The following is a 53,464-nucleotide window of genomic DNA, read 5'->3' on the forward strand; positions in this document are numbered from 1 at the left end:
CCTTTAGGTTTGGGAATTAAACCTTTTTCTCCATGTTTTTCATAGAGGGCAACCCATGTCCTGACCTGGGTTCGGGGGACACCAAAACGTGCCGAGATGATCCTGTAACCATCATCAGTTGTGAAGTAGTGATTCACGACTTCAAGGCGCTTTTCAAAAGGGTATTTTGGCTTTGACATATTAGGGGCTATTCCATTTCATCGTCCAACAAAATGGGTGCAGTACATACTCGTTGGAAATCAACACAGGAGGCTGGGAATGCCGCAGAAATATAGATTACTTTCTTTAATAGTGATTTGTTTCACGCTTTTATTTTTCACCTGGATGATAAGAGATTCACTGTGTGAATTGCATATTAAACAGGAGAGTTATGAGCTGGCGGCGTTTTTAGCCTGCAAATTGAAAGAGTAAGAGTCTTCGGCGGGAAATTATTCCCGCCTTACTTACGGCGTTGCGCATTCTCATTGCACCCAAATTTATTCTTCACAAAAATAATAATAGATTTTATTACGCGATCGATTATTTATTTCCTGAAAACAAATAAAAAAATCCCCGCCAAATGGCAGGGATCTTAGATTCTGTGCTTTTAAGCAGAGATTACAGGCTGGTTACGTTACCAGCTGCCGGGCCTTTAGCGCCGCTTTCGATGGTGAAGGACACTTTCTGACCTTCGTCCAGAGATTTGTAACCATCGTTCTGGATAGCAGAGAAGTGTACGAACACATCTTTAGAGCCATCGTCAGGAGTGATGAAGCCGAAGCCTTTGTCAGCGTTGAACCATTTTACGATACCAGTCATTTTACCGGACATAGTGTATTACCTTTAATAATTAAGTGTGCCTTTCGGCGATATGGCGTGCTTTACAGATTTTGAAGCGTTAAAGGAATGTGCACTACGAGGGGTATCAACGATAACTCTTGAAGGGACTTGCCTTACTACACTGCTTTAATGGTCTGTACGTCAAACCGTTGATGTGCATTAAGCCACGCATTGGCGGGTGATGCAACAATTATTTTTCATATTTATGATTAATCGGTTGGAAAACGGTCCTGTCATCAGGACCGTAAACAGCAATAAAGTGGATAAAAGTCTATTCCATCAACTGCTTACTTAATGCCGGGTTGGCTTGAATCAAACGCATCAATTTTAGTTCGGCACTTGAAGGCTTCACGCGTCTGGATTCCCATTCCTTTACCATGGCGACTGATACGCCCAAAACCCGGGCGAAATCATCGATTTTTAATCCTGTCCCTTTTCGTAACTGCTCAATTTCGGTACAGGACGTTGTTCTGTGCGTCAGGGTAATTTTCTGCGTTTCATCTTTAAAAACAATCTGTTCCAGGCTGCTCAACAGCTCATGCATTGGATCTTTATATTCCATTGAAAACTCCTCAAATCACACTGCGGGATCGTGAATTGCATCGAAGCTCATTAAGAATAGTCGGGAAAAGCAGACACAGCGGGGTGAAGTCAGGGCATGCTCTGGCTATGATTCGATTCAGCCTGTCATTTAGCGTGACTTATAGCCACCTAACGATCTGATAAATGCCGATATATCTCTTACCACTCCTGTTTTGTAAAGATTTCGAAAATCTAACCTTCTGCGAAGGCGTAAATCTCTGGCTACAAAAAAGGCAACGGCACTATCATTTTTTAACAATGAAACAACAAATTAACCTTGTTTCATTTTCTCCATGATTTTACCAGGAAGATTACGTAGAAAGGGTATCCTGCAAGCCTGTCCTGGACTATCCTTGTCACGTCAGACACGCGTGTGTCGTTGTGCGCTTTTTTTGGGTGAAAGGAGTAAGAAAATGGCGACAGGAAAGTCCTGCTCTCGCTGGTTTGCGCCTCTTGCGGCGTTATTAATGGTAGTTAGCCTGAGTGGGTGTTTTGATAAAGAAGGCGATCAGCGTAAAGCGTTTATCGACTTCCTGCAGAATACAGTGATGCGTAGCGGTGAACGTCTACCAACCCTGACTGCCGATCAGAAAAAACAGTTTGGTCCTTTTGTCTCTGATTACGCGATTCTGTATGGTTATTCTCAGCAGGTGAATCAGGCGATGGATTCCGGTCTGCGCCCGGTTGTAGACAGCGTTAACGCAATTCGCGTACCGCAGGATTACGTTACGCAAAGCGGTCCGCTGCGTGAAATGAATGGTTCGCTGGGTGTGCTGGCGCAACAACTGCAAAATGCGAAGTTGCAGGCCGATGCTGCGCACTCTGCGCTAAAACAGAGTGATGACCTGAAACCGGTCTTTGATCAGGCATTCACCAAAGTGGTAACGACGCCAGCTGATGCATTGCAACCGTTGATTCCGGCGGCACAAACTTTCACGCAACAACTGGTGATGGTTGGAGACTACATTGCCCAACAAGGTACTCAGGTGAGCTTTGTCGCAAATGGCATCCAGTTCCCGACTTCACAGCAGGCAAGTGAATATAACAAACTGATTGCGCCATTACCGGCACAACATCAGGCGTTTAATCAGGCCTGGACTACAGCAGTTACTGCAACCCAATAAAGAGTAAAAGCCCGAGCGATTATCGGGCTTTACTCCACGCAGTCGCGGCTTAGTCCGCGACGTGCGGATTCACACAGTTCTTCTCAACCTTTCCTTGTAACGCATCAATCAAATTATCCACGGCACAGGCGGCCATGCCATAACGCGTCTCATGGGTGGCAGATCCAATATGCGGTACTGCGACGACGTTGGCCATTGAGAGCAACGGCGAATCTACGGACAGTGGCTCTTGTTCGAAGACATCCAGCCCGGCAGCGTGAATTTCGCCTTTCTGCAATGCTGCGATCAGTGCATTTTCGTCAACCACCGGGCCACGTCCGGCATTAATGAAAATGGCGGAGGATTTCATTTTGGCGAATTGTTCTGCGCCAAACAGATGATGCGTCTCATCAGTTAACGGCAGGATCAGGCAAACGAAATCTGACTCTTGTAACAGAGTATCCAAATCGCAGTAGCGGGCGTTGAAGCGTTCTTCTGCTTCTTTATGGTGGCGGCGCGCGTTATAGAGGATGGGCATGTTGAAGCCAAAGTGCGCACGTTGTGCCAGCGCCATGCCGATCCGTCCCATCCCGACAATGCCCAGTGTTTTATGGTGAACGTCAGTGCCGTACCAGTCCGGGCCTATGCTCGCGGTCCATTCGCCTGCTTTTACCCGTTCTGCTACCTCCACAACCCGACGAGCGGTAGACAACACCAGCGCCATCAGCGTATCGGCGACGGTTTCTGTTAATACGGTTGGCGTGTGCATCAGCAGAATTTTTCGGGCGGTAAGCGCATCGACATCAAAATTGTCATAGCCGACGGAGATCGTTGATGTGGCACGCAGTTTCGGCATTTTTTCCAGCAATGCGGCATTTACATTCTCGTTTGAACCCAGTAAACCTTCAGCTTCGGCAAAAATTGCTGCATTTTGTTCGACGGTTTGTGGGCTGAGGTTTGCCACCTGGTGAACGGTGAAATGCTCTTGCAGGCGTTGCAGTAAATCATCAGGTAAGGCTTTGTAGAGGATAACGGACGGCTTCATGCTTCTCTCCATTCACTGATAAGGCGATCACCTTAGCCTGAAATATGATGAAGGAAAACTGAAGAATGCCAGGTGATTTCTGCATCACCTGGCATGAAAGGGATTACAGCGGGCTTAAGGTAATTTCTACACGGCGGTTTTGCGCCTTACCTTCTGCGGTGCTGTTGCTGGCGATTGGGTTAGCCGGGCCAAGGCCCTGAGTACGGATGCGGCTGGCGTCCACGCCCTGGGTGATCAACGCGCTGGCAACGGAATCCGCACGTTGCTGGGAGAGACGCATGTTCAGGTCGTGACCACCCGTGCTGTCGGTATAACCAATCACGTTAACCGCCGTTTTCGGATACTCTTTCAGTACCATTGCCACGCCGGTCAGGGTGTTAGCGCCCGCCGGTTTCAGGGTCGCGCTGCTGCTGTCGAAGGTCACATTGTTCGGCATATTGAGGATAATGTTATCCCCGCTGCGGGTTACGCTAACACCAGTGCCGCGCATTTTGTCGCGCAGCTTCGCTTCCTGCACATCCATGTAATAACCAACGCCGCCGCCCAGAGCTGCGCCTGCTGCTGCGCCAATCAGCGCGCCTTTACCGCGATCTTTCTTCGAAGAAGAGAGCGCACCAATACCCGCGCCCACGAGAGAGCCCAGACCTGCGCCGATAGCAGATTTACCTGCTTCGCGTTCGCCGGTGTAAGGGTTAGTTGTGCAGCCAGATACCGCCAGAGCGCCACTCACTACGGCGGCAATAAGATAAACACGTTTCTTCATTGTTAATCCTTAATAACCTTTTTATTCTTTGCCACGGGTTCCGTGGCGGGAGATTATGCCGCGTGAACATGAAGATTATTCCTGGGAATACTCGGAAATTTGTAAGTAATATTTAACTGCTCAATACATCTAACCTTTCAGGAGTCTTCGGTTTGGCCAACTCATCCTCACGATATTCCGTTCTGACTGCCGCCCATTGGGGGCCCATGCTGGTTGAAACCGACGGCGAAACCGTGTTTAGCTCGCGTGGCGCGTTAGCCACAGGAATGGAAAACTCCTTGCAGAGCGCGGTTCGCGACCAGGTTCACAGCAATACGCGGGTACGATTTCCAATGGTGCGAAAAGGCTTTCTTGCGTCACCGGAAAACCCGCAAGGCATTCGTGGGCAGGATGAATTTGTTCGCGTGAGTTGGGATGAGGCGCTGGATCTTATTCACCAACAACATAAACGCATTCGTGAGGCTTATGGTCCGGCATCGATTTTTGCTGGTTCCTACGGCTGGCGTTCAAACGGCGTGCTGCATAAGGCCTCGACATTATTACAACGCTATATGGCGCTGGCAGGCGGTTATACCGGGCATCTGGGGGATTATTCGACCGGCGCGGCACAGGCGATCATGCCGTATGTCGTGGGTGGTAGTGAAGTTTATCAACAGCAGACCAGTTGGCCGCTGGTGCTGGAACATAGCGATGTCGTGGTGCTGTGGAGTGCTAACCCACTCAATACGCTGAAAATTGCGTGGAATGCATCCGATGAGCAGGGGCTTTCTTACTTTTCTGCACTGCGTGACAGCGGGAAAAAGCTGATCTGCATTGATCCAATGCGATCGGAAACCGTCGATTTCTTTGGCGATAAAATGGAGTGGGTGGCACCGCACATGGGCACCGATGTTGCGCTGATGCTGGGGATCGCCCATACGCTGGTGGAAAATGGTTGGCACGACGAAGCGTTTCTGGCGCGTTGCACCACAGGTTATGCCGTCTTCGCCTCTTATTTGCTGGGCGAGAGTGACGGAATAGCGAAAACCGCCGAATGGGCAGCAGAGATTTGTGGTGTTGGCGCAGCGAAAATCCGCGAGCTGGCGGCTATTTTCCACCAAAATACCACCATGCTGATGGCAGGCTGGGGAATGCAGCGCCAACAGTTTGGTGAGCAAAAACACTGGATGATCGTCACGCTGGCAGCAATGTTGGGGCAAATCGGCACACCCGGCGGCGGTATTGGTCTTTCTTACCATTTTGCCAATGGTGGTAACCCCACGCGGCGTTCTGCGGTGCTCTCTTCCATGCAGGGCAGCTTGCCGGGTGGCTGCGATGCGGTGGATAAAATCCCTGTTGCCCGCATTGTTGAAGCACTGGAAAACCCTGGTGGCGCATATCAACACAACGGTATGAACCGACATTTCCCGGATATTCGTTTTATCTGGTGGGCGGGCGGTGCCAACTTTACTCATCATCAGGATACCAATCGCCTGATCCGTGCCTGGCAAAAACCGGAGCTGGTGGTGATCTCTGAATGCTTCTGGACGGCGGCGGCAAAACACGCGGATATCGTTCTGCCTGCGACTACCTCTTTTGAGCGTAATGATCTCACCATGACCGGTGATTACAGTAATCAGCATCTGGTGCCGATGAAGCAAGTGGTGCCGCCACGCTATGAAGCGCGTAATGATTTTGATGTTTTTGCCGAGTTAAGTGAACGCTGGGAGAAGGGCGGTTATGCACGTTTTACGGAAGGAAAAAGTGAGCTGCAATGGCTGGAAACGTTTTATAACGTTGCCCGACAGCGCGGGGCAAGCCAGCAGGTTGAATTGCCGCCATTTGCTGAGTTCTGGCAAGCCAACCAGTTAATTGAGATGCCGGAAAACCCGGACAGCGAGCGGTTTATTCGCTTCGCTGATTTTTGCCGCGATCCGCTGGCGCATCCGTTAAAAACCGCCAGCGGCAAGATTGAAATCTTCTCACAGCGTATTGCCGATTACGGTTACCCGGATTGCCCTGGGCATCCAATGTGGCTGGAGCCGGACGAATGGCAGGGCAATGCCGAACCAGAACAGTTGCAGGTACTTTCTGCCCATCCGGCGCACCGCCTGCACAGCCAGCTGAATTACAGTTCTCTGCGCGAATTGTACGCGGTGGCAAATCGTGAGCCTGTCACCATTCATCCTGACGATGCCCAGGAGCGCGGCATACAAGATGGCGATACTGTTCGGTTGTGGAACGCACGCGGGCAAATTCTTGCCGGAGCGGTCATTAGCGAGGGAATTAAACCTGGCGTGATTTGCATTCACGAAGGGGCATGGCCGGATCTGGATTTAACCGCTGACGGTATTTGTAAAAACGGCGCAGTGAACGTGCTGACCAAAGATCTCCCCAGCTCGCGGCTGGGGAATGGCTGTGCGGGTAATACGGCGCTGGCATGGCTGGAAAAATACAACGGTCCGGAACTGACACTTACAGCGTTTGAACCACCGGCCAGCTCATAATCCATGTGGGTAGTTGGGTTTCATCCTGCCATGCGCAATCGACAATGTGAAAACCCTGTGCCTGGTAAAAATTTATCGCCGGTTGATTTTTTTGATAAACCTCCAGCATCAGGTGGGGATGGCGCTGCTGCACATACTGCATCAGCGCCTTACCAATACCGCGCCTGACGGCCTTCGGTGCGACAAACATCGCTGCCAGAAATCGGCCTTCCATAATGCTGACAAAACCTAGAAGCTTACCGTCTTCTTCCCAGACCCAGTTTTGCGCGTTGGCAAGATAGGCATCCCGCACCAGCGGAATGCAGTCACGCCAGTAATTCGCTTTTATAAAGGGATGCCCCCAGGTTGTACTTTCCAGCCACAGTTCGAGGATCGCGGGGAGTTCTGAACGTTGCGCTTCCCGAATCATGGTTTATTTCCCGGATAGCAACAGCAGCCAACCACATGATCATTCACCAGCCCACATGCCTGCATAAAGGAGTAACAGATTGTGGTGCCGACAAACTTAAAACCACGTTTTTTCAGTGCCTTAGATAGGGCGTCGGAGGCGGACGTAGATGTGGGAATTTCGCTCAACGTTGTGGCTTGTGTCACCTGTGGCTGATGATTTACAAACGACCAGACAAAGTCGACAAACGGTTCGCCGTTCTGTTCCATTTGCAGGTACGCCCGCGCATTACCAATAATTGCCTGAATTTTCCCTCGATGGCGGATAATCCCGGCGTCCTGTACCAGTCTTTCGACATCCTCTTCCTGCATTGCTGCGACCTTCACCGGATCGAACTGATGAAAGCAGGCGCGATAGTTTTCGCGTTTTTTGAGGACGGTGATCCACGATAATCCAGCCTGCTGCCCTTCAAGGCAGATCATTTCGAACAGTTTTTTACTGTCAGTTTCAGGCACGCCCCACTCATTATCATGGTAGGCAATATAAAGCGGGTCCTGACTCACCCAGCCGCAACGTTCCATACTTTCCCTCGCTATGTACCCGATCGTAAAAATTTCAGCCGCTTTTCTTGACGCATCGGTGAAAAAGTCAATATTTAATACAGGGCTACTATGCCCGATATCCTTCATACAATGACAATAATATTGCCGAATTCGGCTCTTCCCTGGAGTCGTGTTAATGATCATAAAAAAAAGCGGTGGTCGCTGGCAGCTAAGCCTGCTGGCGAGCGTGGTAATCAGTGCCTTTTTTCTCAACACAGCTTACGCCTGGCAACAAGAATATATCGTTGATACGCAACCCGGACTTTCCACAGAGCGTTACACCTGGGATAGTGATCATCAACCTGATTACAACGATATTTTGTCGCAACGTATTCAAAGTAGCCAAAGGGCGCTGGGACTGGAAGTCAATCTGGCGGAAGAAACCCCTGTGGATGTGACCAGCAGTATGAGTATGGGCTGGAATTTTCCTTTATATGAACAGGTTACAACCGGCCCGGTCGCGGCATTACATTACGATGGCACAACCACCTCGATGTATAACGAGTTTGGCGACAGTACTACCACGCTGACCGATCCGTTATGGCATGCCAGCGTGAGTACCTTAGGCTGGCGTGTTGACTCCCGGCTTGGCGATCTCCGACCCTGGGCGCAAATCAGCTATAACCAGCAATTTGGCGAGAATATCTGGAAGGCGCAATCAGGCCTGAGCCGGATGACGGCGACAAACCAGAACGGCAACTGGCTGGATGTCACCGTAGGCGCTGATATGTTGCTCAATCAAAATATTGCCGCCTATGCCGCGCTAACTCAGGCAGAAAATACCACTAATAATAGCGACTATCTGTATACGATGGGGGTTAGCGCCAGATTTTAACGTAACAGTCACAATTGAAACCATTAAATAACAATAGTTGTGGCGATAGTGGGTGCTAACTTACCAAATAATAAATTTGGTGAATAATTGTCGCGTCATTCATTCCTGAACTAAGGCATTTCATTCCGTTCTGATGGCATTTCATGCCGTTTTTCCCCAGGCATAAAGTGCACTTCGTTATGGTTGTCGGCAGAGATTTTTCCTTTTTATTACTGCAGGAATACTGCCATGACACCTTCAAATTATCAGCGTACCCGCTGGCTGACACTCATCGGTACTATCATTACCCAGTTTGCGCTGGGGTCGGTTTATACCTGGAGCCTGTTTAATGGCGCGCTTTCCGCCAAGCTGGATGCGCCGGTAAGCCAGGTCGCTTTCTCTTTCGGCTTGTTAAGTCTGGGGCTGGCAATTTCGTCTTCTGTTGCGGGCAAATTACAGGAACGTTTTGGCGTTAAACGCGTCACCATGGCTTCCGGCATTTTGCTGGGATTAGGCTTCTTCCTGACAGCGCATTCTGACAACCTGATGATGCTGTGGTTAAGCGCCGGTGTGCTGGTGGGACTGGCAGATGGCGCGGGTTATCTGCTGACGCTCTCTAACTGTGTGAAGTGGTTCCCGGAGCGTAAAGGTCTGATCTCCGCGTTCGCTATCGGTTCTTATGGTCTGGGTAGCCTGGGTTTCAAATTTATCGACACGCAGCTGCTGGAAACGGTCGGTCTGGAAAAAACCTTTGTGATTTGGGGAGCGATTGCGCTGTTGATGATTGTTTTCGGCGCAACGTTAATGAAAGACGCACCAAAACAGGAAGTGAAAACCAGCAATGGTGTGGTGGAGAAAGATTACACGCTGGCAGAGTCGATGCGTAAACCGCAGTACTGGATGTTAGCGGTAATGTTCCTGACCGCCTGCATGAGCGGCCTGTACGTGATTGGGGTAGCGAAAGATATCGCCCAAAGTCTGGCACACCTTGATGTGGTTTCCGCAGCCAATGCAGTCACTGTTATTTCCATCGCCAACCTTTCAGGTCGTCTGGTGCTGGGTATTCTGTCTGACAAAATCGCCCGTATCCGTGTTATTACCATTGGTCAGGTGATATCGCTGGTGGGTATGGCGGCCCTGCTGTTTGCACCATTGAATGCAGTGACGTTCTTTGCAGCGATTGCCTGCGTGGCATTTAACTTTGGCGGCACTATTACCGTCTTTCCGTCACTGGTCAGTGAGTTCTTTGGCCTCAATAACCTGGCGAAAAACTACGGTGTGATTTATCTCGGTTTCGGTATCGGTAGCATTTGTGGTTCGATTATCGCCTCACTGTTTGGCGGCTTCTATGTGACCTTCTACGTGATTTTCGCCCTGCTGATTCTGTCATTGGCGCTTTCTACGACGATTCGTCAGCCAGAGCAGAAAATGTTGCGTGAGGCGCATGGCTCCCTTTAATGCTCAGCCGCGAGCTACTGGGCTTCAGCTTCCGTGTGCATCAAACGCATCAACGAAATGTATAAACAATGACTCGTAAAATTTGGGCCAATTAACTGGCCCTTTTTACTGCTTTTTGTAACGCTAAAGTCTCTTTTCAAACTTGCATTTTTGTAAATTTGTGCTTCATGCACACTCTTTCCCCACACTTTTTCCCTTTGCTGTGGTCTACTTATTCGCGCGTGTAGATTTTACTTATCTGACTACCTCCGCACTTTTTCCCTGCCGGGCCTGAAAAGCCACTAAGCAGGGTGTTATCACCTGTTTGTCCAGGGTTTGTTTGCATGAGATACATCAAATCGATTACACAGCAGAAGCTGAGCTTTTTGCTTGCAATCTATATTGGCCTTTTTATGAATGGCGCGGTTTTTTACCGCCGCTTCGGCAGCTATGCGCACGATTTTACCGTCTGGAAAGGCATTTCTGCTGTTGTTGAACTGGCCGCCACCGTACTGGTGACCTTCTTTTTACTACGTCTTCTTTCGCTGTTTGGCCGCCGCAGCTGGCGTATTCTGGCATCGCTGGTGGTGCTCTTTTCCGCAGGTGCCAGCTATTACATGACCTTCCTTAATGTGGTCATTGGTTATGGCATCATCGCTTCCGTCATGACCACCGATATCGACCTGTCAAAAGAAGTTGTTGGTCTGAACTTTATTCTCTGGTTAATCGCCGTTAGTGCATTGCCTCTTATCCTTATCTGGAATAACCGCTGTCGCTACACCTTGCTCCGACAACTGCGAACCCCAGGGCAGCGTATTCGCAGCCTGGCGGTCGTCGTACTGGCGGGTATTATGGTTTGGGCACCGATTCGTTTGCTGGATATCCAGCAGAAGAAAGTGGAGAGGGCGACCGGCGTTGATTTGCCGAGTTATGGCGGTGTCGTAGCGAACTCTTATCTGCCATCAAACTGGCTTTCTGCGTTGGGGCTGTATGCCTGGGCGCGGGTCGATGAATCTTCCGATAATAATTCATTGCTTAATCCGGCGAAGAAATTCACTTATCAGGCACCGCAAAACGTTGATGACACTTATGTCGTGTTTATCATCGGTGAAACCACGCGTTGGGACCATATGGGTATTTTCGGCTATGAGCGTAATACCACGCCGAAACTGGCCCAGGAGAAAAATCTGGCGGCGTTCCGTGGTTACTCCTGTGATACCGCAACCAAACTCTCACTGCGTTGCATGTTTGTACGTCAGGGGGGCGCGGAAGATAATCCGCAGCGCACATTAAAAGAACAGAACATTTTCGCGGTTCTGAAGCAGTTAGGATTCAGTTCTGACCTCTACGCTATGCAGAGCGAAATGTGGTTCTACAGCAACACGATGGCGGACAACATTGCTTATCGTGAGCAGATTGGTGCGGAGCCACGTAATCGTGGCAAGCCGGTAGATGATATGTTGCTGGTAGACGAAATGCAGCAATCGCTAGGGCGCAACCCGGATGGTAAGCATCTGATCATTCTGCATACCAAAGGTTCGCATTTTAACTACACCCAGCGTTATCCGCGTAGCTTCGCGCAGTGGAAGCCGGAATGTATTGGTGTTGATAGCGGCTGTACCAAAGCGCAGATGATCAACTCCTATGACAACTCGGTGACCTATGTGGATCACTTTATCTCCAGCGTGATTGATCAGGTTCGCGATAAGAAAGCGATTGTGTTCTACGCAGCTGACCACGGTGAGTCAATTAATGAACGCGAGCACCTGCACGGCACGCCGCGTGAACTGGCACCGCCGGAGCAGTTCCGCGTACCGATGATGGTCTGGATGTCAGATAAATATCTGGAAAATCCGGCCAATGCGCAGGCGTTTGCGCAGCTGAAAAAAGAAGCCGACATGAAAGTGCCACGCCGTCACGTAGAGCTGTACGATACCATCATGGGTTGTCTTGGCTATACTTCACCGGATGGTGGAATTAACGAAAACAACAACTGGTGTCACATCCCGCAGGCAAAAGAGGCAGCGGCTAACTAAGCGGCCTGCTGACTTTCTCGCCGATCAAAAGGCATTTTGCTATTAAGGGATTGACGAGGGCGTATCTGCGCAGTAAGATGCGCCCCGCATTCGGTGATTGGCGCAGCCTGGTAGCGCACTTCGTTCGGGACGAAGGGGTCGGAGGTTCGAATCCTCTATCACCGACCAAATTCGAAAAGCCTGCTCAACGAGCAGGCTTTTTTGCATCTGCAGCTCATGAGGATGAGAACCTCCGGGGGCAGGGAGGTTCGACTCGACGTAGGCCTGATAAGACGCGTCAGCGTCGCATCAGGCAAATGTGCCGGCCATTGTCGGATGCGGCGCGACCGCCTTATTCGACCTACACGACACACATTTCCCTGCCAAATTTGCGCCCCATATCTCACTATCCATTAACGGATTTGTGACAGAAACCATTGTCTTTTTTTATATTTGCTTAAATCTTTTTTTGCGTTACTTATGGCTGGCCCTGGCATTTTCCGCTGTGCGTTTTAGCGTTCATGGTATTAATCGCTCAGATATCCACCTTTTCCTCAGATTTTTTTCATTAAATGCATAAAACTTAATCACCAAATGTTGCTAAATATTAAGCTGATTGTTCTGGTCATGTTGGAGTAGCACAAATTTCTCTGCTGCAAATAGCTGTTTGAAGTTTTTTTAATCTTTGTTTGTGGATTCTCACCGTTGGTGTAAATCCCGGTTGGCTGTATTGACGTTTTCACATTCTGTTGACAGATTGTAGGTCACGAGGGGCATTTTATGGAGGATCCGCACTGTTACACTGATGTTAATTAGTACGGCATCCCCACCTCATAACGTTGACCCGACCGGGCAAAAAACAAAAAAGGTCAGGCAGCGACAACCCACTGCAAAGGGTTAAAACAACAAACATCACAATTGGAGCAGAATAATGCGTATTTCCTTGAAAAAGTCAGGGATGCTGAAGCTTGGTCTCAGCCTGGTGGCTATGACCGTCGCAGCAAGTGTTCAGGCTAAAACTCTGGTTTATTGCTCAGAAGGATCTCCGGAAGGGTTTAACCCGCAGCTGTTTACCTCCGGCACCACCTATGACGCCTCTTCCGTCCCGCTTTATAACCGTCTGGTTGAATTTAAAATCGGCACCACCGAAGTGATCCCGGGCCTCGCTGAAAAGTGGGAAGTCAGCGAAGACGGTAAAACCTATACCTTCCATCTGCGTAAAGGTGTGAAGTGGCACGACAATAAAGAATTCAAACCGACGCGTGAACTGAATGCCGATGATGTGGTGTTCTCGTTCGATCGTCAGAAAAACGCGCAAAACCCGTACCATAAAGTTTCTGGCGGCAGCTACGAATACTTCGAAGGCATGGGCTTGCCAGAGCTGATCAGTGAAGTGAAAAAGGTGGACGACAACACCGTTCAGTTTGTGCTGACTCGCCCGGAAGCGCCGTTCCTCGCTGACCTGGCAATGGACTTCGCCTCTATTCTGTCAAAAGAATATGCTGATGCGATGATGAAAGCCGGTACACCGGAAAAACTGGACCTCAACCCAATCGGAACCGGTCCGTTCCAGTTACAGCAGTATCAAAAAGATTCCCGTATCCGCTACAAAGCGTTTGATGGCTACTGGGGCACCAAACCGCAGATCGATACGCTGGTTTTCTCTATTACCCCTGACGCTTCCGTGCGTTACGCGAAATTGCAGAAGAATGAATGCCAGGTGATGCCGTACCCGAACCCGGCAGATATCGCTCGCATGAAGCAGGATAAATCCATCAATCTGATGGAAATGCCGGGGCTGAACGTCGGTTATCTCTCGTATAACGTGCAGAAAAAACCACTCGATGACGTGAAAGTTCGCCAGGCTCTGACCTACGCGGTGAACAAAGACGCGATCATCAAAGCGGTTTATCAGGGCGCGGGCGTATCAGCGAAAAACCTGATCCCGCCAACCATGTGGGGCTATAACGACGACGTTCAGGACTACACCTACGATCCTGAAAAAGCGAAAGCCTTGCTGAAAGAAGCGGGTCTGGAAAAAGGTTTCTCCATCGACCTGTGGGCAATGCCGGTACAACGTCCGTATAACCCGAACGCTCGCCGCATGGCGGAGATGATTCAGGCAGACTGGGCGAAAGTCGGCGTGCAGGCCAAAATTGTCACCTACGAATGGGGTGAGTACCTCAAGCGTGCGAAAGATGGCGAGCACCAGACGGTAATGATGGGCTGGACTGGCGATAACGGGGATCCGGATAACTTCTTCGCCACCCTGTTCAGCTGCGCCGCCTCTGAACAAGGCTCCAACTACTCAAAATGGTGCTACAAACCGTTTGAAGATCTGATTCAACCGGCGCGTGCTACCGACGACCACAATAAACGCGTTGAACTGTACAAACAAGCGCAGGTGGTGATGCACGATCAGGCTCCGGCACTGATCATCGCTCACTCCACCGTGTTTGAACCGGTACGTAAAGAAGTTAAAGGCTATGTGGTTGATCCATTAGGCAAACATCACTTCGAAAACGTCTCTATCGAATAATTAAAAGCCATACAAGACTGATGGCAAAGGCAAAAATGCCTGATGCGCTCCGCTTATCAGGCCTACGAAAATTCTGCAATGTATTGAATTTGCACGATTTTGTAGGCCGGATAAGGCGTTAACGCCGCATCCGGCATAAACAAAGCGCACTTTGTCAACAATCTGTATACCCGGTGGCGCTGTGCCTCTGCGTGCAGCGCCATCCGGCAGCAATACTTCATTCCCTGTCCGATAAGGGCGGGAATTGATTTGTGAGCAATACAGACACGCAGTTCCAGGCTGCGGGTCACTATAGAGAATCCGGGTTATGTTGCAGTTTATTCTCCGACGTTTGGGACTCGTCATCCCCACGTTTATCGGTATTACCCTTCTCACATTTGCCTTTGTCCACATGATCCCGGGCGATCCGGTGATGATCATGGCGGGCGAACGTGGGATCTCCCCAGAGCGTCACGCGCAGCTGCTGGCTGAACTCGGCTTAGATAAACCGATGTGGCAGCAGTATCTCCATTACATTTGGGGCGTTATGCATGGCGATCTAGGCATTTCAATGAAAAGCCGCATCCCGGTTTGGGAAGAGTTCGTGCCGCGCTTCCAGGCCACGCTGGAACTTGGCGTCTGCGCGATGATTTTTGCTACGGCAGTCGGTATTCCGGTCGGCGTGCTGGCTGCGGTTAAACGCGGTTCCATTTTCGATCACACAGCGGTTGGCCTGGCGCTGACAGGTTATTCAATGCCTATCTTCTGGTGGGGCATGATGCTGATCATGCTGGTTTCGGTGCACTGGAACCTGACGCCCGTCTCCGGTCGCGTGAGCGATATGGTGTTCCTCGATGACTCCAATCCGTTAACCGGTTTTATGCTAATCGACACCGCCATCTGGGGTGAAGACGGCAACTTTATCGATGCCGTCGCCCATATGATCTTGCCTGCCATTGTGCTGGGTACTATTCCGCTGGCGGTCATTGTGCGTATGACACGCTCCTCGATGCTGGAAGTGCTGGGCGAGGATTACATCCGCACCGCGCGCGCCAAAGGGCTAACCCGCATGCGGGTGATTATCGTCCATGCGCTGCGTAACGCGATGCTGCCGGTGGTGACCGTTATCGGCCTGCAGGTGGGAACATTGCTGGCGGGGGCGATTCTGACCGAAACCATCTTCTCGTGGCCCGGTCTGGGACGCTGGTTGATTGACGCACTGCAACGCCGCGACTATCCGGTAGTGCAGGGCGGCGTATTGCTGGTGGCGACGATGATTATCCTCGTCAACTTGCTGGTCGATCTGCTGTACGGCGTGGTGAACCCGCGTATTCGTCATAAGAAGTAAGGGGACATCATGTCACAGGTTACTGAAAATAAAGTGATTAGCGCACCGGTGCCGATGACCCCGTTACAGGAGTTCTGGCACTATTTTAAACGCAACAAAGGCGCGGTCGTCGGGCTGGTTTACGTCGTCATCGTGCTGTTCATCGCGATCTTTGCCAACTGGATTGCACCCTATAACCCGGCGGAACAGTTCCGCGATGCACTGCTCGCCCCGCCAGCCTGGCAGGAAGGCGGCAGCATGGCGCACTTGCTGGGCACCGATGACGTAGGCCGTGATGTGCTGTCGCGCCTGATGTACGGTGCGCGCCTGTCGCTGCTGGTTGGCTGTCTGGTAGTTGTGTTATCGCTGATTATGGGCGTTATTCTCGGCCTGATCGCCGGTTACTTTGGCGGCCTGGTCGATAACATCATTATGCGCGTGGTCGATATCATGCTGGCGCTGCCAAGTCTGCTGCTGGCGCTGGTGCTGGTGGCAATTTTCGGCCCGTCGATTGGTAACGCCGCGCTGGCACTGACCTTCGTTGCCTTGCCGCACTATGTGCGCTTAACCCGCGCCGCCGTGCTGGTGGAAGTTAACCGCGATTACGTCACCGCGTCTCGCGTGGCGGGTGCCGGGGCGATGCGTCAGATGTTTATTAACATCTTCCCGAACTGCCTTGCGCCGCTGATTGTTCAGGCGTCGCTCGGTTTCTCTAACGCCATTCTCGATATGGCTGCTCTTGGTTTCCTCGGCATGGGGGCACAGCCGCCAACGCCTGAGTGGGGCACCATGCTCTCCGACGTGTTGCAGTTCGCGCAAAGCGCCTGGTGGGTCGTGACCTTCCCGGGTCTGGCGATCCTGCTGACGGTGCTGGCATTTAACCTGATGGGTGACGGTCTGCGTGACGCGCTCGATCCCAAACTGAAGCAGTAAGAGGTTCGAGATGGCGTTATTAAATGTAGATAAATTATCGGTGCATTTCGGCGACGAAAGCGCGCCGTTCCGCGCCGTAGACCGCATCAGCTACAGCGTAAAACAGGGCGAAGTGGTCGGGATTGTGGGTGAGTCCGGCTCCGGTAAGTCGGTCAGTTCACTGGCGATTATGGGGCTGATTGATTATCCGGGCCGCGTAATGGCAGAAAAACTGGAGTTTAACGGCCAGGATTTGCAGCGTATCTCAGAAAAAGAGCGCCGCAACCTGGTGGGTGCCGAAGTGGCGATGATCTTCCAGGACCCGATGACCAGCCTTAACCCGTGCTACACCGTGGGTTTCCAGATTATGGAAGCGATTAAGGTGCATCAGGGCGGCAACAAAAGTACCCGCCGTCAGCGAGCGATTGACCTGCTGAATCAGGTCGGTATTCCCGATCCGGCATCGCGTCTGGATGTTTACCCGCATCAGCTTTCCGGCGGCATGAGCCAGCGCGTGATGATCGCCATGGCGATTGCCTGTCGGCCAAAACTGCTGATTGCCGATGAACCGACCACCGCGCTGGACGTGACCATTCAGGCGCAAATCATCGAACTACTGCTGGAGCTACAGCAGAAAGAGAACATGGCGCTGGTGTTAATTACCCATGACCTGGCGCTGGTGGCGGAAGCGGCACATAAAATCATCGTGATGTATGCAGGCCAGGTGGTGGAAACCGGTGATGCGCACGCCATCTTCCATGCGCCGCGTCACCCGTATACTCAGGCATTGCTGCGTGCGCTGCCAGAATTTGCTCAGGACAAAGAACGTCTGGCGTCGTTGCCAGGTGTCGTTCCCGGCAAGTACGACCGCCCGAACGGCTGCCTGCTTAACCCGCGCTGCCCCTATGCCACTGACAGATGTCGCGCTGAAGAACCGGCGCTGAATATGCTCGCTGACGGGCGTCAGTCCAAATGCCATTACCCACTTGATGATGCCGGGAGGCCGACACTATGAGTACGCAAGAGGCCACCCTGCAACAACCGCTGTTGCAGGCTATCGACCTGAAAAAACATTATCCGGTGAAGAAAGGCATGTTCGCGCCGGAACGTCTGGTTAAAGCGCTGGATGGCGTTTCGTTTAACCTTGAACGTGGCAAAACGCTGGCAGTAGTGGGCGAATCTGGCTGCGGTAAATCGACCCTCGGTCGGTTGCTGACGATGATTGAAATGCCCACCGGTGGCGAGCTGTATTACCAGGGGCAGGATCTGCTTAAGCACGATCCGCAGGCGCAGAAGCTGCGTCGGCAGAAAATCCAGATCGTCTTCCAGAACCCTTACGGTTCGCTGAATCCGCGTAAAAAAGTCGGGCAAATTCTTGAAGAGCCGCTGCTGATCAACACCAGCTTAAGCAAAGAACAGCGTCGGGAAAAAGCCCTGTCGATGATGGCGAAAGTCGGCCTGAAAACCGAGCACTATGACCGCTATCCGCATATGTTCTCCGGCGGTCAGCGTCAGCGTATCGCCATCGCCCGTGGTCTGATGCTCGACCCGGATGTGGTGATTGCCGATGAACCGGTTTCCGCGCTGGATGTTTCAGTGCGCGCGCAGGTGCTGAATCTGATGATGGATTTGCAGCAGGAGTTGGGGCTGTCTTATGTCTTTATCTCCCACGACCTGTCGGTGGTGGAGCACATTGCTGATGAAGTGATGGTGATGTACCTGGGCCGCTGCGTGGAGAAGGGAACGAAAGACCAAATCTTCAATAACCCGCGCCATCCGTACACTCAGGCGCTACTTTCCGCGACGCCGCGCCTGAACCCGGACGATCGCCGCGAGCGCATCAAGCTCAGCGGTGAACTACCAAGCCCACTGAATCCACCGCCGGGTTGCGCCTTCAACGCCCGCTGTCGTCGGCGCTTCGGCCCCTGCACCCAGTTGCAGCCGCAGCTAAAAGACTACGGCGGTCAACTGGTAGCTTGTTTTGCGGTTGATCAGGATGAAAATCCGCAGCGTTAACTCACAAAACCGGGGCCATGCGCTCCGGTTTACTCAATCAGCTTCAACAGTGGCGACAAGCATAGCAAAATGCCGTACAGCAGAATCAGCCAGGCTTTAAATCCGCGAAGTTTTTCCAGTTGTGCGACTTTATAGATCAGGAAAAACGGAATGAGGCACGACACAATACCATATAACGGGCTTCCCAACTGAAAGAACACCAGCACCGATACACGAAACGAAACCCAAATCGTCAACGTAATGACGATAAAAGCGCAGATCGCCAGAGTCAGCACGCGTGAGTTAATTTTCTTGGTATCAATAATTCGGCTTAACAGATTGAGAATAATGCCTTTAATGGCCTCGTGGAAACCGAGATAAATGCCAAAGAATGCGGTCAGTACGGCAAAGATATTAAGCACCGTAGAGGTGATATGAATGATATGCCCAGGGATCACCTGCGCGGCCAGCGCCAGTGCTGAGATATTTTGTTCAAAGGCAGAAACGGCTTCTTCGTGGCTAATTGAGAAGGTAAACGAAAAGGCAAAAAACAGGATCACCGCGATGAGCGTGATATAACTAATTCGGTGGGTACGCAGCGCGAGCCGGGTTGCCAGTACTTTATCCGCTTCCCGTTTACGATAGGCAATATTCATTGGGTTAAGTACCTGAATAAATACTGCAGAAAAGAAGCAAAATGGAATGGTAAGCAAGACATCGCGGAAAAAGACGGAGGCTTGCGGGAAGGCGGTTATATTGGCGAAATTCCAGTGCGGGATCATCGCAAAACCGAACACGACAATAATCCCTACTTTGACCACCACCATTGGCCCGGAAATCTTAAACAGTAATCGTTCACCACCAGACGCAATCGCCACCAGTACGGCGAAAATAGCGACTTTATAAAGTAGAGATTGTGAAAGATCGGCATCGGTTAAACCGAAGGTTTTCAGGTACGAGGCGCTGTCGAAAACCACGGAGAGAGAGTAGATAAAAATCCCGTGGATAATCATCAAAAAGTAGATAACCCCGAGGAAAATTCCCCAGTTCTTCCCCAGGTAATGACTGATAATATCGGTGTAGTCATTACAGGAATCGCTTTCAGAAAGGGTTTTTAAATAAATGTCCTGCACTACCCAGGTGGCAGGATAAGCAATGATCGCTGCGGTAATAAATACCCAAATTCCCTTCAAGCCAATTTGTACTGGCATCAGCACGGTTCCGGCACCAATCGCCATGCCTATGCATAATAAAACCCAGCCGAAGTCGTAGCGTGTAAACGGCAATTTCTGATTGTGTTTCGATAGTGTGTTGTGCTGCATAAAGTCCTGTCCAGAAAGAAGTCGGCCTCGCAAAAATGAATAAACCCAGTTTCTCTTGCGCAACAGGTGGAGAAGTCGAATACGCAGTATGTAAAAAATGAGGCAACAGATTCACTGGGGAGGTCGCGAGGAGGCGCAATTCTACAAAATTGCGCATTTCACTACCAGTCTGGAGTCAGCCCGGATATGAACTGCAACTATTGCAAATAAAGAAATTAAGCTGGAAGGCATCGCGCAATGAGGAAGATTGCCGGGTGCTGACAGTAAAAAGCAATCGTAGAATCAGCGGCAAGCCGGAAAGGTTCCGGTGAGGCGCAATGTTGCGGGGGCTTTATCCCTGGTGGCATTGGTTGCTGGAGAGAGAAAACCCCCGCACGTTGCAGGTATGCACCTGACAACACCACGGGGGCTAATCTTGACTCTAGACCACTCAAGAATAGCCGCGAAACGTTGTCATTACAACACAGGCGGCTATATGACGTTCGCAGAGCTGGGCATGGCCTTCTTGCATGATTTAGCGGCTCCGGTCATTGCTGGCATTCTTGCCAGTATGATCGTGAACTGGCTGAACAAGCGGAAGTAACGTGTCATGCGGGCGTCAGGCTGCCGTAATGGCAATTTGCGCCCGGACCAGGCCGCAGGGGGGAAACTCTGCGGCCTTTTTCGTTCTTACTGCGGGTAAGGCACCCAGTCGCCGCCGTTCAGGCGAACGTACGGTTTATCCTGGTATTGAATAACTACTGCATTTGAGTTCTCGGAGACCGGTGCTGTTTGTGGCAACCCACTGGTGAGTTTTTTCCAGTCAACATTGTCTTCGGTGAAAATCTTGCCATCGAGAACGCGAACCACCAGATCGGAGATAGCCAGGAAGCTGCTCGGTTGTTCGATGACAATCGGTGCCCCCTGATGCGGTGCCTTCATGCCGAAGAATTTCACCCCAACGGGGACGTCGGTGATAGACGGGCTAGGGATATCACGTAGGCCAGATACCTGCATTCTGTCGCCCTTCAGCGCGCCGCCGTGTTCCGGCACCACGACCACCATCACTTTACGACCCGATTTCTCAAGTTCAGTAAAGAAGGCGTCCAGTTCATCAAAGAATTTCTGCGCCCGCGCTTTGTAATCCGCTGTTTTGCTGACCCCCGGATAATGGTTGCCGTCATGCAGTGGAAGCGTGTTGTAGAACGTGGCACTACGGCTGTTTTTATCTTTTTCGGTAACGTCCAGCCAGCGGTTAAGCACAGCGGTATCGTCATAAACCGGCGAACCATCAAAGCCCAGCAAAATAACCGGCAGATTTGTTTGATCCATCAATTCGCTCTGCATGCCGCCATTTTCGCGAACTTCTTTCAAAAAACCGCCGAACTGGCCGTTATGTCCCATCATCAGGTGCTGGGTAAAGCCCAGTTTCGAAAGGTTATCAAACAGATAGCAGTCGTTATTTGCCGGTTGATACAGATTAGTGTGCGAAGTCTGCCCGCAGCTGGCGCGCAGTAAACGGATCGCCGCCGGGCCACCGTAGGAGGTGGCGGAGTTAAAGTTCTTGAACTCAATATCGAAATGCGACCACAGTGGATGCGACATCAACCCGGCGGCTTCTATATCCGACCAGGAAAGCGAACAGATGTTAATCACCAGTAGTTCAAATGGCTGAGCATCAGCGGGCAGCGAAGACGGGAAGGTCGATTTACGTTTCGCCTCCGCGTTATAGAAATTATTCAGCCAGGCGTTAAGGTTCGCCGTTGTTGGCGGTGCAGTTTGTGCGGGCATATCACCCACTACCGGTGCGCCACCCGTCGCCGCAACGGTTGCCGCTGCGTTACCACCCGTCGTTGTTACAGTGGTCGTCGGTTGTCCGGCTGGCCACAAGGAGAAACTTGGTCCCGCCAGGGTAAGTACGTTCAGCCATAGCAGTATGGCAACCACAAAAACGGTAATGCGAATCCATTGTGACAGGAATAACCAGGCCACTAATAAAACAAAAATGGCCCCAATCATCTGCCAGTTAATAAAGCGTGTGACAAGGTCGATTAAATAATCGGTACTGAACCCCGCCACCTGCGAACCCTGGCTCATTATGCTTTCCGGGGCAGGCAACCAGGTGTCATGCCAGAACAAAGCAAAGCCGATCGGCAGGGCAATCCAGTGGCGCAAGCGATGCAGGCTGTAGCGCGGAATGGGCATCAGCAGAAACGCGGCAAACACCAAATTGAGGAGCGGATGGAAGTTAAGATATCCCGCCCACAACAGGCCGAACTTAACCAGAAAATAGAAGTTCCAGCCGGAAAGGCCGCGCCAGTATTGCCAGAGGGAAGAAGGCATGGCGGTATTTTGCGTAAATTGAGTCATTTTTTGGTTGCCCTGGCTTTTTCCGTGCGGCGTAACGTCCCGGCCGGTTTAACATAACGAGGTTTAGCAAAGAACAAACGTAAGGTGTCGCGAATGCGTCGCAAAGAGTGCCGCGCCAGATAGCCCAGCGGGAAAAATATCAGTGCGCAAACGACAATAATTTCAATGATATCGCTGATGGTCATCATGATGAGCGCTCCACAGCATCATCTAACAGTCGCATGGGTTCTGGTATTCGTCGCCAGTGGCGACCATTGTGCTCGGCATTGATGACCGGTTTAGAACTTTGCGTTAAAGGCAGCGGCATGCCCCATTGTTCTGGGGCAAGCAGGCGCATCTGCACCAGCTCGGCACTGATTTGATCATCTTCAAACCAGACCATACGGTTTGAGAAAATGTCGCCAGTAGGCAATGGGAAAATATGATTCAACGCGGTATCCAGATCGTTAATCCGACAGAATGAGAGAAACAGCACCAGCCGATTACCGCCAATGGTCATGATATCGCCGGTGCGATTAGGGCGACACAGTGTCAGGGCTTGTTCAACGCGGATACCCGGTACCGGACGTAGGGCAACCAGAACGCCTTTACCGTGGGCAGGTAATAGAGGGTTATTCATCATGTTGTTGACGGCATTACAGAACACATCCCACTTCTGGAAACCACGCAGTTTGAGCGGCTGGGTCATTGACAGCAAGGTAGTGATATCTTCCGGCACATAGCGACTAAACTTCTGCCCTTGCACGCTTTCGATCATCGTCAGACAACGGGAGAGTGGCGCATTCCACGGAATAACCATATTTGCACCGCAGGCCAATAACAAACGTTCATCGGTGGCGCGCAGGCTAGCGGTATTTTCCCGCACGAGGATTTTCATCGCACTACCGCGCTGGCGACGCAGGGTATGAATGCTGCGGGCCAGTGGCTCGATTTGCGCATTTTGCTGTAAAGAAAAGACCACCGTCGCCGCCTGAGCGGTACGGGCTTCATTGAACAGGACTTCGTTATTGTTGAACAGTTGCCAGTGTTCCGATAGCGGCGGCGCACCTTCCAGTACAGCAACATTACTCAGAATGCGTTTTTCGTCGCTGCGTGGTTGGATCTCCGCCTCTTCGCTTTGAACTAATGTCCAGATACCATTTTGTTGCTGAACGCTAAGCTGCTGACGGGCGCTGACCCCTTTTTCGTTGCACCAGAAGGCAATATCCAGCAAATGTTGGTCACCCTGAAAACGCAAACTGGCAAGACCAAAAAGTGAACGGTATTCCTCAAGCAACAATGAAAATTGTTTATCGTTATTATTTCCGGGATTAATTACCAAAAGCGAACAATGGTTTAACCTGCTCCATTTATTCATTTTATCCAACCATGAGCGCAGCCGCTCGGCAGGAATGTTTTGCCATGCGTTATTTGCGCAAACAAGAATAAAAAGGTAATTATGGGGATCAATAGAACACTGCAAATCACGGGCGAAATAGTATAGACCTTTTTCATGATTTAGCATAGAAAATAATTTTATTTTTTCCGGCCCTTGAGAATCATCTAATTGAAAGATTTTCGCCGGATCGCTGTCCATGCTAATGACCGCGACGTGTGCGGTTTCAGCCTGGGATGCAATTGTTTGATTCGCCAGACTGATAGCATCTTCATGGCGATCGACGTTAAACCACCAGACGCCGCCTGCTGGCATATGTCGCAGCTCATCCCATAATGATGAGATACCGATAGAGAATACAGGGTCCACAATGTCCCTCATGTCACCATTTTGTCTGATTATCAGTTTACTAGCGAAAGCTAAGAAATAAACCTACCATTGAAATTAAAACTTATCAGATTTAGCATGTGAATCAATTTAGAAGGTCACAAGACGTGTGATTTTAGTCTTTTCGTTTTTAACTTTTTCTGTTGCGTAACGGAAAGTCAAAAAGTGAGCAAATTCCCGTCTCGCCGTAAACAATAAACCGGCGAAATGCTCACGGTTAGAATTGTCTCATGAACGGTACGGTTATTTCATAGGGATCAAGCAATATGAATAACAATGAACCAGATACTCTGCCTGATCCCGCGATAGGCTATATCTTCCAGAATGATATTGTGGCGTTAAAGCAGGCATTTTCACTGCCTGATATTGATTATGCCGATATTTCCCAACGCGAACAGTTGGCCGCGGCATTAAAACGCTGGCCGTTGCTGGCAGAGTTTGCGCAACAAAAGTAGGGGATTGGTGAATGGCCGTACTGGGATTGCAGGGGGTGCGGGGAGGCGTGGGGACAACAACCATCACCGCCGCATTAGCCTGGTCATTACAAATGTTGGGAGAAAATGTTCTGGTGGTCGATGCCTGCCCCGACAACTTGTTGCGCCTGTCATTTAATGTTGATTTTACCCACCGTCAGGGCTGGGCCAGAGCGATGCTGGATGGCCAGGACTGGCGTGACGCTGGGTTGCGCTACACCTCGCAGCTCGATTTGCTGCCTTTTGGTCAGTTATCCATTGAAGAACAAGAAAATCCACAGCACTGGCAAACCCGGCTGAGCGATATTTGCTCCGGCTTACAGCAACTAAAAGCCAGCGGGCGTTACCAGTGGATTTTAATCGACTTACCGCGTGATGCCTCGCAGATAACCCACCAGCTGCTGAGTTTGTGCGATCATTCGCTGGCAATCGTCAATGTGGATGCCAACTGCCATATCCGACTGCATCAGCAAGCGCTGCCGGATGGCGCACATATTTTGATTAATGACTTCCGTATTGGCAGTCAGGTTCAGGACGATATTTACCAGCTTTGGTTGCAAAGCCAGCGCCGATTACTGCCGATGCTCATTCATCGTGATGAAGCGATGGCTGAATGCCTGGCGGCTAAGCAACCAGTAGGTGAATATCGCAGTGATGCGCTGGCGGCTGAAGAGATACTGACGCTGGCGAACTGGTGCCTGTTGAACTATTCCGGGCTGAAAACGCCAGTCGGGAGTAAATCATGAGTATCCTGACCCGGTGGTTGCTAATCCCGCCGGTCAACGCGCGGCTGATCGGGCGTTATCGCGATTATCGTCGTCACGGTGCGTCGGCTTTCAGCGCGACGCTCGGCTGTTTCTGGATGATCCTGGCCTGGATTTTTATTCCGCTGGAGCACCCGCGCTGGCAGCGTATTCGCGCAGAACATAAAAACCTGTATCCGCATATCAACGCCTCGCGTCCGCGTCCGCTGGACCCGGTCCGTTATCTCATTCAAACATGCTGGTTACTGATCGGTGCATCGCGCAAAGAAACGCCGAAACCGCGCAGGCGGGCATTTTCAGGTCTGCAGAATATTCGTGGACGTTACCATCAATGGATGAACGAGCTGCCTGAGCGCGTTAGCCATAAAACACAGCATCTTGATGAGAAAAAAGAGCTCGGTCATTTGAGTGCCGGGGCGCGGCGGTTGATCCTCGGTATCATCGTCACCTTCTCGCTGATTCTGGCGTTAATCTGCGTTACTCAGCCGTTTAACCCGCTGGCGCAGTTTATCTTCCTGATGCTGCTGTGGGGGGTAGCGCTGATCGTACGGCGGATGCCGGGGCGCTTCTCGGCGCTAATGTTGATTGTGCTGTCGCTGACCGTTTCTTGCCGTTATATCTGGTGGCGTTACACCTCTACGCTGAACTGGGACGATCCGGTCAGCCTGGTGTGCGGGCTTATTCTGCTCTTCGCTGAAACGTACGCGTGGATTGTGCTGGTGCTCGGCTACTTCCAGGTAGTATGGCCGCTGAATCGTCAGCCGGTGCCATTGCCGAAAGATATGTCGCTGTGGCCGTCGGTGGATATCTTTGTCCCGACTTACAACGAAGATCTCAACGTGGTGAAAAATACCATTTACGCCTCGCTGGGTATCGACTGGCCGAAAGATAAGCTGAATATCTGGATCCTTGATGACGGCGGCAGGGAAGAGTTTCGCCAGTTTGCGCAAAACGTGGGGGTGAAATATATCGCCCGCACCACTCATGAACATGCGAAAGCAGGCAACATCAACAATGCGCTGAAATATGCCAAAGGCGAGTTCGTGTCGATTTTCGACTGCGACCACGTACCAACGCGATCGTTCTTGCAAATGACCATGGGCTGGTTCCTGAAAGAAAAACAGCTGGCGATGATGCAGACGCCGCACCACTTCTTCTCACCGGACCCGTTTGAACGCAACCTGGGGCGTTTCCGTAAAACGCCGAACGAAGGCACGCTGTTCTATGGTCTGGTGCAGGATGGCAACGATATGTGGGACGCCACTTTCTTCTGCGGTTCCTGTGCGGTGATTCGTCGTAAGCCGCTGGATGAAATTGGCGGCATTGCTGTCGAAACCGTGACTGAAGATGCGCATACTTCTCTGCGGTTGCACCGTCGTGGCTATACCTCCGCGTATATGCGTATTCCGCAGGCGGCGGGGCTGGCGACCGAAAGTCTGTCGGCGCATATCGGTCAGCGTATTCGCTGGGCGCGCGGGATGGTACAAATCTTCCGTCTCGATAACCCGCTCACCGGTAAAGGGCTGAAGTTTGCTCAGCGGCTATGTTACGTCAACGCCATGTTCCACTTCTTGTCGGGCATTCCACGGCTGATCTTCCTGACTGCGCCGCTGGCGTTCCTGCTGCTTCATGCCTACATCATCTATGCGCCAGCGTTGATGATCGCCCTATTCGTGCTGCCGCATATGATCCATGCCAGCCTGACCAACTCCAAGATCCAGGGCAAATATCGCCACTCTTTCTGGAGTGAAATCTACGAAACGGTGCTGGCGTGGTATATCGCACCACCGACGCTGGTGGCGCTGATTAACCCGCACAAAGGCAAATTTAACGTCACCGCCAAAGGTGGACTGGTGGAAGAAGAGTACGTCGACTGGGTGATCTCGCGGCCCTACATCTTCCTTGTCCTGCTCAACCTGGTGGGCGTTGCGGTAGGCATCTGGCGCTACTTCTATGGCCCGCCAACCGAGATGCTCACCGTGGTCGTCAGTATGGTGTGGGTGTTCTACAACCTGATTGTTCTTGGCGGCGCAGTTGCGGTATCGGTAGAAAGCAAACAGGTACGCCGATCGCACCGCGTGGAGATGACGATGCCCGCGGCAATTGCCCGCGAAGATGGTCACCTCTTCTCGTGTACCGTTCAGGATTTCTCCGACGGTGGTTTGGGGATCAAGATCAACGGTCAGGCGCAGATTCTGGAAGGGCAGAAAGTGAATCTGTTGCTTAAACGCGGTCAGCAGGAATACGTCTTCCCGACCCAGGTGGCGCGCGTGATGGGTAATGAAGTTGGGCTGAAATTAATGCCGCTCACCACCCAGCAACATATCGATTTTGTGCAGTGTACGTTTGCCCGTGCGGATACATGGGCGCTCTGGCAGGACAGCTACCCGGAAGATAAGCCGCTGGAAAGTCTGCTGGATATTCTGAAGCTCGGCTTCCGTGGCTACCGCCATCTGGCGGAGTTTGCGCCTTCTTCGGTGAAGGGCATATTCCGTGTGCTGACTTCTCTGGTTTCCTGGGTTGTATCGTTTATTCCGCGCCGCCCGGAGCGGAGCGAAACGGCACAACCATCGGATCAGGCTTTGGCTCAACAATGATGATAACGCGATGAAAAGAAAACTATTCTGGATTTGTGCAGTGGCTATGGGGATGAGTGCGTTCCCCTCTTTCATGACGCAGGCGACGCCAGCAACGCAACCACTGATCAATGCTGAGCCAGCTGTAGCCGCCCAGACGGAACAAAATCCGCAGGTGGGGCAAGTGATGCCGGGCGTGCAGGGCGCTGATGCGCCAGTCGTGGCGCAGAACGGTCCTTCGCGTGATGTGAAGCTGACCTTTGCGCAAATTGCACCGCCGCCGGGCAGCATGGTGCTACGTGGCATTAACCCGAACGGCAGCATTGAGTTTGGTATGCGCAGCGATGAAGTGGTGACGAAGGCGATGCTCAACCTCGAATACACCCCATCGCCATCGTTACTGCCTGTCCAGTCGCAGTTAAAGGTTTATCTCAATGATGAACTGATGGGCGTGCTGCCAGTGACCAAAGAACAGTTGGGTAAAAAAACGCTGGCGCAAATGCCCATTAACCCACTGTTTATTACCGACTTCAACCGTGTACGGCTGGAGTTTGTCGGCCATTATCAGGACGTGTGCGAAAACCCGGCCAGCACCACGCTTTGGCTGGATGTTGGGCGGAGCAGTGGACTGGATCTGACCTATCAGACCCTGAATGTGAAGAATGACCTGTCACACTTCCCGGTGCCATTCTTTGACCCGCGCGATAACCGTACTAACACCTTGCCGATGGTCTTTGCGGGTGCGCCGGATGTTGGGCTGCAACAAGCCTCTGCCATTGTCGCCTCGTGGTTTGGTTCGCGTTCTGGCTGGCGTGGGCAGAACTTCCCGGTGCTCTATAACCAACTGCCGGATCGTAATGCCATTGTCTTTGCAACCAACGACAAACGGCCGGACTTCCTGCGCGATCATCCGGCGGTAAAAGCCCCGGTGATTGAGATGATTAACCATCCGCAGAATCCTTACGTCAAACTGCTGGTGGTGTTTGGTCGTGACGACAAAGACCTGTTGCAGGCAGCGAAAGGTATCGCTCAGGGTAACATTCTGTTCCGTGGTGAAAGCGTGGTAGTGAATGAAGTGAAACCGCTGCTACCGCGTAAGCCGTACGATGCGCCGAACTGGGTACGTACCGATCGTCCGGTCACATTTGGCGAACTGAAAACCTATGAAGAACAGTTACAATCCAGCGGTCTTGAGCCAGCAGCGATTAACGTTTCGCTAAACCTGCCGCCGGATCTCTACCTGATGCGCAGTACCGGCATTGATATGGATATTAATTACCGCTACACCATGCCGCCGGTGAAAGACAGTTCGCGGATGGATATCAGCCTGAATAACCAGTTCCTGCAATCCTTCAACCTGAGCAGCAAACAGGAGGCGAACCGCCTGCTGCTGCGGATTCCGGTATTACAAGGTTTGCTGGATGGCAAAACAGATGTCTCTATTCCGGCGCTGAAACTGGGCGCGACCAACCAGCTGCGCTTCGACTTTGAGTATATGAACCCGATGCCGGGCGGTTCGGTGGATAACTGTATTACCTTCCAGCCGGTGCAGAATCATGTGGTGATTGGTGACGACTCCACCATCGACTTCTCGAAGTATTACCACTTCATCCCGATGCCGGATCTACGCGCCTTTGCTAACGCGGGCTTCCCATTCAGCCGGATGGCGGATCTGTCGCAAACCATCACCGTGATGCCGAAAGCGCCTAACGAAGCACAGATGGAAACGTTGCTGAATACTGTTGGTTTTATCGGCGCACAGACGGGCTTCCCGGCGATTAATCTGACGGTGACCGATGATGGCAGCACCATTCAGGGCAAAGATGCCGACATCATGATCATCGGTGGTATCCCGGACAAACTGAAAGACGATAAGCAGATCGACCTATTGGTGCAGGCGACCGAAAGCTGGGTGAAAACACCGATGCGCCAGACCCCGTTCCCCGGCATTGTGCCGGACGAGAGCGATCGCGCGGCAGAAACCCGGTCAACGCTGACCTCTTCCGGTGCGATGGCGGCGGTGATTGGCTTCCAGTCGCCGTATAACGACCAGCGCAGCGTGATTGCGCTGTTGGCAGATAGCCCACGCGGTTATGAAATGCTTAACGATGCGGTGAACGATAGCGGCAAACGCGCCACCATGTTCGGTTCGGTCGCGGTGATCCGCGAGTCCGGTATCAACAGCCTACGTGTTGGCGACGTTTATTACGTAGGTCATCTGCCGTGGTTCGAGCGCGTGTGGTATGCGCTGGCAAACCATCCGATTCTGCTGGCGGTGCTGGCGGCTATCAGTGTGATATTGCTGGCATGGGTACTGTGGCGTCTGCTGCGAATTATTAGTCGTCGTCGTCTTAACCCGGATAACGAGTAATTGAAGATGAATGTGTTGCGTAGTGGAATCGTGACGATGCTGCTGCTGGCTGCCTTTAGTGTTCAGGCAGCCTGTACCTGGCCTGCCTGGGAGCAGTTTAAAAAGGATTACATCAGTCAGGAAGGGCGCGTCATCGACCCCAGCGACGCGCGCAAAATCACCACCTCCGAAGGGCAAAGTTACGGTATGTTCTTTGCCCTGGCGGCTAACGACCGTGCAGCTTTCGATAATATTCTCGACTGGACGCAGAACAATCTCGCTCAGGGTTCTTTAAAAGAAGGTTTGCCCGCCTGGCTGTGGGGCAAGAAAGAGAACAGTAAGTGGGAAGTGCTGGACAGCAATTCGGCCTCCGATGGTGATGTCTGGATGGCCTGGTCATTGCTGGAGGCGGGGCGTTTGTGGAAAGAGCAGCGTTATACCGACATCGGCAGCGCGTTGCTAAAACGTATCGCGCGGGAGGAAGTGGTGACGGTGCCTGGGCTGGGTTCCATGTTGTTACCGGGCAAAGTGGGTTTTGCTGAGGATAACAGCTGGCGTTTTAACCCCAGCTACCTGCCGCCGACGCTGGCGCAGTATTTCACCCGCTTTGGCGCGCCGTGGACTACGCTGCGCGAAACCAATCAACGTTTATTGCTGGAAACCGCCCCGAAAGGCTTTTCGCCAGACTGGGTGCGCTATGAGAAAGACAAAGGCTGGCAGCTAAAAGCCGAAAAAACATTGATCAGCAGCTACGACGCTATCCGCGTTTACATGTGGGTAGGCATGATGCCTGACAGCGATCCGCAAAAAGCGCGGATGCTCAACCGGTTTAAACCGATGGCGACATTCACTGAGAAAAACGGTTATCCGCCGGAAAAAGTGGATGTGGCTACGGGGAAAGCGCAGGGTAAAGGACCGGTCGGTTTTTCTGCCGCCATGCTGCCTTTTTTACAAAACCGCGATGCGCAGGCCGTTCAGCGCCAGCGCGTGGCCGATAACTTTCCCGGCAGCGATGCCTATTACAACTATGTGCTGACCCTGTTTGGACAAGGCTGGGATCAACACCGTTTCCGCTTCTCGACAAAAGGTGAGTTATTACCTGACTGGGGCCAGGAATGCGTAAATTCACACTAAACATATTCACACTTTCCCTCGGTCTGGCCGTCATGCCGATGGTCGAGGCAGCACCAACCGCTCAGCAACAGTTGCTGGAGCAAGTTCGGTTAGGTGAAGCGACCCATCGTGAAGATCTGGTGCAACAGTCGTTATATCGGCTGGAACTTATTGATCCGAATAACCCGGACGTCGTTGCCGCCCGTTTCCGTTCTTTGTTACGTCAGGGCGATATTGATGGCGCGCAAAAACAGCTCGATCGGCTGTCTCAGTTAGCGCCGAGTTCAAATGCGTATAAATCGTCGCGGACTACGATGCTACTTTCCACGCCGGATGGTCGTCAGGCACTGCAACAGGCAAGATTGCAGGCGACTACCGGTCATGCGGAAGAAGCTGTGGCGAGTTACAACAAACTGTTCAACGGTGCGCCGCCGGAAGGTGACATTGCTGTCGAGTACTGGAGTACGGTGGCGAAAATTCCGGCTCGCCGTGGCGAAGCGATCAATCAGTTAAAACGCATCAATGCGGATGCACCGGGCAACACGGGCCTGCAAAACAATCTGGCGCTATTGCTGTTTAGTAGCGATCGGCGTGACGAAGGCTTTGCCGTTCTGGAACAAATGGCGAAATCGAACGCCGGACGCGAGGGGGCCTCTAAAATCTGGTACGGGCAGATTAAAGACATGCCCGTCAGCGATGCCAGTGTGTCGGCGCTGAAAAAATATCTTTCGATCTTTAGCGATGGCGATAGCGTGGCGGCTGCACAATCGCAACTGGCAGAACAGCAAAAACAGCTGGCCGACCCTGCTTTCCGCGCTCGTGCGCAAGGTTTAGCGGCGGTGGACTCTGGTATGGCGGGTAAAGCCATTCCCGAACTACAACAGGCAGTGCGGGCGAACCCGAAAGACAGTGAGGCTCTGGGGGCGCTGGGCCAGGCATATTCACAGAAAGGCGATCGCGCCAATGCAGTGGCGAATCTGGAAAAAGCCCTCGCACTGGACCCGCACAGCAGCAACAACGACAAATGGAACAGTCTGCTGAAAGTAAACCGCTACTGGCTGGCGATCCAGCAGGGCGATGCTGCGCTGAAAGCCAATAATCCTGACCGGGCAGAACGCCTGTTCCAGCAGGCGCGTAATGTCGATAACACCGACAGTTATGCAGTGCTGGGGCTGGGCGATGTGGCGATGGCGCGCAAAGATTACCCCGCCGCTGAACGCTATTATCAGCAGACCCTGCGGATGGACAGCGGCAACACTAACGCCGTGCGCGGGCTGGCGAATATTTATCGCCAGCAGTCGCCAGAAAAAGCTGAAGCGTTTATCGCCTCGCTCTCTGCCAGCCAGCGGCGCAGCATTGATGATATCGAACGCAGCCTGCAAAACGACCGTCTGGCACAGCAGGCAGAGGCACTGGAAAACCAGGGCAAATGGGCGCAGGCGGCAGCACTTCAGCGGCAACGACTGGCGCTGGACCCCGGCAGCGTATGGATTACTTACCGACTTTCGCAGGATCTCTGGCAGGCCGGACAACGCAGCCAGGCTGATACGTTAATGCGCAATCTGGCGCAGCAGAAGCCGAATGACCCGGAGCAGGTTTACGCTTACGGGCTGTATCTCTCTGGTCATGACCAGGACAGAGCGGCGCTGGCGCATATCAACAGCCTGCCGCGCGCGCAGTGGAACAACAATATTCAGGAGCTGGTTAATCGCCTGCAAAGCGATCAGGTGCTGGAAACCGCTAATCGCCTGCGAGAAAGCGGCAAAGAAGCTGAAGCGGAAGCGATGCTGCGCCAGCAACCGCCCTCCACGCGTATTGACCTCACGCTGGCTGACTGGGCGCAGCAGCGACGTGATTACACCGCCGCCCGCGCTGCATATCAGAATGTCCTGACGCGGGAGCCAACTAACGCCGATGCCATTCTGGGGCTGACGGAAGTGGATATTGCTGCCGGTGACACAGCGGCAGCACGTAGCCAGCTGGCGAAACTGCCCGCTACCGATAACGCCTCGCTGAACACACAGCGGCGCGTGGCGCTGGCACAGGCGCAGCTTGGAGATACCGCAGCGGCGCAGCAGACGTTTAATAAGTTGATCCCGCAGGCAAAATCTCAGCCACCGTCGATGGAAAGCGCGATGGTGCTGCGCGACGGTGCGAAGTTTGAAGCGCAGGCGGGCGATCCAAAGCAGGCGCTGGAAACCTACAAAGACGCTATGGTCGCATCCGGTGTGACTACGACGCGTCCGCAGGATAACGACACCTTTACCCGACTGACCCGTAACGACGAGAAAGATGACTGGCTGAAACGCGGCGTGCGCAGCGATGCGGCGGACCTCTATCGCCAGCAGGATCTTAACGTCACCCTTGAGCATGATTATTGGGGATCGAGCGGCACCGGTGGTTACTCCGATCTGAAAGCGCACACCACTATGTTGCAGGTGGACGCGCCGTATTCTGACGGGCGGATGTTCTTTCGCAGTGATTTCGTCAATATGAACGTCGGCAGTTTCTCCACGAATGCCGATGGCAAATGGGATGACAACTGGGGCACCTGTACATTACAGGACTGTAGCGGCAACCGCAGCCAGTCGGATTCCGGTGCCAGCGTGGCGGTCGGCTGGCGAAATGACGTCTGGAGCTGGGATATCGGCACCACGCCGATGGGCTTCAACGTGGTGGATGTGGTCGGCGGCATCAGTTACAGCGATGATATCGGGCCGCTGGGTTACACCGTTAACGCCCACCGTCGGCCCATCTCCAGTTCTTTGCTGGCCTTTGGTGGGCAAAAAGACTCCCCGAGTAATACCGGGAAAAAATGGGGCGGTGTGCGTGCGGACGGCGTGGGGCTAAGCCTGAGCTACGATAAAGGTGAAGCAAACGGCGTCTGGGCATCGCTTAGTGGCGACCAGTTAACCGGTAAAAATGTCGAAGATAACTGGCGCGTGCGCTGGATGACGGGCTATTACTATAAGGTCATTAACCAGAACAATCGCCGCGTCACAATCGGCCTGAACAACATGATCTGGCATTACGACAAAGATCTGAGTGGCTACTCACTCGGTCAGGGCGGTTACTACAGTCCGCAGGAATACCTGTCGTTTGCCATACCGGTGATGTGGCGGGAGCGCACGGAAAACTGGTCGTGGGAGCTGGGTGCGTCTGGCTCGTGGTCGCATTCACGCACCAAAACCATGCCGCGTTATCCGCTGATGAATCTGATCCCGACCGACTGGCAGGAAGAAGCTGCGCGGCAATCCAACGATGGCGGCAGCAGTCAGGGCTTCGGCTACACGGCGCGGGCATTACTTGAACGACGTGTTACTTCCAACTGGTTTGTTGGCACGGCAATTGATATCCAGCAGGCGAAAGATTACGCACCCAGCCATTTCCTGCTCTACGTACGTTATTCCGCCGCCGGATGGCAGGGTGACATGGATTTACCGCCGCAGCCGCTGATACCTTACGCCGACTGGTAAGTTTTCAGATAGCGCCTCTCTTAATGCCGCTGCGATCGGGTATACTCGGGCGGCAATCTGGGATTTCCGGGGGGAGACAATTTGCGCGTAAGTCGCTCGTTAACAATCAAGCAGATGGCAATGGTGGCAGCCGTTGTCCTGGTGTTCGTTTTTATTTTTTGCACCGTTTTGCTGTTCCATCTGGTCCAGCAGAATCGCTATAACACGGCTACGCAACTGGAAAGCATTGCTCGCTCTGTCCGCGAACCCTTATCTTCAGCTATTTTGAAAGGCGATATTCCCGAAGCGGAAGCTATTCTTGCCAGCATTAAACCGGCAGGCGTGGTCAGCCGTGCCGATGTAGTGCTGCCTAACCAGTTCCAGGCGCTGCGTAAAAGTTTTATTCCAGAGCGCCCGGTGCCGGTAATGGTTACTCGCCTGTTTGAGCTACCGGTTCAAATCTCGCTGGGCGTTTACTCGCTCGAACGTCCGGCAAACCCGCAGCCAATTGCCTATCTGGTACTACAGGCGGATTCCTTCCGTATGTATAAGTTCGTGATGAGCACCCTCTCAACGTTAGTGACCATTTACTTACTTTTGTCGCTTATCCTGACCGTCGCCATCAGCTGGTGCATTAACCGCCTGATTTTGCATCCGTTACGCAATATTGCTCGCGAACTTAACGCCATCCCAGCCAAGGAGCTTGTTGGTCACCAACTGGCATTACCGCGTCTGCATCAGGACGATGAAATCGGTATGTTGGTGCGCAGTTACAACCTCAACCAGCAATTGCTGCAGCGCCATTATGAAGAACAGAACGAAAATGCGATGCGCTTCCCGGTGTCGGATTTGCCGAACAAAGCCTTGCTGATGGAGATGCTGGAGCAGGTTGTCGCGCGTAAACAAACCACCGCGCTGATGATCATCACCTGTGAAACCCTGCGTGATACTGCGGGCGTGCTGAAAGAGGCGCAACGAGAAATTCTGCTGCTGACGCTGGTGGAAAAACTCAAATCGGTACTGTCGCCACGTATGATCCTCGCGCAGATTAGCGGTTATGACTTTGCTGTCATTGCCAACGGTGTACAGGAACCGTGGCACGCAATCACCTTAGGTCAGCAAGTGCTCACTATCATGAGCGAGCGCCTGCCGATTGAACGTATTCAACTCCGTCCGCACTGTAGCATTGGCGTGGCGATGTTCTACGGCGATCTCACCGCCGAACAGCTTTACAGTCGCGCTATTTCTGCGGCATTTACCGCTCGCCATAAAGGCAAGAATCAGATTCAGTTCTTTGATCCGCAGCAGATGGAAGCCGCCCAGAAGCGGTTGACGGAAGAGAGCGATATCCTTAATGCACTGGAAAATCATCAGTTTGCTATTTGGTTACAGCCACAGGTCGAGATGACCAGCGGAAAACTGGTCAGTGCGGAAGTGTTACTGCGTATCCAGCAACCGGATGGCAGTTGGGACCTGCCGGATGGCTTAATCGATCGCATTGAGTGCTGTGGGCTGATGGTTACCGTCGGTCACTGGGTGCTGGAAGAGTCCTGTCGATTGCTTGCAGCCTGGCAAGAGCGCGGCATTATGCTGCCCTTGTCGGTAAACCTCTCTGCGCTGCAACTGATGCACCCGAATATGGTGGCGGATATGCTGGAACTGTTAACCCGCTATCGCATTCAGCCGGGAACACTGATTCTGGAAGTGACAGAAAGCCGACGTATTGACGACCCTCATGCTGCGGTGGCAATCCTCCGTCCGCTGCGCAATGCCGGAGTTCGGGTGGCGCTGGATGATTTCGGCATGGGCTACGCAGGGCTGCGTCAGCTGCAGCATATGAAATCGTTGCCAATCGACGTACTGAAAATCGACAAAATGTTTGTTGAAGGCTTGCCGGGAGATAGCAGCATGATTGCTGCAATTATCATGCTGGCGCAGAGCCTGAACTTACAAATGATTGCCGAAGGCGTGGAGACTGAAGCACAACGCGACTGGCTGGCAAAAGCGGGCGTTGGTATTGCCCAGGGCTTCCTTTTTGCTCGCCCACTCCCTATTGAAATCTTCGAAGAGAGTTACCTGGAAGAAAAGTAGCTACCCCAAACTGATTACAAAACTTTAAAAAGTGCTGGTTTGTGCGAGCCAGCTCAAACTTTTTAACCTTTTTGTTTCAATTATGATCCAGGTACATTTCTGTGATGTTGTCTGGGTGTTATTTTAAGGCCGCAGGTACCCCATAACCTTACAAGACCTGTGGTTTTACTAAAGGACACCCTATGAAAACCTCTCTGTTTAAAAGCCTTTACTTTCAGGTCCTGACAGCGATAGCCATTGGTATTCTCCTTGGCCATTTCTATCCTGAAATAGGCGAGCAAATGAAACCGCTTGGCGACGGCTTCGTTAAGCTCATTAAGATGATCATCGCTCCTGTCATCTTTTGTACCGTCGTAACGGGCATTGCGGGCATGGAAAGCATGAAGGCGGTCGGTCGTACCGGCGCAGTCGCACTGCTTTACTTTGAAATTGTCAGTACCATCGCGCTGATTATTGGTCTTATCATCGTTAACGTCGTGCAGCCTGGTGCCGGAATGAACGTCGATCCGGCAACGCTTGATGCGAAAGCGGTAGCGGTTTACGCCGATCAGGCGAAAGACCAGGGCATTGTCGCCTTCATTATGGATGTCATCCCGGCGAGCGTCATTGGCGCATTTGCCAGCGGTAACATTCTGCAGGTGCTGCTGTTTGCCGTACTGTTTGGTTTTGCGCTCCACCGTCTGGGCAGCAAAGGCCAACTGATTTTTAACGTCATCGAAAGTTTCTCGCAGGTCATCTTCGGCATCATCAATATGATCATGCGTCTGGCACCTATTGGTGCGTTCGGGGCAATGGCGTTTACCATCGGTAAATACGGCGTCGGCACACTGGTGCAACTGGGGCAGCTGATTATCTGTTTCTACATTACCTGTATCCTGTTTGTGGTGCTGGTATTGGGTTCAATCGCTAAAGCGACTGGTTTCAGTATCTTCAAATTTATCCGCTACATCCGTGAAGAACTGCTGATTGTACTGGGGACTTCATCTTCCGAGTCGGCGCTGCCGCGTATGCTCGACAAGATGGAGAAACTCGGCTGCCGTAAATCGGTGGTGGGGCTGGTCATCCCGACAGGCTACTCGTTTAACCTTGATGGCACATCGATATACCTGACAATGGCGGCGGTGTTTATCGCCCAGGCCACTAACAGTCAGATGGATATCGTCCACCAAATCACGCTGTTAATCGTGTTGCTGCTTTCTTCTAAAGGGGCGGCAGGGGTAACGGGTAGTGGCTTTATCGTGCTGGCGGCGACGCTCTCTGCGGTGGGCCATTTGCCGGTAGCGGGTCTGGCGCTGATCCTCGGTATCGACCGCTTTATGTCAGAAGCTCGTGCGCTGACTAACCTGGTCGGTAACGGCGTAGCGACCATTGTCGTTGCTAAGTGGGTGAAAGAACTGGACCACAAAAAACTGGACGATGTGCTGAATAATCGTGCGCCGGATGGCAAAACGCACGAATTATCCTCTTAATCTCATCACTTATGCCCGCACTCCCTTCCCCGAGTGCGGGTGTTTGCGCATAATTGACCCCTGTGCCTGAACTTACCACCTGGGTGAGTTCAGGTTTATTTCACTTCTTCCGTGACATTTTCATGTTCTTGCGGTCTAACACGAAGTGTTTTTAACGTCATTTAGACTGACCGACAACGGGCAGTTTTTTATTACCAGGATAGTTGATCAGGGGTTCACATGCAGGGCACAAAAATTCGACTTTTAGCGGGCGGTTTGCTGATGATGGCCACTGCTGGCTATGTGCAGGCAGATGCGCTCCAGCCTGATCCAGCATGGCAACAGGGGACGCTTTCCAACGGTTTACAGTGGCAAGTGCTGACCACCCCCCAGCGTCCCAGCGATCGTGTTGAAATTCGCCTGCTGGTTAATACCGGTTCGCTCGCCGAAAGTACACAACAGAGCGGTTACAGTCACGCCATCCCTCGTATTGCGCTAACGCAAAGCGGTGGCCTTGACGCAGCACAGGCGCGTTCATTGTGGCAGCAGGGGATCGACCCTAAACGCCCGATGCCGCCGGTAATTGTCTCTTATGACACCACGCTGTTTAATCTGAGTTTGCCCAATAACCGTAACGATTTGCTGAAAGAAGCGCTCTCTTATCTGGCAAATGCCACTGGCAAATTGACCATCACACCAGAAACCATCAACCACGCGCTGCAAAGTCAGGACATGGTGGCAACCTGGCCTGCCGATACTAAAGAGGGCTGGTGGCGCTATCGTCTGAAAGGGTCAACCTTGTTAGGTCACGATCCTGCCGATCCGCTGAAACAACCCGTTGAAGCGGAAAAAATTAAAGATTTCTATCAGAAATGGTACACCCCGGATGCAATGACGCTACTGGTGGTGGGAAACGTGGATGCGCGCTCGGTTGTCGACCAAATAAACAAAACGTTTGGCGAACTGAAAGGCAAACGTGAAACGCCAGCTCCGGTGCCGACGCTTTCTCCGCTGCGTGCGGAAGCGGTGAGTATTATGACTGACGCGGTGCGTCAGGACCGGTTATCTATCATGTGGGATACGCCGTGGCAGCCGATTCGTGAATCAGCCGCACTGCTGCGCTACTGGCGTGCGGACCTGGCCCGCGAGGCGCTGTTCTGGCATGTTCAGCAAGCGTTAAGTGCCAGTAACAGCAAAGACATCGGTCTTGGATTTGACTGCCGTGTGCTGTATCTGCGTGCGCAGTGTGCCATCAACATCGAATCACCAAACGACAAGCTGAACAGCAACCTTAATCTGGTGGCGCGTGAACTGGCGAAGGTTCGCGATAAAGGTCTGCCGGAAGAAGAGTTCAATGCGTTAGTGGCGCAAAAGAAACTGGAGCTGCAGAAACTGTTTGCCGCCTATGCACGAGCTGATACCGATATTCTGATGGGTCAGCGGATGCGTTCGTTGCAAAATCAGGTTGTCGATATCGCGCCGGAGCAATATCAGAAACTGCGGCAGGATTTCCTTAATAGCCTGACGGTAGAGATGTTAAATCAGGATCTGCGTCAACAGTTGTCGAATGATATGGCGTTAATACTGCTGCAGCCGAAAGGCGAGCCGGAATTTAACATGAAAGCGTTGCAGGCGGTCTGGGATCAAATCATGGCCCCATCTACCGCCGCTGCGACCACCTCTGTCGCCACGGATGACGTACATCCTGAAGTGACGGATATTCCACCTGCACAGTAATGCCTGATGGTGATGAGTTAGCACAACCATCAGGTATTTATGGATGAGCTGGATAGAGGGGTAACACTTTATCCAGCCTTTTGCATATGCTGCGTTTACGCTGGCATCGCCTCACGCGGGATAATCGCGCCGCGATACTGAATAACGGTACTTGCGGTCAGGTGCCCACGTTTCGCCGCGTCTTCCGCGCTGCCGCCTGTCAGACGTACCGCCAGATAACCGGCACTGAAAGAGTCGCCAGCTGCGGTGGTATCGATCACTTTTTCTTTCGGCAGTTTCACCGCCGGAACATCCACTAACCCTTCGCCAGCAATGGACACCAGGCAAGAATCCGCCCCGCGTTTCACCACCACTTCTTTCACGCCCGCGTTATGGGTGCGCGCAATGACGTCTTCCACCGGCTGTTGACCCCACAGCGCGTCTTCGTCGTCCAGCGTCAGGAAGGCGATATCCGTGCATTCCAGCATTTGTTGGTACACCTGCTGTGTCTCTTCTTTGCTGGCCCACAGGCGCGGACGATAGTTATTGTCGAAAATCACTTTTCCGCCGTTGGCGCGGCATTCGCGCAGCAGGGAAAGCAGCTTTTCGCGGCTGGTCGGGCTTAAGATCGCCAGGCTAATCCCGCTCAGGTAGAGATAATCGAAATTCGCCAGCTCTTCGCAAATCGCCGCAGACTGCTCACTCTCCAGCCAGAATTTGGCGGCGGCTTCGTTCCGCCAGTAGTAGAACGTACGCTCGCCGGTGCTGTCGGTTTCAATGTAGTAAAGGCCCGGCAGACGGTTTTCCATCCGTTGGGTCAGGGAAGTATCAACGTTCTCGCCGTGCCAGGCGTCCAGCATCTGCTGGCTAAAACTGTCCGTTCCCAGCGCCGTTACGTAATGAACGGTTAATGCCGCAGGATCGACCTGACGGGCGATATAGACGGAAGTGTTCAGGGTATCGCCGCCGAAACCGCGCTTAACGTCCGCGCCTTTCTCGGAAAGCTCAATCATGCATTCGCCAATCACGGCAATCTTTTTGGACATAGTCGTGAACCTGATCTGTAAAAAATTAGCGTTAGTTTGCGCTGTGGTGGTTTGCTGGTCAACCATATTAAAACAGTGTTCCATTATTTTTTTGAGCCAGAACGTATTCCTGAAAGATTCCGTTGTGGAGTGAGGAAATTTACCCCGGCCAGGCGGTAAAGTTCTGCCCTTACGCGCCGATAATCTTTGTCGAGTCCGGGCAGCATCACTTTTAAACACAGGACATCTTTGATGATAAGGCAGGTTATCCAGCGAATAAGCAACCCTGAAGCAAGCATCGAGAGCTTGCAGGAACGGCGTTTTTGGTTGCAGTGTGAGCGTGCTTACACCTGGCAGCCGATCTATCAAACATGCGGGCGGTTAATGGCCGTGGAGCTATTAACGGTGGTCACGCATCCCTTGAACCCTTCGCAACGCCTGCCGCCGGATCGCTATTTTACTGAAATCACCGTCAGCCATCGGATGGAGGTTGTGAAAGAGCAGATTGATTTGCTGGCGCAAAAAGCCGACTTCTTTATAGAGCACGGCCTGCTGGCATCGGTCAATATTGATGGCCCTACGCTCATCGCCCTGCGTCAGCAACCAAAAATCCTGCGCCAGATTGAGCGTCTTCCCTGGCTGCGTTTCGAACTGGTGGAGCATATCCGTCTGCCGAAAGATTCAACCTTTGCCTCGATGTGTGAATTTGGCCCGCTGTGGCTGGATGATTTTGGTACCGGGATGGCAAATTTCTCTGCGCTAAGTGAAGTGCGTTATGACTACATCAAAATCGCGCGAGAACTGTTTGTGATGCTGCGTCAGTCGCCGGAAGGACGCACACTCTTTTCTCAGCTTTTACATCTAATGAATCGCTATTGTCGCGGGGTGATTGTCGAGGGCGTAGAAACGCCGGAAGAGTGGCGTGATGTTCAGAACTCGCCCGCATTCGCCGCACAAGGCTGGTTTCTTTCACGCCCGGCACCGATAGAAACGCTGAATACGGCGGTTCTGGCGCTATAAGCTGCCTCATTTTCCGCCTGGCTGGACTATCTTTAGGACTGGCACAGGAAGAATATGAGGAAGCGAACGATGAGCAAGGCAGGCAAAATAACCGCTGCGATTTCAGGGGCTTTCTTGTTGTTGATTGTCGTGGCGATCATTTTGATTGCAACTTTTGACTGGAATCGACTCAAACCGACTATCAACCAGAAAGTCTCTGCGGAGTTGAATCGTCCGTTCGCTATCCGTGGCGATCTGGGCGTGGTGTGGGAGCGGCAAAAACAAGAAACTGGCTGGCGCAGCTGGGTGCCGTGGCCCCATGTACACGCGGAAGACATCATTCTTGGCAATCCACCGGATATTCCCGAAGTCACGATGGTGCATTTGCCACGCGTAGAGGCAACGCTGGCCCCGCTGACCAAAACGGTCTGACTGCCGTGGATCAAGCTCGAAAAGCCCGACGCGCGCCTGATTCGCCTCTCTGAAAAGAACAATAACTGGACGTTTAATCTTGCCAACGATGATAACAAAGACGCGAATGCAAAGCCGTCGGCATGGTCGTTTCGGCTGGATAATATTCTTTTCGATCAAGGGCGGATCGCCATTGATGACAAAGTAAGCAAAGCGGATCTGGAGATTTTTGTTGATCCCTTAGGCAAGCCGCTGCCGTTCAGCGAAGTTACTGGATCGAAAGGTAAAGCGGATAAAGAAAAGGTGGGCGATTACGTTTTTGGCCTGAAGGCGCAGGGACGATATAACGGTGAACCGCTCACGGGTACGGGAAAAATAGGCGGTATGCTGGCGCTGCGTGGCGAAGGGACGCCGTTTCCGGTACAGGCTGATTTCCGCTCTGGTAACACCCGTGTTGCTTTTGATGGCGTCGTGAATGACCCAATGAAGATGGGCGGTGTCGATTTACGGCTTAAATTTTCTGGCGATTCACAGGGTGATCTCTATGAACTGACGGGCGTTCTGCTGCCCGATACCCCGCCGTTTGAAACGGATGGTCGGCTGGTAGCGAAAATCGACACTGAAAAATCGTCGGTCTTTGATTATCGCGGTTTTAATGGGCGAATTGGTGATAGCGATATCCACGGTTCTCTGGTCTACACCACCGGAAAGCCACGACCAAAACTGGAAGGTGATGTCGAGTCGCGGCAATTGCGGCTGGCGGACCTGGGACCGTTGATTGGCGTTGATTCCGGGAAAGGGGCAGAAAAGTCGAAACGGTCTGAACAGAAGAAGGGCGAAAAAAGCGTTCAGCCTGCGGGCAAAGTGCTGCCTTATGACCGCTTCGAAACCGATAAATGGGACGTTATGGATGCCGATGTTCGCTTCAAAGGGCGGCGCATTGAGCATGGCAGTAGCCTGCCGATTAGCGATCTTTCTACTCATATCATCCTCAAAAATGCTGACCTGCGCCTGCAACCGCTGAAATTTGGCATGGCGGGCGGCAGCATTGCGGCGAATATTCATCTGGAAGGCGATAAAAAGCCGATGCAGGGGCGGGCAGATATTCAGGCTCGTCGACTGAAACTGAAAGAACTGATGCCCGATGTGGAACTGATGCAGAAGACGCTGGGGGAAATGAACGGTGACGCGGAACTACGCGGTAGCGGTAACTCGGTGGCGGCACTTTTAGGCAACAGTAACGGCAACCTGAAACTGTTGATGAATGACGGGCTGGTGAGCCGCAACCTGATGGAGATTGTTGGGCTGAATGTCGGCAACTACATTGTCGGTGCGATATTTGGTGATGATGAGGTGCGGGTGAACTGCGCGGCGGCGAATCTGAATATTGCCAACGGCGTGGCGCGCCCGCAGATTTTTGCTTTCGATACTGAGAACGCGTTGATTAATGTTACCGGCACGGCAAGTTTTGCTTCGGAACAGCTGGATTTGACTATTGATCCGGAGAGTAAAGGAATTCGGATTATCACACTGCGTTCGCCGCTGTATGTGCGGGGGACGTTTAAAAATCCGCAGGCTGGGGTGAAAGCCGGACCGCTGATTGCCCGTGGTGCTGTTGCTGCGGCACTGGCAACGCTGGTAACACCGGCGGCGGCGTTACTGGCACTGATCTCACCTTCCGAAGGGGAGGCTAATCAGTGTCGGACGATTTTGTCGCAGATGAAGAAGTGATGATAATTGCCGGATGTCTGACATCCGGCAATTAAACAGATTTAGATTGTTGGCAAAGTGTGCTTTGTTCATGCCGGATGCGGCGTGAACGCCTTATCCGGCCTACAAATCCTTGCGAATTCAATATATTGTATGGAAATTCAGGCCTGATAAGCGTAGCGCATCAGGCTTTTCACTCTTATTACAACGACTGATGTCGCGTCTCATGGGTCAGCAGCAGGGCGATTAACGTCAAGCCAGCCATCGCCGCCAGATATAACCCCACCGCACCTAGCCCGTAGTTAGTCTGCAACCAGGCTGCGATATATGGCGCAACGGAAGCCCCGAGAATCGACGCTACGTTGTAAGAGAACGATGCTCCGGTGTAACGCACTTCTGTCGGAAACAGCTCTGGTAACAGCGCACCCATTGGCCCGAAGGTCAGACCCATCAGACTTAACCCCAGCAGCAGGAAGGCAAAAACCAGAATCGGGTTGCCAGAACCGAGCAGTGGGTTAAAGGCGAACAGCGCGAACAGGATGATCAGCGTGGTGATGATTACCATGCTTTTACGGCGACCAAAGGCATCAGCCAGTAATCCAGCGACTGGCACCATCACGCCAAAACCAATAACTGCCATCATCAACATCCACAACACTTCGTTACGCGGCAGGCCAAGCCCAACTGGCGCGGCGGCGGTACTAAAGGTCATAGAGTAGACCGTCATGATGTAAAACAGCGTATAGGTTGCCAGCATAATGAACGTACCCAGTACGGTTACGCGAACATGTTTGGTCAGCAGCGTACCCAGCGGGATCTTCACCTGTTTTTTCGCTTTAGCGACTTTCTCAAACACCGGCGACTCATGCAGCGACACGCGAACATACAGGCCGATAATGACCAGCACCGCCGAGAAGATAAATGGCACACGCCAGCCCCAGCTCATAAACTGCTCGTCGGTCAGTAGCCAGGAAAGCAGCAAGAAAGTGCCATTGGCAAAGAAGAAGCCAATCGGTGCGCCCAGCTGCGGAAAGGAGCCATACAGTGCACGTTTGCGCGGTGGGGCGTTTTCAGTCGCCAGCAGCGCCGCGCCGCCCCATTCACCGCCTAAGCCCAGACCCTGACCAAATCGAGCCAGCGCCAGCAGCAGCGGGGCGAAAATACCAATCGTGGCATAGCCCGGCAGCAGACCAATCACCACGGTCGAAATCCCCATCGTTAGCAACGAGGCGACCAGCGTCGCTTTACGCCCAACGCGATCGCCAAAATGACCAAAAACGGCAGAGCCAATGGGGCGCGCGACGAAGGCGATGGCGAAGGTGGCGAGCGACTGTAGCGTTGCTGCCGTAGGATCGCCCTGCGGGAAGAAGATATGCGGAAACACAATAACGGCCGCAGTGGCGTAAATGTAAAAGTCGAAGAACTCAATGGCTGTGCCAATGAGAGAGGCGACAAGGACTTTATTACGCGAGTTGATCGGCGTGTATTCTTGCTCGTGGTCGAGTGTTGTGGCTGTTGCTTGCATAATCTTTTCTTATTTTTTGGCTAACGAATAGCCATATTACGCACAGCAAAAGTGATATTTCAATGTGTAACAAATCGCGGAAATGGTCAAAAATCAGGCAAAAAGGGGATAATGTTTAGGCCAGTGATTTTTCTTCTATGAAATGCTTCACATAATTTTATAAATAGTGGATAAAACTGGTTTCAGGTTAAATAAAAGTTACCAACTGGATTTATATGCTGGGGTTATGAGTTGGAATGAAATTGTTTGCTCCCAAATAGATGGCTGAAGAGGCTCTGGGGACGAGTTTCAAGAGGTTATGTGCGCATTATAGCCGGATGCGATGCTGGCGCATCTTATCCGGCCTACGGGGAGCCAGGCCGAATAAAATCGTATGCCGGATAAGGCGTTTACGCCGCATCCGGCCTATTTTAAGGCTGCGTTTTCCCCGGCATTCGCGGGTCGTCTTTATATTCGGCGGTGGCAATCCACGCCGCGCAAAACAGCGTCAAACGGGCGAAGAAGTAGAAAAATGCCATCAGCCCCAGCACGGAACCAAATGCTGCGCCAGAGGGGGATTTCATCAACGATGGCAGGGTGTAGGTCATCACGATTTTAATCACTTCAAAACCAATAGCAGCCAGAAATGTTCCGCGAATCAGGGCTTTTTTGCGCGGACGGTGGCGCGGCAACCGCCAGAAGATCCAGAAGAAAAGCAGATAGTTGGCGAAGATGGAAATCGCCAGGCCAATCAATCGCCACGTCGGTTTCAGCCACTCAATGCTGTTCAGGTGCAGGGCGCTAATAATCATTTGCTGCGCCGAACCGGCAACCGAGGTGATCGAAAGCGTCACAATCAGCGCAATCAACAAACCAATCAGCGAAATAAAATCACGCAGATATTTTACCCAGAACTTCTCCTGATCTTGCGGCGAGCGTTCCCAGACATCGCGCGACTGGGCACGAATCGCTTCACGCAGGTTACCCATCCAGTTGATGCCGGAATAAAGTGCCACCGCCAGGCCGACAAGCCCTACAGTCGTACGCTGCTGAACGGCGGTGTTGATGGTGTTTTTCAACGTGGCGGCTAGCGTCGGATCGCTGATGTTTTGCAGAATTTTGTCGAAGATATCCTGTAGCAACATCGGATGGGAGGCCAGCACAAAGCCCCCTGCGGCAAACGACACCATCAAAATCGGGATCATCGACAAAAATGAGAAATAGGTGATAGCCGCACCAAACTGGTTACCCAGCCGATCGTTAAAGCGTTCTGTCGCACGAATCAGGTGCGCAATAACCGGTTGGCGTTGGACTTTTTCGGCAGTGGTGGTGACGGTTTCCAGCGCCTGGCTAACTTTGCCGCCTTTCTCGCTATTATCCAACTGCTTAATCGGCTCGTGCTCCAGATCCTGGGTGGGACGTTTGATCTCGTTTTCCTGCGTCATCCGCTCTTTTGTCCTTCTGTCGTGGTCATTCTTAAAAAGTATAGTCGGTCAGTCCAGGTGCTCTTTCATTACGCCAGCCAGCCACTGCATAAACAGGTTTACACGCCGGGAAAGCTCCCGACGCTGCGGGTAAACCAGCGAAAGGGAGAGCGGCTCGGCACGGTAGCCTGGCAACACTTCAATAAGCCGCCCGGCACGCAGGGCTTCGCGCACGGCAATGCGCGGGATCTGAATAATCCCCAGACCGGCAAGACCGGCGGTGAGATAGTTTTCGCTACTGTTTACCGTCAACATGCCGCCAGACTTAAACCACTGGACGCCATTAACGCTGGCAACCTCAAAACCTAACGGATGTACACCCAGGTGCGGTGTATAACGCACTATTGCGTGTGAAGTCAGATCATCGGGGCTTTGCGGATAACCAAAGCGCGTCAGATAGTGCGGACTGGCACAGTTGACCATGGTCAGTTTGCCGAGGGGACGGGCGATAACGCCATCTTCCGGTAACGCGCCAGTGCGTATCACGCAATCAAAACCATCATGAAGAATATCTACCGGACGGTCATGGCTACTCAGTTCCAGCTCAATTCCCGGATGCAGATAGAGAAATTCCGACAGGCGCGGCAGTAACAGGCTTTTCGCGATTCCTGGCGGGATGTCGATGCGTAATTTACCGCTGATACTGGTGGCATCCTGTTGAAACAGACCGTCCAGTTCGCTGAGATTACTCAACACATCTTTTGCTCGTTGATAATAGGTCATGCCTTCTGGCGTGAGTTTGACCCGTCGCGTGGTGCGCTGGAGAAGCTGGGTGCCAAGTTGATGTTCCAGTGCCTGTATCTGGCGCGAAACACTTCCTTTTGGCAAAGCAAAGAAATCCGCCGCGCGGGAAAAACTTTCCAGCTCCGCGACTTTGATGAACAACTGCATTGCGTGAATTTTATCCATTTCTTTGACCGATTGTTATTCACAGCGAAACAGTAACGCGCATATCGCATTGTTTATTGTTTTTTCTAACATCTAATGCCGGGTTTCACAATGTTGTCATGACGAATGTGGCGATTTCTCAGCAGGAAAAGGGCGGAATAGCTTTCTGAGAAAGGTGAATCCCCCTAAACAGAGCGTATTTTTCAGCGATTCCCTTTAAAGTGAATAGAGGACGTGTTGGCTATTTGTGCTTATTTTTGTCTCATTGCCGTTTGTTATTTTTGCTTGTGGTCGCGGAGTTTCATTTTTAATTGCATGCGTACTAACCACCAATATAAGGAAATCCTCAAAATTGTTTTAAATAGTGCCCTCGACATGTAATTTCAGGCGTTTAGATGTAACTATTTATATCGGTAACTATTTTCTACGCGTCATCTCTGTAGAATGGCCACCGCCAAATGGCGAATTCTTATTTTTTCTCGCGGGTAATACCCTTCCACTACTTAAGTCTTTTTTTACGTATTCAGGTGGAGATTCAGTTATGCAAATAGTCATGTTTGACAGGCAGTCAATATTTATTCATGGAATGAAAATCAGTTTACAGCAGCGTATTCCAGGAGTGAGTATTCAGGGGGCCAGTCAGGCAGACGAGTTATGGCAAAAGCTGGAAAGTTACCCTGAAGCCTTAGTTATGCTCGATGGCGATCAGGATGGTGAGTTTTGCTACTGGTTGTTGCAAAAAACCGTGGTGCAGTTTCCTGAGGTTAAGGTGTTAATCACGGCGACGGATTGCAATAAACGGTGGTTACAGGAAGTTATCCATTTTAATGTGCTGGCCATTGTGCCTCGTGATTCAACCGTCGAGACATTTGCGTTGGCGGTAAATAGTGCGGCGATGGGGATGATGTTTCTGCCTGGAGACTGGCGGACGACGCCGGAAAAGGACATTAAAGATCTCAAATCGTTAAGCGCCCGCCAGCGGGAGATTTTAACCATGTTAGCGGCGGGCGAATCAAATAAGGAGATCGGCAGAGCGCTGAATATCAGTACCGGAACGGTAAAAGCGCATCTGGAATCCCTGTATCGCCGTCTGGAAGTGAAAAATCGCACCCAGGCGGCAATGATGTTAAATATCTCCTCCTGAAGAAGATAATTTTACAGCCAGCAGGAAGTTAGCGGCTGGCTGTAAAAATATTATGGTTCGCCGTACAAACCAATTAAACGGCGTACCACACCGTTAGTCCAGCCAAACCCATCCTGCAACGGATACTCGCCACCGCCGCCTTCGCGGGGAACACCATCGGCAATATGGTATTTCTCGATCATTTTGTGCTGTTCCAGATAGAACTGATTCACCGTTTTCAGCCAGCTGCGCGCGATTTCATCACCCAGAAGGTCATCGCCATACATTTTAAATCCCTGAATTGCCATCCATTGTAACGGTGCCCAGCCATTGGGTTTATCCCACTGTTCACCGGTTTCGTACTCGCTTGCCAGAATCCCGCCAGGTGTCAGTAACCGGCTGCGTACGGCGTTTGCCAGACGATCGGCCTGTTCATGGTTCGCCATGCCGACATAGAGCGGCACAATGGCGGCAGCGGAAAACAGCGCCAGTTGTTCGCGTCGCCAGTCGTAATCGCGGTAGATGCCGTTTTCATCATCCCAGAGGTAACGGTTTACCGCATCGCGACGGGCACTGGCCTTCTGGCGGAACAGCGCTTCTGTCTCTTTCTCGCCTTTCAGCGCCGAGATGTTGGCGATGGCGCTCTCCAGTTTAAACAGGAAGGCATTCAGATCGATGGGGATGAACTGGGTGGTACGAATGCTCGCCAGACGACCAGTATCACGCAGCCAACGGGAAGAGTAATCCCAACCTGAGGCCGCTCCCGCGCGTAAATCGCGGTACACCTCGTTGGGCGGGCGACCAGAATGTTTCGCGGTTTCAACGTCCTCAAGCCAGGATTCGTCACGCGGCGTGTCGCGATCGTCCCAATAACGGTTGAGCAGCGATCCGTCCGGCATCCGCACAACATGGCGATAGGCCTGATTAGGGATCAACGATTCTGCACCGTCCATCCAGAAGGCATATTCCATTTTAAGGTGGTCGAGATAGCGGCGCGCACCGCGTACACCATCTTCTTCAAACAACTCCACCATCAGCGCAAAAACCGGTGGTTGCGATCGGCTCAAATAATAGGTGCGGTTGCCGTTGGGGATGTGACCATAGTTTTCGATCATCCAGGCGAAGTTATCGGCCATGCATTTCAGCAAATCTTCCCGACCACTTTCCGCCAGCCCCAGCATGGTGAAATAGGAGTCCCAATAGTAGGTTTCGCTAAAACGGCCGCCCGGGACAATATATGACTGCGGCAGCGCCAGTAGAGAAGACCACGGAATGTGATCCTGTGGTTCGCGGGTTAGCACCGGCCACAGCTGGTCGATATGCTCTTTCAGGGAATTTTGCGGGTCCGATACATACTCGCTGGAGTAGACCTCCGGCAGCCAGAAGTGATTTTCAACAAACTTGCGCAAGTCAAAATCACGATGACGGCGCACTTTACGGTAGCGGATTAAAATATCCAGCGGGTCCATTTTGGGTGCGCAGTCGGGAAAGGTTTTACTGTCGGGGAAAATTTTCGCCGACTGAACATGCTCGAACAGTTCGAGATAGCGATCGGCAGGCGTCAGCGCATCAGAGGCGGGCAGCCCTTCAATCATCTCGGGTTCCGGTTCTGCCTCGATCATCTCATCCAGTTTTAATTCATACGGGTCCAGCTCATAGCAGAGATCGACTTCGATCATCAGTTCGTCTGGATTAGGGTTTTGAATTTTCTGATTGAGCATAAGGATCCAACCTCCGAAATTCGTCGCTAATTATCGGGCTTTTCTTTAAGGGTAGTCATTCGCTCCGCCTGGTGGGCGACAAAGCGTGCGGTGGATCACGTTTATTAACCTGTCAAAAAATATAACGCACTAATATCCATGGAATTTATAAAAATACGGATTTCGTGTTGTTTTTCATTTTCAGAACATTCAATCCTGCTCTCGCCGCAATCATGATATGCCATTCCTGATCTGGGTAATAGGCACAGGCTATCTTATTGATAGTTTATATTCATGTAATTGATTGATTCCTATCAAAAAGCGTATCTCACTGTTTTTTATGATGGCTTTGTCTCGCAGAGACGTTTGCAGCATTCTGGAAAATTTTCTGGGTCACAATAACTCACCACCGTGAGGGAAGAATAATGAAAATGGTCTCACGTATTACCGCGATCGGCCTGGCTGGCGTCGCGATTTGCTATTTAGGGTTATCTGGTTATGTGTGGTACCACGATAATAAACGCAGTAAACAGGCCGATGTTCAGGCATCTGCTGTCAGTGAAAATAATAAGGTTTTAGGCTTTCTCCGCGAAAAAGGATGCGACTATTGCCACACGCCTTCGGCAGAATTACCCGCCTATTATTATATTCCTGGCGCGAAACAGTTGATGGATTACGACATTAAGCTTGGATATAAATCTTTTAACCTCGAGGCCGTGCGTGCGGCACTGCTGGCTGATAAACCCGTTTCGCAAAGCGATCTGAATAAGATTGAATGGGTGATGCAGTATGAAACTATGCCACCAACGCGTTATACCGCGCTACACTGGGCGGGTAAGGTGAGTGATGAAGAGCGGGCGGAAATACTGGCCTGGATTGCAAAACAGCGCGCGGAATATTACGCCAGCAATGATACTGCTCCGGAGCATCGCAATGAACCGGTGCAGCCCATCCCGCAAAAACTGCCTACCGATGCGCAAAAAGTGGCGTTGGGCTTTGCGCTGTATCACGATCCCCGTTTATCGGCTGATAGCACCATTTCATGCGCTCATTGCCATGCGTTGAATGCGGGGGGCGTCGATGGCAGAAAAACATCGATTGGTGTTGGTGGCGCAGTTGGGCCGATTAACGCGCCGACGGTATTTAACTCAGTATTTAACGTTGAGCAGTTCTGGGATGGTCGTGCGGCAACATTGCAGGATCAGGCTGGTGGACCGCCGTTGAACCCGATTGAAATGGCGTCGAAATCCTGGGACGAAATTATTGCTAAGCTGGAAAAAGATCCGCAGCTTAAAGCGCAGTTCCTCGGCGTCTATCCGCAAGGTTTCAGTGGCGAAAATATTACTGATGCCATTGCTGAATTTGAGAAAACATTAATTACGCCGGATTCCCCATTTGATAAATGGTTGCGTGGAGATGAAAATGCGCTGACGGCGCAACAGAAAAAAGGCTATCAATTATTTAAAGATAATAAATGTGCAACTTGTCATGGTGGTATTATTCTCGGTGGACGTTCCTTTGAACCGTTGGGGCTGAAAAAAGACTTTAACTTTGGGGAAATTACGGCGGCGGATATTGGTCGTATGAATGTGACTAAAGAAGAGCGTGATAAATTGCGTCAGAAAGTACCCGGTTTACGTAACGTTGCTTTAACGGCACCGTACTTCCATCGTGGTGACGTGCCGACGCTGGACGGGGCGGTGAAACTGATGCTGCGCTATCAGGTAGGCAAAGAGCTGCCGCAGGAGGATGTGGATGATATCGTAGCTTTCCTGCACAGTCTGAACGGGGTGTACACGCCGTATATGCAGGATAAACAATAATTAATTTGATCGCCCGAACAGGAATGTTTGGGCGATTTTTATTACGATAATAAAGTCTGTTTTTAATATTATCATGTTAAATGTTTATATTATAAAAAGTCGTTTTTCTGCTTAGGATTTTGTTATTTAAATTAAGCCTGTAATGCCTTGCTTCCATTGCGGATAAATCCTACTTTTTTATTGCCTTCAAATAAATTTAAGGAGTTCGAAATGGACCAGAAGCTGTTAACGGATTTCCGCTCAGAACTACTCGATTCACGTTTTGGCGCAAAGGCCATTTCTACTATCGCGGAGTCAAAACGATTTCCGCTGCACGAAATGCGCGATGATGTCGCATTCCAGATTATCAATGATGAATTATATCTTGATGGCAACGCTCGTCAGAACCTGGCCACTTTCTGCCAGACCTGGGACGACGAAAACGTCCATAAATTGATGGATTTGTCGATCAATAAAAACTGGATCGACAAAGAAGAATATCCGCAATCCGCAGCCATCGACCTGCGTTGCGTAAATATGGTTGCCGATCTGTGGCATGCGCCTGCGCCGAAAAATGGTCAGGCCGTTGGCAC

The 53,464-nt window shown here is 51.9% G+C and carries 42 protein-coding genes, 1 tRNA gene and 1 pseudogene; 27 read left to right on the forward strand and 17 right to left on the reverse strand.

The features are described from left to right. A partial coding sequence (locus K0778_RS16120; RefSeq protein ID WP_024202724.1) for a helix-turn-helix domain-containing protein occupies positions 1-179 on the reverse strand: 179 nt, incomplete at its 3' end. Positions 180-258: 79 nt separating this feature from the next. Here K0778_RS16120 and hokA point away from each other — a divergent pair. Next, on the forward strand, positions 259-411 hold the full coding sequence (hokA, locus tag K0778_RS16125; RefSeq protein ID WP_001135732.1) for a type I toxin-antitoxin system toxin HokA: 153 nt from the start codon (positions 259-261) through the stop codon (positions 409-411). On the opposite strand, the gene ysaE is transcribed toward hokA, so the two are convergent. The 3 genes from ysaE to K0778_RS16140 form a co-directional block, all read right to left on the reverse strand. After that, positions 388-459, reverse strand: coding sequence for a protein YsaE (gene ysaE, locus K0778_RS16130; RefSeq protein WP_211180513.1), 72 nt, complete (start codon positions 457-459; stop codon positions 388-390). The two genes, hokA and ysaE, sit on opposite strands and share 24 nt — an antisense overlap. A 138-nt stretch (positions 460-597) precedes the next feature. After that, positions 598-810 (reverse strand): RNA chaperone/antiterminator CspA, encoded by a 213-nt coding sequence (gene cspA / locus K0778_RS16135; RefSeq protein ID WP_000014594.1) that lies wholly within the window; start codon positions 808-810, stop codon positions 598-600. A 280-nt stretch (positions 811-1,090) separates the two neighbouring features. Then, complete coding sequence (locus K0778_RS16140) at positions 1,091-1,381, reverse strand: HTH-type transcriptional regulator (RefSeq protein ID WP_000455798.1); 291 nt, start codon at positions 1,379-1,381, stop codon at positions 1,091-1,093. Positions 1,382-1,814: 433 nt separating this feature from the next. Here K0778_RS16140 and K0778_RS16145 point away from each other — a divergent pair, with 433 nt between their 5' ends. After that, complete coding sequence (locus K0778_RS16145; protein WP_000190516.1) at positions 1,815-2,525, forward strand: DUF3053 domain-containing protein; 711 nt, start codon at positions 1,815-1,817, stop codon at positions 2,523-2,525. A 49-nt stretch (positions 2,526-2,574) separates the two neighbouring features. Here K0778_RS16145 and ghrB read toward each other — a convergent pair whose 3' ends face one another. After that, a complete protein-coding gene (gene ghrB, locus K0778_RS16150) occupies positions 2,575-3,549 on the reverse strand; it encodes a glyoxylate/hydroxypyruvate reductase GhrB (protein WP_000805038.1) in 975 nt (324 codons plus the stop codon). Between the two features lie 103 nt (positions 3,550-3,652). Further along, entirely contained in the window at positions 3,653-4,312 is a 660-nt protein-coding gene (locus K0778_RS16155) for an OmpA family lipoprotein (protein WP_000747625.1), read from the reverse strand. A 152-nt stretch (positions 4,313-4,464) separates the two neighbouring features. Here K0778_RS16155 and bisC point away from each other — a divergent pair, with 152 nt between their 5' ends. Next, the gene (bisC, locus tag K0778_RS16160; protein ID WP_153449103.1) at positions 4,465-6,798 is read left to right on the forward strand and encodes a biotin sulfoxide reductase; all 2,334 of its coding nucleotides are present in this window, start codon (positions 4,465-4,467) and stop codon (positions 6,796-6,798) included. Here bisC and K0778_RS16165 read toward each other — a convergent pair. Together K0778_RS16165 and tag are read right to left on the reverse strand one after the other, a co-directional pair. Continuing rightward, the gene (locus K0778_RS16165) at positions 6,767-7,207 is read right to left on the reverse strand and encodes an N-acetyltransferase (protein WP_000617473.1); all 441 of its coding nucleotides are present in this window, start codon (positions 7,205-7,207) and stop codon (positions 6,767-6,769) included. The genes bisC and K0778_RS16165 overlap by 32 nt on opposite strands. After that, positions 7,204-7,767: a DNA-3-methyladenine glycosylase I gene (gene tag / locus K0778_RS16170; protein WP_000438957.1), complete on the reverse strand. Its 564-nt coding sequence runs from the start codon at positions 7,765-7,767 to the stop codon at positions 7,204-7,206. The genes K0778_RS16165 and tag overlap by 4 nt, the downstream gene beginning before the upstream one ends. Before the next feature lie 157 nt (positions 7,768-7,924). Here tag and K0778_RS16175 point away from each other — a divergent pair, with 157 nt between their 5' ends. The 9 genes from K0778_RS16175 to dppF all read left to right on the forward strand — a co-directional run bounded on the left by K0778_RS16175 (position 7,925) and on the right by dppF (position 18,827). Then, the gene (locus tag K0778_RS16175) at positions 7,925-8,623 is read left to right on the forward strand and encodes an autotransporter outer membrane beta-barrel domain-containing protein (protein WP_001299523.1); all 699 of its coding nucleotides are present in this window, start codon (positions 7,925-7,927) and stop codon (positions 8,621-8,623) included. Between the two features lie 228 nt (positions 8,624-8,851). Next, entirely contained in the window at positions 8,852-10,060 is a 1,209-nt protein-coding gene (locus K0778_RS16180; RefSeq protein ID WP_000189019.1) for an MFS transporter, read from the forward strand. A gap of 323 nt (positions 10,061-10,383) precedes the next feature. Further along, the gene (eptB, locus tag K0778_RS16185; protein WP_001269197.1) at positions 10,384-12,075 is read left to right on the forward strand and encodes a kdo(2)-lipid A phosphoethanolamine 7''-transferase; all 1,692 of its coding nucleotides are present in this window, start codon (positions 10,384-10,386) and stop codon (positions 12,073-12,075) included. Between the two features lie 91 nt (positions 12,076-12,166). Further along, positions 12,167-12,243 (forward strand) — tRNA-Pro (locus tag K0778_RS16190). A gap of 742 nt (positions 12,244-12,985) precedes the next feature. Next, complete coding sequence (gene dppA / locus K0778_RS16195) at positions 12,986-14,593, forward strand: dipeptide ABC transporter substrate-binding protein DppA (RefSeq protein ID WP_001222883.1); 1,608 nt, start codon at positions 12,986-12,988, stop codon at positions 14,591-14,593. A gap of 307 nt (positions 14,594-14,900) precedes the next feature. Then, on the forward strand, positions 14,901-15,920 hold the full coding sequence (dppB, locus tag K0778_RS16200; protein WP_000938855.1) for a dipeptide ABC transporter permease DppB: 1,020 nt from the start codon (positions 14,901-14,903) through the stop codon (positions 15,918-15,920). Positions 15,921-15,929: 9 nt separating this feature from the next. After that, complete coding sequence (gene dppC / locus K0778_RS16205; protein ID WP_000084677.1) at positions 15,930-16,832, forward strand: dipeptide ABC transporter permease DppC; 903 nt, start codon at positions 15,930-15,932, stop codon at positions 16,830-16,832. A gap of 10 nt (positions 16,833-16,842) precedes the next feature. After that, positions 16,843-17,826, forward strand: a complete 984-nt coding sequence (gene dppD, locus K0778_RS16210) for a dipeptide ABC transporter ATP-binding protein (RefSeq protein WP_001196486.1) — start codon at positions 16,843-16,845, stop codon at positions 17,824-17,826. Beyond that, positions 17,823-18,827 (forward strand): dipeptide ABC transporter ATP-binding subunit DppF, encoded by a 1,005-nt coding sequence (gene dppF / locus K0778_RS16215; RefSeq protein ID WP_000107012.1) that lies wholly within the window; start codon positions 17,823-17,825, stop codon positions 18,825-18,827. The genes dppD and dppF overlap by 4 nt, the downstream gene beginning before the upstream one ends. A 29-nt stretch (positions 18,828-18,856) precedes the next feature. On the opposite strand, the gene K0778_RS16220 is transcribed toward dppF, so the two are convergent. After that, entirely contained in the window at positions 18,857-20,128 is a 1,272-nt protein-coding gene (locus tag K0778_RS16220; RefSeq protein ID WP_001295225.1) for an aromatic amino acid transport family protein, read from the reverse strand. A gap of 475 nt (positions 20,129-20,603) precedes the next feature. Between K0778_RS16220 and K0778_RS16225 the strand changes: the two genes are divergently transcribed. Next, a complete protein-coding gene (locus K0778_RS16225) occupies positions 20,604-20,711 on the forward strand; it encodes a type I toxin-antitoxin system toxin Ldr family protein (protein ID WP_000141633.1) in 108 nt (35 codons plus the stop codon). A gap of 86 nt (positions 20,712-20,797) precedes the next feature. On the opposite strand, the gene bcsG is transcribed toward K0778_RS16225, so the two are convergent. The 3 genes from bcsG to bcsE are packed head-to-tail and all read right to left on the reverse strand — an operon-like array spanning position 20,798 to position 24,233. After that, entirely contained in the window at positions 20,798-22,477 is a 1,680-nt protein-coding gene (gene bcsG, locus K0778_RS16230) for a cellulose biosynthesis protein BcsG (RefSeq protein WP_063084555.1), read from the reverse strand. Continuing rightward, complete coding sequence (gene bcsF, locus K0778_RS16235) at positions 22,474-22,665, reverse strand: cellulose biosynthesis protein BcsF (RefSeq protein ID WP_000988308.1); 192 nt, start codon at positions 22,663-22,665, stop codon at positions 22,474-22,476. The genes bcsG and bcsF overlap by 4 nt, the downstream gene beginning before the upstream one ends. Beyond that, positions 22,662-24,233 (reverse strand): cellulose biosynthesis c-di-GMP-binding protein BcsE, encoded by a 1,572-nt coding sequence (bcsE, locus tag K0778_RS16240; RefSeq protein WP_001204909.1) that lies wholly within the window; start codon positions 24,231-24,233, stop codon positions 22,662-22,664. Before bcsE ends, bcsF begins: the two co-directional genes overlap by 4 nt. 272 nt (positions 24,234-24,505) lie before the next feature. Between bcsE and bcsR the strand changes: the two genes are divergently transcribed. From bcsR to K0778_RS16285, 9 genes are all read left to right on the forward strand, one after another. Then, positions 24,506-24,694, forward strand: a complete 189-nt coding sequence (gene bcsR, locus K0778_RS16245; RefSeq protein ID WP_001063318.1) for a cellulose biosynthesis protein BcsR — start codon at positions 24,506-24,508, stop codon at positions 24,692-24,694. Between the two features lie 11 nt (positions 24,695-24,705). After that, positions 24,706-25,458 carry a cellulose biosynthesis protein BcsQ gene (gene bcsQ / locus K0778_RS16250; protein WP_001618938.1) on the forward strand — a complete coding sequence of 251 codons (753 nt, stop codon included), beginning with the start codon at positions 24,706-24,708 and terminating at the stop codon, positions 25,456-25,458. Then, positions 25,455-28,073, forward strand: coding sequence for a UDP-forming cellulose synthase catalytic subunit (gene bcsA / locus K0778_RS16255; RefSeq protein WP_000025892.1), 2,619 nt, complete (start codon positions 25,455-25,457; stop codon positions 28,071-28,073). Before bcsQ ends, bcsA begins: the two co-directional genes overlap by 4 nt. 10 nt (positions 28,074-28,083) lie before the next feature. Beyond that, on the forward strand, positions 28,084-30,423 hold the full coding sequence (gene bcsB / locus K0778_RS16260) for a cellulose biosynthesis cyclic di-GMP-binding regulatory protein BcsB (protein ID WP_000823624.1): 2,340 nt from the start codon (positions 28,084-28,086) through the stop codon (positions 30,421-30,423). A 6-nt stretch (positions 30,424-30,429) separates the two neighbouring features. Continuing rightward, on the forward strand, positions 30,430-31,536 hold the full coding sequence (gene bcsZ / locus K0778_RS16265) for a cellulose synthase complex periplasmic endoglucanase BcsZ (RefSeq protein WP_001618937.1): 1,107 nt from the start codon (positions 30,430-30,432) through the stop codon (positions 31,534-31,536). Then, positions 31,518-34,991, forward strand: a complete 3,474-nt coding sequence (gene bcsC, locus K0778_RS16270; protein WP_001225106.1) for a cellulose synthase complex outer membrane protein BcsC — start codon at positions 31,518-31,520, stop codon at positions 34,989-34,991. Before bcsZ ends, bcsC begins: the two co-directional genes overlap by 19 nt. 81 nt (positions 34,992-35,072) lie before the next feature. Then, positions 35,073-37,061 (forward strand): biofilm formation regulator HmsP, encoded by a 1,989-nt coding sequence (gene hmsP, locus K0778_RS16275; RefSeq protein WP_001266293.1) that lies wholly within the window; start codon positions 35,073-35,075, stop codon positions 37,059-37,061. Positions 37,062-37,243: 182 nt separating this feature from the next. Next, positions 37,244-38,530 carry a C4-dicarboxylate transporter DctC gene (gene dctA / locus K0778_RS16280; RefSeq protein WP_000858214.1) on the forward strand — a complete coding sequence of 429 codons (1,287 nt, stop codon included), beginning with the start codon at positions 37,244-37,246 and terminating at the stop codon, positions 38,528-38,530. Between the two features lie 219 nt (positions 38,531-38,749). Further along, a complete protein-coding gene (locus K0778_RS16285) occupies positions 38,750-40,246 on the forward strand; it encodes a pitrilysin family protein (protein ID WP_001163141.1) in 1,497 nt (498 codons plus the stop codon). Positions 40,247-40,341: 95 nt separating this feature from the next. On the opposite strand, the gene kdgK is transcribed toward K0778_RS16285, so the two are convergent. Next, positions 40,342-41,271, reverse strand: coding sequence for a 2-dehydro-3-deoxygluconokinase (gene kdgK / locus K0778_RS16290; protein ID WP_000037562.1), 930 nt, complete (start codon positions 41,269-41,271; stop codon positions 40,342-40,344). A 231-nt stretch (positions 41,272-41,502) separates the two neighbouring features. Between kdgK and pdeH the strand changes: the two genes are divergently transcribed. Both pdeH and K0778_RS16300 read left to right on the forward strand, forming a co-directional pair. After that, positions 41,503-42,270 (forward strand): cyclic-guanylate-specific phosphodiesterase, encoded by a 768-nt coding sequence (gene pdeH / locus K0778_RS16295; RefSeq protein WP_001295219.1) that lies wholly within the window; start codon positions 41,503-41,505, stop codon positions 42,268-42,270. 69 nt (positions 42,271-42,339) lie between these two features. After that, positions 42,340-44,391: pseudogene (locus tag K0778_RS16300) on the forward strand (AsmA family protein). 181 nt (positions 44,392-44,572) lie between these two features. Here K0778_RS16300 and K0778_RS16305 read toward each other — a convergent pair. From K0778_RS16305 to K0778_RS16315, 3 genes are all read right to left on the reverse strand, one after another. Next, positions 44,573-45,895: an MFS transporter gene (locus K0778_RS16305; protein ID WP_001149003.1), complete on the reverse strand. Its 1,323-nt coding sequence runs from the start codon at positions 45,893-45,895 to the stop codon at positions 44,573-44,575. A gap of 410 nt (positions 45,896-46,305) precedes the next feature. Further along, positions 46,306-47,319: an inner membrane protein YhjD gene (yhjD, locus tag K0778_RS16310; RefSeq protein WP_000191257.1), complete on the reverse strand. Its 1,014-nt coding sequence runs from the start codon at positions 47,317-47,319 to the stop codon at positions 46,306-46,308. A 48-nt stretch (positions 47,320-47,367) separates the two neighbouring features. Then, the gene (locus K0778_RS16315) at positions 47,368-48,267 is read right to left on the reverse strand and encodes a LysR family transcriptional regulator (protein ID WP_001343446.1); all 900 of its coding nucleotides are present in this window, start codon (positions 48,265-48,267) and stop codon (positions 47,368-47,370) included. 520 nt (positions 48,268-48,787) lie between these two features. Between K0778_RS16315 and K0778_RS16320 the strand changes: the two genes are divergently transcribed. After that, complete coding sequence (locus K0778_RS16320; RefSeq protein ID WP_001167676.1) at positions 48,788-49,390, forward strand: response regulator transcription factor; 603 nt, start codon at positions 48,788-48,790, stop codon at positions 49,388-49,390. A 50-nt stretch (positions 49,391-49,440) separates the two neighbouring features. On the opposite strand, the gene K0778_RS16325 is transcribed toward K0778_RS16320, so the two are convergent. Further along, complete coding sequence (locus K0778_RS16325) at positions 49,441-51,090, reverse strand: alpha,alpha-trehalase (RefSeq protein ID WP_000934218.1); 1,650 nt, start codon at positions 51,088-51,090, stop codon at positions 49,441-49,443. A gap of 404 nt (positions 51,091-51,494) precedes the next feature. On the opposite strand from K0778_RS16325, the gene ccp reads away from it, so the two are divergent. Continuing rightward, entirely contained in the window at positions 51,495-52,892 is a 1,398-nt protein-coding gene (gene ccp, locus K0778_RS16330) for a cytochrome c peroxidase (protein WP_000784825.1), read from the forward strand. Positions 52,893-53,102: 210 nt separating this feature from the next. Continuing rightward, on the forward strand, positions 53,103-53,464 hold a 362-nt coding region (locus K0778_RS16335; RefSeq protein WP_001392784.1), incomplete at its 3' end, for a pyridoxal-dependent decarboxylase.

Origin of the sequence: Escherichia sp. XD33, assembly GCF_019375075.1 — a bacterium.
Lineage (GTDB): Bacteria > Pseudomonadota > Gammaproteobacteria > Enterobacterales > Enterobacteriaceae > Enterobacter > Enterobacter flexneri_A.

Excerpts from the sequence above, each read along its gene's own strand:
- hokA (WP_001135732.1), top strand. The coding sequence starts at position 259 with ATGCCGCAGAAATATAGATTACTTTCTTTAATAGTGATTTGTTTCACG.
- cspA (WP_000014594.1), bottom strand. The coding sequence starts at position 810 with ATGTCCGGTAAAATGACTGGTATCGTAAAATGGTTCAACGCTGACAAA.
- K0778_RS16140 (WP_000455798.1), bottom strand. The coding sequence starts at position 1,381 with ATGGAATATAAAGATCCAATGCATGAGCTGTTGAGCAGCCTGGAACAG.
- K0778_RS16145 (WP_000190516.1), top strand. The coding sequence starts at position 1,815 with ATGGCGACAGGAAAGTCCTGCTCTCGCTGGTTTGCGCCTCTTGCGGCG.
- ghrB (WP_000805038.1), bottom strand. The coding sequence starts at position 3,549 with ATGAAGCCGTCCGTTATCCTCTACAAAGCCTTACCTGATGATTTACTG.
- K0778_RS16155 (WP_000747625.1), bottom strand. The coding sequence starts at position 4,312 with ATGAAGAAACGTGTTTATCTTATTGCCGCCGTAGTGAGTGGCGCTCTG.
- K0778_RS16165 (WP_000617473.1), bottom strand. The coding sequence starts at position 7,207 with ATGATTCGGGAAGCGCAACGTTCAGAACTCCCCGCGATCCTCGAACTG.
- tag (WP_000438957.1), bottom strand. The coding sequence starts at position 7,767 with ATGGAACGTTGCGGCTGGGTGAGTCAGGACCCGCTTTATATTGCCTAC.
- K0778_RS16175 (WP_001299523.1), top strand. The coding sequence starts at position 7,925 with ATGATCATAAAAAAAAGCGGTGGTCGCTGGCAGCTAAGCCTGCTGGCG.
- K0778_RS16180 (WP_000189019.1), top strand. The coding sequence starts at position 8,852 with ATGACACCTTCAAATTATCAGCGTACCCGCTGGCTGACACTCATCGGT.
- eptB (WP_001269197.1), top strand. The coding sequence starts at position 10,384 with ATGAGATACATCAAATCGATTACACAGCAGAAGCTGAGCTTTTTGCTT.
- dppA (WP_001222883.1), top strand. The coding sequence starts at position 12,986 with ATGCGTATTTCCTTGAAAAAGTCAGGGATGCTGAAGCTTGGTCTCAGC.
- dppB (WP_000938855.1), top strand. The coding sequence starts at position 14,901 with ATGTTGCAGTTTATTCTCCGACGTTTGGGACTCGTCATCCCCACGTTT.
- dppC (WP_000084677.1), top strand. The coding sequence starts at position 15,930 with ATGTCACAGGTTACTGAAAATAAAGTGATTAGCGCACCGGTGCCGATG.
- dppD (WP_001196486.1), top strand. The coding sequence starts at position 16,843 with ATGGCGTTATTAAATGTAGATAAATTATCGGTGCATTTCGGCGACGAA.
- dppF (WP_000107012.1), top strand. The coding sequence starts at position 17,823 with ATGAGTACGCAAGAGGCCACCCTGCAACAACCGCTGTTGCAGGCTATC.
- K0778_RS16220 (WP_001295225.1), bottom strand. The coding sequence starts at position 20,128 with ATGCAGCACAACACACTATCGAAACACAATCAGAAATTGCCGTTTACA.
- K0778_RS16225 (WP_000141633.1), top strand. The coding sequence starts at position 20,604 with ATGACGTTCGCAGAGCTGGGCATGGCCTTCTTGCATGATTTAGCGGCT.
- bcsG (WP_063084555.1), bottom strand. The coding sequence starts at position 22,477 with ATGACTCAATTTACGCAAAATACCGCCATGCCTTCTTCCCTCTGGCAA.
- bcsF (WP_000988308.1), bottom strand. The coding sequence starts at position 22,665 with ATGATGACCATCAGCGATATCATTGAAATTATTGTCGTTTGCGCACTG.
- bcsE (WP_001204909.1), bottom strand. The coding sequence starts at position 24,233 with ATGAGGGACATTGTGGACCCTGTATTCTCTATCGGTATCTCATCATTA.
- bcsR (WP_001063318.1), top strand. The coding sequence starts at position 24,506 with ATGAATAACAATGAACCAGATACTCTGCCTGATCCCGCGATAGGCTAT.
- bcsQ (WP_001618938.1), top strand. The coding sequence starts at position 24,706 with ATGGCCGTACTGGGATTGCAGGGGGTGCGGGGAGGCGTGGGGACAACA.
- bcsA (WP_000025892.1), top strand. The coding sequence starts at position 25,455 with ATGAGTATCCTGACCCGGTGGTTGCTAATCCCGCCGGTCAACGCGCGG.
- bcsB (WP_000823624.1), top strand. The coding sequence starts at position 28,084 with ATGAAAAGAAAACTATTCTGGATTTGTGCAGTGGCTATGGGGATGAGT.
- bcsZ (WP_001618937.1), top strand. The coding sequence starts at position 30,430 with ATGAATGTGTTGCGTAGTGGAATCGTGACGATGCTGCTGCTGGCTGCC.
- bcsC (WP_001225106.1), top strand. The coding sequence starts at position 31,518 with ATGCGTAAATTCACACTAAACATATTCACACTTTCCCTCGGTCTGGCC.
- dctA (WP_000858214.1), top strand. The coding sequence starts at position 37,244 with ATGAAAACCTCTCTGTTTAAAAGCCTTTACTTTCAGGTCCTGACAGCG.
- K0778_RS16285 (WP_001163141.1), top strand. The coding sequence starts at position 38,750 with ATGCAGGGCACAAAAATTCGACTTTTAGCGGGCGGTTTGCTGATGATG.
- kdgK (WP_000037562.1), bottom strand. The coding sequence starts at position 41,271 with ATGTCCAAAAAGATTGCCGTGATTGGCGAATGCATGATTGAGCTTTCC.
- pdeH (WP_001295219.1), top strand. The coding sequence starts at position 41,503 with ATGATAAGGCAGGTTATCCAGCGAATAAGCAACCCTGAAGCAAGCATC.
- K0778_RS16305 (WP_001149003.1), bottom strand. The coding sequence starts at position 45,895 with ATGCAAGCAACAGCCACAACACTCGACCACGAGCAAGAATACACGCCG.
- yhjD (WP_000191257.1), bottom strand. The coding sequence starts at position 47,319 with ATGACGCAGGAAAACGAGATCAAACGTCCCACCCAGGATCTGGAGCAC.
- K0778_RS16315 (WP_001343446.1), bottom strand. The coding sequence starts at position 48,267 with ATGGATAAAATTCACGCAATGCAGTTGTTCATCAAAGTCGCGGAGCTG.
- K0778_RS16320 (WP_001167676.1), top strand. The coding sequence starts at position 48,788 with ATGCAAATAGTCATGTTTGACAGGCAGTCAATATTTATTCATGGAATG.
- K0778_RS16325 (WP_000934218.1), bottom strand. The coding sequence starts at position 51,090 with ATGCTCAATCAGAAAATTCAAAACCCTAATCCAGACGAACTGATGATC.
- ccp (WP_000784825.1), top strand. The coding sequence starts at position 51,495 with ATGAAAATGGTCTCACGTATTACCGCGATCGGCCTGGCTGGCGTCGCG.